53 protein-coding genes and 2 pseudogenes are annotated in these 54,649 nt (G+C 42.0%); 23 read left to right on the top strand and 32 right to left on the bottom strand.

Going from position 1 to position 54,649, the window contains the following annotated elements:
* Positions 1-253: pseudogene (locus Q7J63_RS00960) on the top strand (bifunctional metallophosphatase/5'-nucleotidase); the annotation flags it as partial.
* Between the two features lie 115 nt (positions 254-368).
* A complete protein-coding gene (gene dnaA, locus Q7J63_RS00955) occupies positions 369-1,790 on the top strand; it encodes a chromosomal replication initiator protein DnaA (RefSeq protein ID WP_019599803.1) in 1,422 nt (473 codons plus the stop codon).
* A gap of 59 nt (positions 1,791-1,849) precedes the next feature.
* Here dnaA and meaB read toward each other — a convergent pair whose 3' ends face one another.
* Complete coding sequence (meaB, locus tag Q7J63_RS00950; RefSeq protein WP_304883590.1) at positions 1,850-2,854, bottom strand: methylmalonyl Co-A mutase-associated GTPase MeaB; 1,005 nt, start codon at positions 2,852-2,854, stop codon at positions 1,850-1,852.
* Positions 2,855-2,905: 51 nt separating this feature from the next.
* Complete coding sequence (locus Q7J63_RS00945; protein ID WP_304883589.1) at positions 2,906-3,310, bottom strand: hypothetical protein; 405 nt, start codon at positions 3,308-3,310, stop codon at positions 2,906-2,908.
* A gap of 52 nt (positions 3,311-3,362) precedes the next feature.
* Here Q7J63_RS00945 and Q7J63_RS00940 point away from each other — a divergent pair, with 52 nt between their 5' ends.
* From Q7J63_RS00940 to Q7J63_RS00930, 3 genes are read left to right on the top strand one after another with little or no spacing between them, the layout of a single operon-like run.
* Complete coding sequence (locus Q7J63_RS00940) at positions 3,363-3,902, top strand: CopD family protein (protein WP_019599806.1); 540 nt, start codon at positions 3,363-3,365, stop codon at positions 3,900-3,902.
* Positions 3,903-3,923: 21 nt separating this feature from the next.
* On the top strand, positions 3,924-4,586 hold the full coding sequence (locus tag Q7J63_RS00935) for an SCO family protein (protein ID WP_304883588.1): 663 nt from the start codon (positions 3,924-3,926) through the stop codon (positions 4,584-4,586).
* Positions 4,583-5,029 (top strand): cytochrome c, encoded by a 447-nt coding sequence (locus tag Q7J63_RS00930; protein ID WP_304883587.1) that lies wholly within the window; start codon positions 4,583-4,585, stop codon positions 5,027-5,029. Before Q7J63_RS00935 ends, Q7J63_RS00930 begins: the two co-directional genes overlap by 4 nt.
* A gap of 16 nt (positions 5,030-5,045) precedes the next feature.
* On the opposite strand, the gene Q7J63_RS00925 is transcribed toward Q7J63_RS00930, so the two are convergent.
* Complete coding sequence (locus Q7J63_RS00925) at positions 5,046-5,474, bottom strand: hypothetical protein (RefSeq protein WP_304883586.1); 429 nt, start codon at positions 5,472-5,474, stop codon at positions 5,046-5,048.
* 53 nt (positions 5,475-5,527) lie between these two features.
* A complete protein-coding gene (locus Q7J63_RS00920; protein ID WP_304883585.1) occupies positions 5,528-5,929 on the bottom strand; it encodes a MerC domain-containing protein in 402 nt (133 codons plus the stop codon).
* Positions 5,930-5,985: 56 nt separating this feature from the next.
* Between Q7J63_RS00920 and Q7J63_RS00915 the strand changes: the two genes are divergently transcribed.
* A complete protein-coding gene (locus Q7J63_RS00915; protein WP_304883584.1) occupies positions 5,986-6,807 on the top strand; it encodes an aminotransferase class IV in 822 nt (273 codons plus the stop codon).
* Between the two features lie 16 nt (positions 6,808-6,823).
* Here the strand turns inward: Q7J63_RS00915 and Q7J63_RS00910 are convergent, their stop codons facing one another.
* From Q7J63_RS00910 to Q7J63_RS00885, 6 genes are all read right to left on the bottom strand, one after another.
* Entirely contained in the window at positions 6,824-7,264 is a 441-nt protein-coding gene (locus Q7J63_RS00910) for a hypothetical protein (protein ID WP_019599812.1), read from the bottom strand.
* An 80-nt stretch (positions 7,265-7,344) separates the two neighbouring features.
* The gene (locus tag Q7J63_RS00905; RefSeq protein WP_019599813.1) at positions 7,345-8,568 is read right to left on the bottom strand and encodes an ABC transporter permease; all 1,224 of its coding nucleotides are present in this window, start codon (positions 8,566-8,568) and stop codon (positions 7,345-7,347) included.
* The gene (locus Q7J63_RS00900; protein ID WP_304883583.1) at positions 8,565-9,197 is read right to left on the bottom strand and encodes an ABC transporter ATP-binding protein; all 633 of its coding nucleotides are present in this window, start codon (positions 9,195-9,197) and stop codon (positions 8,565-8,567) included. Before Q7J63_RS00900 ends, Q7J63_RS00905 begins: the two co-directional genes overlap by 4 nt.
* Before the next feature lie 7 nt (positions 9,198-9,204).
* The gene (locus tag Q7J63_RS00895) at positions 9,205-10,383 is read right to left on the bottom strand and encodes an ATP-binding protein (RefSeq protein ID WP_304883582.1); all 1,179 of its coding nucleotides are present in this window, start codon (positions 10,381-10,383) and stop codon (positions 9,205-9,207) included.
* A 29-nt stretch (positions 10,384-10,412) separates the two neighbouring features.
* The gene (locus Q7J63_RS00890; RefSeq protein WP_304883581.1) at positions 10,413-11,975 is read right to left on the bottom strand and encodes an ATP-binding protein; all 1,563 of its coding nucleotides are present in this window, start codon (positions 11,973-11,975) and stop codon (positions 10,413-10,415) included.
* A gap of 69 nt (positions 11,976-12,044) precedes the next feature.
* On the bottom strand, positions 12,045-13,859 hold the full coding sequence (locus tag Q7J63_RS00885) for a two-component regulator propeller domain-containing protein (RefSeq protein ID WP_304883580.1): 1,815 nt from the start codon (positions 13,857-13,859) through the stop codon (positions 12,045-12,047).
* A gap of 130 nt (positions 13,860-13,989) precedes the next feature.
* Here Q7J63_RS00885 and sucD point away from each other — a divergent pair, with 130 nt between their 5' ends.
* Positions 13,990-14,871: a succinate--CoA ligase subunit alpha gene (sucD, locus tag Q7J63_RS00880; RefSeq protein WP_019599817.1), complete on the top strand. Its 882-nt coding sequence runs from the start codon at positions 13,990-13,992 to the stop codon at positions 14,869-14,871.
* A 174-nt stretch (positions 14,872-15,045) separates the two neighbouring features.
* Positions 15,046-16,677, top strand: a complete 1,632-nt coding sequence (locus Q7J63_RS00875; protein ID WP_304883579.1) for an ABC-F family ATP-binding cassette domain-containing protein — start codon at positions 15,046-15,048, stop codon at positions 16,675-16,677.
* Between the two features lie 324 nt (positions 16,678-17,001).
* Here the strand turns inward: Q7J63_RS00875 and Q7J63_RS00870 are convergent, their stop codons facing one another.
* The 9 genes from Q7J63_RS00870 to rpsT form a co-directional block, all read right to left on the bottom strand.
* On the bottom strand, positions 17,002-18,285 hold the full coding sequence (locus Q7J63_RS00870) for a M20/M25/M40 family metallo-hydrolase (RefSeq protein WP_304883578.1): 1,284 nt from the start codon (positions 18,283-18,285) through the stop codon (positions 17,002-17,004).
* A gap of 72 nt (positions 18,286-18,357) precedes the next feature.
* Entirely contained in the window at positions 18,358-19,137 is a 780-nt protein-coding gene (locus Q7J63_RS00865; RefSeq protein WP_304883577.1) for a zinc-dependent peptidase, read from the bottom strand.
* Positions 19,138-19,430: 293 nt separating this feature from the next.
* Positions 19,431-20,996: a ribonuclease Y gene (gene rny / locus Q7J63_RS00860; RefSeq protein WP_019599821.1), complete on the bottom strand. Its 1,566-nt coding sequence runs from the start codon at positions 20,994-20,996 to the stop codon at positions 19,431-19,433.
* A gap of 68 nt (positions 20,997-21,064) precedes the next feature.
* A complete protein-coding gene (locus Q7J63_RS00855; protein WP_019599822.1) occupies positions 21,065-21,349 on the bottom strand; it encodes a cell division protein ZapA in 285 nt (94 codons plus the stop codon).
* Position 21,350: 1 nt separating this feature from the next.
* Complete coding sequence (locus tag Q7J63_RS00850) at positions 21,351-21,635, bottom strand: hypothetical protein (RefSeq protein WP_019599823.1); 285 nt, start codon at positions 21,633-21,635, stop codon at positions 21,351-21,353.
* 4 nt (positions 21,636-21,639) lie between these two features.
* Positions 21,640-24,051, bottom strand: coding sequence for a phenylalanine--tRNA ligase subunit beta (gene pheT, locus Q7J63_RS00845; protein ID WP_304883576.1), 2,412 nt, complete (start codon positions 24,049-24,051; stop codon positions 21,640-21,642).
* 174 nt (positions 24,052-24,225) lie between these two features.
* Positions 24,226-24,846 (bottom strand): DUF1684 domain-containing protein, encoded by a 621-nt coding sequence (locus Q7J63_RS00840; protein ID WP_304883575.1) that lies wholly within the window; start codon positions 24,844-24,846, stop codon positions 24,226-24,228.
* Positions 24,847-24,850: 4 nt separating this feature from the next.
* Complete coding sequence (gene radC, locus Q7J63_RS00835) at positions 24,851-25,546, bottom strand: DNA repair protein RadC (protein ID WP_019599827.1); 696 nt, start codon at positions 25,544-25,546, stop codon at positions 24,851-24,853.
* 189 nt (positions 25,547-25,735) lie between these two features.
* Positions 25,736-25,990 (bottom strand): 30S ribosomal protein S20, encoded by a 255-nt coding sequence (gene rpsT, locus Q7J63_RS00830; RefSeq protein ID WP_019599828.1) that lies wholly within the window; start codon positions 25,988-25,990, stop codon positions 25,736-25,738.
* A gap of 209 nt (positions 25,991-26,199) precedes the next feature.
* Between rpsT and Q7J63_RS00825 the strand changes: the two genes are divergently transcribed.
* The gene (locus Q7J63_RS00825; protein ID WP_304883574.1) at positions 26,200-27,231 is read left to right on the top strand and encodes a zinc dependent phospholipase C family protein; all 1,032 of its coding nucleotides are present in this window, start codon (positions 26,200-26,202) and stop codon (positions 27,229-27,231) included.
* Positions 27,232-27,233: 2 nt separating this feature from the next.
* Here the strand turns inward: Q7J63_RS00825 and Q7J63_RS00820 are convergent, their stop codons facing one another.
* Positions 27,234-28,556, bottom strand: coding sequence for a pyridoxal phosphate-dependent aminotransferase (locus Q7J63_RS00820; RefSeq protein WP_304883573.1), 1,323 nt, complete (start codon positions 28,554-28,556; stop codon positions 27,234-27,236).
* Between the two features lie 851 nt (positions 28,557-29,407).
* Positions 29,408-31,087: an energy-dependent translational throttle protein EttA gene (gene ettA, locus Q7J63_RS00815; protein ID WP_019599832.1), complete on the bottom strand. Its 1,680-nt coding sequence runs from the start codon at positions 31,085-31,087 to the stop codon at positions 29,408-29,410.
* Positions 31,088-31,217: 130 nt separating this feature from the next.
* Between ettA and Q7J63_RS00810 the strand changes: the two genes are divergently transcribed.
* Complete coding sequence (locus Q7J63_RS00810) at positions 31,218-32,465, top strand: DUF349 domain-containing protein (protein ID WP_304883572.1); 1,248 nt, start codon at positions 31,218-31,220, stop codon at positions 32,463-32,465.
* A gap of 77 nt (positions 32,466-32,542) precedes the next feature.
* Positions 32,543-32,764: a DUF2795 domain-containing protein gene (locus tag Q7J63_RS00805; protein WP_010855875.1), complete on the top strand. Its 222-nt coding sequence runs from the start codon at positions 32,543-32,545 to the stop codon at positions 32,762-32,764.
* A 280-nt stretch (positions 32,765-33,044) separates the two neighbouring features.
* Here the strand turns inward: Q7J63_RS00805 and Q7J63_RS00800 are convergent, their stop codons facing one another.
* The 5 genes from Q7J63_RS00800 to queA form a co-directional block, all read right to left on the bottom strand.
* Complete coding sequence (locus Q7J63_RS00800; protein ID WP_304883571.1) at positions 33,045-33,779, bottom strand: LytTR family DNA-binding domain-containing protein; 735 nt, start codon at positions 33,777-33,779, stop codon at positions 33,045-33,047.
* Positions 33,757-34,821: a sensor histidine kinase gene (locus tag Q7J63_RS00795; RefSeq protein WP_304883570.1), complete on the bottom strand. Its 1,065-nt coding sequence runs from the start codon at positions 34,819-34,821 to the stop codon at positions 33,757-33,759. Before Q7J63_RS00795 ends, Q7J63_RS00800 begins: the two co-directional genes overlap by 23 nt.
* Positions 34,822-34,833: 12 nt before the next feature.
* The gene (locus Q7J63_RS00790) at positions 34,834-35,628 is read right to left on the bottom strand and encodes a LiaI-LiaF-like domain-containing protein (protein WP_304883569.1); all 795 of its coding nucleotides are present in this window, start codon (positions 35,626-35,628) and stop codon (positions 34,834-34,836) included.
* A gap of 402 nt (positions 35,629-36,030) precedes the next feature.
* Complete coding sequence (locus Q7J63_RS00785) at positions 36,031-36,714, bottom strand: 2-C-methyl-D-erythritol 4-phosphate cytidylyltransferase (protein ID WP_304883568.1); 684 nt, start codon at positions 36,712-36,714, stop codon at positions 36,031-36,033.
* Positions 36,715-36,815: 101 nt separating this feature from the next.
* Complete coding sequence (gene queA / locus Q7J63_RS00780) at positions 36,816-37,865, bottom strand: tRNA preQ1(34) S-adenosylmethionine ribosyltransferase-isomerase QueA (protein WP_019599838.1); 1,050 nt, start codon at positions 37,863-37,865, stop codon at positions 36,816-36,818.
* A gap of 119 nt (positions 37,866-37,984) precedes the next feature.
* Here queA and Q7J63_RS00775 point away from each other — a divergent pair, with 119 nt between their 5' ends.
* Positions 37,985-39,235: an ABC transporter permease gene (locus Q7J63_RS00775; protein ID WP_019599839.1), complete on the top strand. Its 1,251-nt coding sequence runs from the start codon at positions 37,985-37,987 to the stop codon at positions 39,233-39,235.
* 75 nt (positions 39,236-39,310) lie between these two features.
* On the opposite strand, the gene recA is transcribed toward Q7J63_RS00775, so the two are convergent.
* Positions 39,311-40,357: a recombinase RecA gene (gene recA / locus Q7J63_RS00770; protein ID WP_019599840.1), complete on the bottom strand. Its 1,047-nt coding sequence runs from the start codon at positions 40,355-40,357 to the stop codon at positions 39,311-39,313.
* A gap of 185 nt (positions 40,358-40,542) precedes the next feature.
* Here recA and Q7J63_RS00765 point away from each other — a divergent pair, with 185 nt between their 5' ends.
* The 8 genes from Q7J63_RS00765 (at position 40,543) to tsf (ending at position 47,138) form a co-directional block, all read left to right on the top strand.
* The gene (locus tag Q7J63_RS00765) at positions 40,543-41,331 is read left to right on the top strand and encodes a DUF3108 domain-containing protein (RefSeq protein WP_019599841.1); all 789 of its coding nucleotides are present in this window, start codon (positions 40,543-40,545) and stop codon (positions 41,329-41,331) included.
* Positions 41,332-41,480: 149 nt separating this feature from the next.
* Entirely contained in the window at positions 41,481-42,170 is a 690-nt protein-coding gene (locus tag Q7J63_RS00760; protein ID WP_019599842.1) for a response regulator transcription factor, read from the top strand.
* 3 nt (positions 42,171-42,173) lie between these two features.
* A complete protein-coding gene (locus tag Q7J63_RS00755; RefSeq protein WP_304883567.1) occupies positions 42,174-43,241 on the top strand; it encodes a cell wall metabolism sensor histidine kinase WalK in 1,068 nt (355 codons plus the stop codon).
* A gap of 364 nt (positions 43,242-43,605) precedes the next feature.
* Entirely contained in the window at positions 43,606-44,316 is a 711-nt protein-coding gene (locus Q7J63_RS00750) for an RluA family pseudouridine synthase (protein WP_304883566.1), read from the top strand.
* Between the two features lie 121 nt (positions 44,317-44,437).
* On the top strand, positions 44,438-44,881 hold the full coding sequence (gene rplM, locus Q7J63_RS00745; protein ID WP_019599845.1) for a 50S ribosomal protein L13: 444 nt from the start codon (positions 44,438-44,440) through the stop codon (positions 44,879-44,881).
* Between the two features lie 12 nt (positions 44,882-44,893).
* The gene (gene rpsI / locus Q7J63_RS00740; protein ID WP_019599846.1) at positions 44,894-45,280 is read left to right on the top strand and encodes a 30S ribosomal protein S9; all 387 of its coding nucleotides are present in this window, start codon (positions 44,894-44,896) and stop codon (positions 45,278-45,280) included.
* Between the two features lie 43 nt (positions 45,281-45,323).
* Positions 45,324-46,085: a 30S ribosomal protein S2 gene (gene rpsB, locus Q7J63_RS00735; RefSeq protein WP_026333835.1), complete on the top strand. Its 762-nt coding sequence runs from the start codon at positions 45,324-45,326 to the stop codon at positions 46,083-46,085.
* Positions 46,086-46,307: 222 nt separating this feature from the next.
* Positions 46,308-47,138, top strand: a complete 831-nt coding sequence (gene tsf / locus Q7J63_RS00730; RefSeq protein WP_019599849.1) for a translation elongation factor Ts — start codon at positions 46,308-46,310, stop codon at positions 47,136-47,138.
* Positions 47,139-47,212: 74 nt separating this feature from the next.
* Here the strand turns inward: tsf and Q7J63_RS00725 are convergent, their stop codons facing one another.
* The 5 genes and pseudogenes from Q7J63_RS00725 to Q7J63_RS00700 all read right to left on the bottom strand — a co-directional run bounded on the left by Q7J63_RS00725 (position 47,213) and on the right by Q7J63_RS00700 (position 52,206).
* The gene (locus tag Q7J63_RS00725) at positions 47,213-47,740 is read right to left on the bottom strand and encodes a hypothetical protein (protein WP_304883565.1); all 528 of its coding nucleotides are present in this window, start codon (positions 47,738-47,740) and stop codon (positions 47,213-47,215) included.
* Between the two features lie 424 nt (positions 47,741-48,164).
* Positions 48,165-48,719, bottom strand: a complete 555-nt coding sequence (locus Q7J63_RS00720; RefSeq protein ID WP_304883564.1) for a hypothetical protein — start codon at positions 48,717-48,719, stop codon at positions 48,165-48,167.
* Between the two features lies 1 nt (position 48,720).
* The gene (locus Q7J63_RS00715; protein WP_304883563.1) at positions 48,721-49,971 is read right to left on the bottom strand and encodes a hypothetical protein; all 1,251 of its coding nucleotides are present in this window, start codon (positions 49,969-49,971) and stop codon (positions 48,721-48,723) included.
* 520 nt (positions 49,972-50,491) lie between these two features.
* Positions 50,492-50,853, bottom strand: a pseudogene (locus Q7J63_RS00710) (NUDIX domain-containing protein).
* 63 nt (positions 50,854-50,916) lie between these two features.
* On the bottom strand, positions 50,917-52,206 hold the full coding sequence (locus Q7J63_RS00700; protein ID WP_304883591.1) for an aminopeptidase P family protein: 1,290 nt from the start codon (positions 52,204-52,206) through the stop codon (positions 50,917-50,919).
* Between the two features lie 204 nt (positions 52,207-52,410).
* Here Q7J63_RS00700 and Q7J63_RS00695 point away from each other — a divergent pair, with 204 nt between their 5' ends.
* From Q7J63_RS00695 to Q7J63_RS00685, 3 genes are all read left to right on the top strand, one after another.
* Positions 52,411-53,640: a pitrilysin family protein gene (locus Q7J63_RS00695; RefSeq protein WP_304883560.1), complete on the top strand. Its 1,230-nt coding sequence runs from the start codon at positions 52,411-52,413 to the stop codon at positions 53,638-53,640.
* Position 53,641: 1 nt separating this feature from the next.
* Positions 53,642-54,286: an O-methyltransferase gene (locus tag Q7J63_RS00690; protein WP_019599853.1), complete on the top strand. Its 645-nt coding sequence runs from the start codon at positions 53,642-53,644 to the stop codon at positions 54,284-54,286.
* The coding region (locus Q7J63_RS00685) for a transglycosylase SLT domain-containing protein (protein WP_370691847.1) at positions 54,283-54,649 on the top strand (367 nt) is incomplete at its 3' end. The genes Q7J63_RS00690 and Q7J63_RS00685, both read left to right, overlap by 4 nt.

Here is a 54,649-nt window from a genome sequence, read left to right as displayed (position 1 = left end):
GGGCCATTCTTACCAAAGCAAAAAAATAGATGATCTAAAGTTGGCCGCTCAAGTGGAGGGAATTGACCTAATCATTGGAGGTCATACACATACATTTTTGGATGAACCAAAATTGATAATTGGACCACAGGGCTTTACTACGGTGGTAAATCAATCCGGAACCGGAGCATTGCGATTGGGCAAAGTGGATTTTGAGTTTACCAAAGAAAATAGAATAAATTATGCGAGCAGCCAAAACCTGCCTATTTATTAGAAAGTCAAGCAGAAATTGATTTTTTATTTAAATATATTTTCCCCAAATTTGATCCCCTTGAAGAAAAACAGGGAGTTTCATCATTACTTTTCACAACACAATTTTATCGGTTTAAATGAGTTCAGAGGCCAATGCAGTATGGAATGAATGTTTGCGTGTGATCGAACCACATGTAAATGAGCAGAGCTTTTCAACTTGGTTTAGACCCATTAATCCGGTAAGATTAGACGGAAGCAGCCTTACGATCCAAGTTCCAAGTCAATTTTTTTACGAATGGTTGGAAGACAATTATGTGCAAGTATTGAAATTGGCCATCAAATCCGTCCTTGGCGGTAACGGCCGTTTGGAATATGCAGTGGTCGTGGACAAAGGGAATTCCCAAAACCAACCATATGTGGTGAGTTTTCCACAAGGGACCACCTCCAATGCAACAAAAAAAACACCACTTTCGGTGGAGAGCAGAAGTCCATTTGACATGCAATCCCTCCACAGCGATACGCTTCTTCAATCCAATCTGAACCCAAATTACAGTTTCAACACCTATATAGAGGGGGATTGTAATAGGCTTGCGAGATCGGCGGGATTTGCCGTGGCGACCAAACCGGGAATCACCTCCTTCAACCCCTTGATGGTATATGGAGGAGTTGGACTTGGAAAGACCCATTTGGTACAAGCGATCGGAAATGAGATCAAAAACGGTCCTGAGGATAAATTTGTGCTCTATGTATCCTCTGAAAAATTCGTGAACCAATTTATGGATTCCATCAAGGATGGTAACGTGAAAAGTTTCACCAATTTTTACATGCAGGTGGATGTCTTGATCATTGACGATATCCAATTTTTGGCAGGAAAAGACCGAACCCAAGAAATGTTTTTCCACATTTTCAACCATCTTCATCAAAATAAAAAACAAATCATCATGACCTCGGATCGTCCGCCAAGGGATCTTAAGGGATTGGAAGAAAGGTTGCTTTCCCGATTCAAGTGGGGATTGACAGCGGATTTGCAAATGCCTGATTTTGAAACCAGGGTGGCCATCATCAAAAGAAAGATGCAATCAGAAGGGATTTTCATCCCCGACGATGTGATTGAATATTTGGCCTATACCGTCGATACCAATGTTAGGGAATTAGAAGGTGTCATGATTTCGCTTTTGGCACATGCCTCACTCAACCGAGTGGAGATTGACCTTTCCTTGGCGAAGACGATAATGAAAAACATTGTCAAGGACATTGAAACAGAAGTCGGGATAGATTTTATCCAAAAGACAGTTTCGGATTATTTTGACATCAAGCTGGACGACTTGAAGGCAAAAACAAGAAAAAAGGAAATCGTAACCGCCAGACAGGTGGCGATGTATTTTTCCAAGGAGTTCACCAACCATTCCTTGAAATCCATAGGATACCATTTTGGAGGAAGAGACCACAGCACCGTCATCCATGCCGTTCAAACTGTAAACGACATGATCGAAACCGATACCACCTTAAGAAATGCAGTTGAAGAATTGAAGAAAAAATTCAAAATGAGGTCTTATTGATATTAGGGAGTTGATTGCAAACCCTTATTGGCAATTGAAAACATTAAGGCATAAACAACTTATTTTTTTGCCTTCCCTTCCATAAAAAGCTCAACCAACTCCTTTGCGATTGCAATAGCGGAAAGCGCACCTGACTTGACTGCGGGTAGGTTCTTTTTTAGTTTTTCTTGGATCAGAGAATCCTGGTAGAATTGGTTTTTCAGCAAATACCCAATGTGCTCATGCATCCAGTTCCCTCTTTGTTCGGCTCTATTGGCATCATAAAAGCCATTGGCCTTGGTCAAGTCCCGATATTCAGAGATCATCTCCCAAATTCCCACCAGACCCGTTTTTTCCACTGCGGAGCAAATTTTCACCTTGGGCAACCAGCCGCTCTCCCGTATGGGGAAAAGATGCAAAGCGTTGGCATATTCCCTTTGGGCCCTTTTGGCCATTGGCAAGTTGTCCCCATCTGCCTTATTGATCACCAAAGCATCACAGATTTCGATGATCCCCTTTTTGATCCCCTGAAGCTCATCCCCTGCTCCCGCCAACATCAACAGCAGGAAAAAATCTACCATCCCCCTGACCGCGATTTCTGACTGTCCGACACCAACTGTTTCAATAAAAATGACATCAAATCCCGCTGCTTCACAAAGCAACATGGCTTCCCTGGTTCTTGCACTCACTCCGCCCAAGGTGCTCCCTGTAGGGCTGGGCCGGATATATGCCCGCTTGTCGGCAGCTAGGGTTTCCATCCTTGTTTTGTCTCCCAAAATGCTCCCCCCTGTCTTTTGGCTGCTGGGGTCTATGGCCAGTACCGCCAATTTCAACCCTTTGTCTACAACAATCTTCCCAAAAGTCTCGATAAACGTACTCTTTCCCACGCCGGGGACACCGGTGATGCCGATCCGGATGGAATTTCCTGTGTGGGACAATATTCCTGAAACCACCGCCTCGGCCAATTCCTGATCTGCTGGAAGGGTACTTTCCACCAAAGTAATGGCTCTGCTTAGGACAACCCTATCACCTGACAAAACCCCCTGAATATAGGCGCTTTCCGAAAGCCTTTCTTTTCGTTTCAAAATTTAAAAGTTGATTGATTCCTGTTCGTTTTGAATGTGAAGGTAAGTATTTTATTGAAAAGGATACCTCCTGAAACGCTCTTGACCCATCGCCGATTTTTCGTAAACCCCTATACAATGCTCCTGATAAGAAATATCGAAAAACGGTTCATCAGGCCCCACCTTTGTGGGTGTTGCATTTTTTTGACCAAAGAAAAACACCTTTGTATTTCCGTACTTGGTGTGGGGCATAAATTCTCCATATTTGCGCATCACATCCCAGAGAGTATCGGGAGCAAATACAGCATACACCCGAAGAACAGGTCCGGTATTGTTCTCATTTCGAAAGCTCGCCATTTCCTCAAAATCAAGTTCCAAATCCCCCACTCCAGGTTGGGTAAAGGATTCCTTACCAATCCAGAAAAGGAGCGCAACAACTATTAATATAATTACATAAAAAGGATATCTATTTGACATGTTTTTCAGGTACTTTGAAGATTAAGCCATAATTTAGCTGAAAATTACCACAATGGCTTTCGAATACATTAAAGCACTCCATATCATTTTTATAGTTACCTGGTTTGCAGGATTATTTTACATCGTGAGACTTTTCATCTACCAGACCGAGGCCTTGGAAAAACCAGAAGAAGAACGAAAGGTATTGGTCCCCCAGTTCAACCTGATGGCAAAAAGATTGTGGCTTGGTATAACGTGGCCCTCCGCGATTCTTACTTTGGTTTTTGGAATATGGGTGTTGACCTACCGATGGGGATACATGCAGTTGGGATTTATGCAGGCCAAGCTGGCTTTTGTGTTCTTACTCTATCTGTATCATATCAAATGTCATTATCAATACAAAGAATTGCAAAAAGGAATAGCCAAATGGACCTCAAATCAGTTACGTATATGGAATGAAGCCGCAACCCTCCTGCTCTTTGCAATCGTATTTCTAATTGTCCTGAAAAACACGGTGGATATGATTTGGGCCTTGGTCGGATTGATCGGGTTGGGTATTCTATTGATGCTTGGCATAAAATTATACAGAAGAATCAGGGAAAAGAATCCCTGAAACACTCTTGAAAAAAATTACATGATCTACAACAAACAGCTTTTATTCAGCCTTCTTGGAATCCTTTTCCTTTTCTCAAATTGTACGGAGAAAGAAAACGAGAAAGGCACACCCCTGCCTATATTGGGCAATTGGCATGTCGATTCATTTGAAATGGAAGGCAAGACGGTTACCGATACGGTATATCACAAAATCGCAGCATTCTCCTTTCTCAACCAAGACAGCATATCAATTACCAATGCGGATTTGGAAGGAAAAGTGTATGTGGCAGACTTTTTTTTCACTACTTGCCCAACCATCTGTCCGGTTATGAAGACGCAGATGCTTCGGGTACATGAAAAATTCAAGGACAATCCAGACTTCAAAATCCTAAGCCACACCATAGATCCCAAACACGACACTGTGGCATTGTTAAAGGATTATTCTCAAAGATTGGGCATTGAAGACGCCTCCACCTGGTATTTCCTCACCGGTGACCAGGAGAAGATCTTCGAAATCGGACAGACCAGTTACTTGACTACAGCGATGGAAGACCAACAAGAACCTGGGGGATTTCTTCACTCGGGAGCCTTTGTACTCGTTGATCAGAATGGGAGGATCAGGGGAGTCTATGACGGCACCAAGGAAGATCAAGTCAATCGATTGATGAATGACATTCCAAAACTATTGCCCAAAAAGGAATGAAACACGAAAAGTTTGCTTTGATTATCGGAATAATGCTTGTTTTGTCAAGTGGGTGCAAACCCGAGGCAGACAGAAGCGGAAATTCACTTGCCCATATTTCAGACACTAAAGTGATGCAATATGCCTTGGAAGGCAAGCTCCTTTACGGACAGCACTGCGCCAATTGTCATAAAGATGATGGCAAAGGTTTGGGTAAATTGATCCCCCCATTGAACCCATCGGATTACATGGTTGAAGATATCGGTAGAACCGTACGATTGATAAAAAATGGAATGGAGGGTGAAATCATGGTAAATGGCAATTCATACAACCAAGCCATGCCGGCAAACCCCAAGCTGACAAACATTGAAATCGCCCAAATCAGCACTTATTTGTACAATATTTGGGGAAACGAAAAAGGCTTGATCAGCATCCCACAAGTGGAGGTTTATTTGAAAGAATAAAATCGAAACGGGCCAATCAGGATTTATCCAATTCCGACTTGGCTTCAGCCAAGTTCTTTTTGATGTCGAGATTCACTTTTTCGACCATTTTTTTCTGTTCGAGTAGGTATTGGGTAATCTCTTCCTCGTTCATTCCTTCATAGGTGGATTTAAACTGACGCATCCAAATAAACATACCCTCAAAGGATGCATCAAGATTATTTGCCAAGACCTGTAACTCTTGGATATCTGCCGCATTTTTTGATGAATCTGATTTGAGCAAATCTATCTTCAGCAAAATCTCTTTGTGGAGGGATTTCAGCTCTCCCATTTTGGGCATCACTTCATCATGAATGGCGATGACTTCTTCTTTAAGCAAGTCATTGGATTCTTCATCATTTGGACTGCAAGACGAAAAAAGAATAAATAAAAAATAAAAAAACAAATATTTTAAACTTGAATTCATATACAATTTAATTAACTCTTGCAATTTAGAATTAATTAAATTAAAAAGGGAATTTATTTTCTTATAACGTTACATTTTCGATGAAATTTCCAGTTAAGAATATGAAAAATCACCAATGCCAAGGAAGAGGCCACTGAAACAAACACCATCCAAGGGGCTAAATCATGCAATGAGACTGAGATGGAAAAAACAATAACAGCAATCCAAAGTGCTATTTTAATCCCTTTGGATTGTGTATTTTTGGATGCATGGAAAACCGCCCACAAAGCAAGCCCAATAAACAAATAATCCACAAAATGCCAATGATCATGACCCGGTTCTTCGCCGTGTTGAAAAATATAGCCTACGGAAATGAACAAGGGAAATGCCAAACAATGGACCATGCATAACAAGGACGCTGAAATTCCCAATACATCTGCAGATTGCGCGGATAATCTTTTAATTACTTGCAACATAATTGCAAATATATAGTTTTCTTCAAATAATAAGCTTCAAACCATTAAATATTTTTATGAAACCACTTTGCTTTGCTCGAAACCAAATAATCCCCTCTTCCGAAGCCACTCTTCATCCCATGGATATTGGGTTGATCAGGGGGTATGGAATCTTTGATTTTTTCAGGACTGAAAATTTTGTCCCTTTATTTCTGACTGATTATTTGGACAGGTTTATTGGCTCGGCTCAAAAGACCTATCTTCCTTTGGACTTCAACAAGGAAACACTCCGAAACATCATCCTTGAACTTATTGAAAAGAACGATCTTCGACAAGGAGGTATCAGAATGCTCTTGTCTGGAGGGATGTCCGACAATCACTTTTCTCCTGCCAAAGGGGATTTGTTCATTTTCTGTGAGGACTTGATGTTTCCAGGGGAACAGAAATACACCAAAGGAGTCAAGCTTTCCAGCATTGAACACGTCCGTGCACTTGCAGAAATCAAAACGACAAATTACACCTTCCCTGTTTGGTTAAGTTCCGATTGGAAAAAAGAAGGTGCAGAAGACGTGATTTACCATCACAATGGTTTAATTTCGGAAAGTTCCAGGAGCAATATCTTTGTGATTAAAAACGGGGAAATCTTCACCCCGGACCAAAATGTATTGCATGGAATTACCAGAAAAAGAGTTCTGGAATTGAGCGGATCCATCAAAATCCAGCCGATTGGCTTTGACGAAACATTGGCTGCAGACGAGGTCTTCATGACGAGTACCACCAAAAAAATACTTCCTGTCACCCGAATCGATGATCGACAAATAGGAAATGGAAAACCGGGGAAGATCACCAAGGAGCTGATCCAGGCTTTCCAGGAAATGGAACAAAAAAACTCCGGATAATCCGGAGTTTTTTTTTTTAATTCGTCAGCAATACCGCATCATTGAGAATATACATTAATTTTTCGGGGTCTCGGTCGTTGAGGGTAAGCCTACCCCTCACTTTAACCCGCTTAGAGGTGTATTTGATAGGTGAGTTCAACATGACCTCCATCACCGTCTCTGGCCCTCCAGAACCGCAAAAGAAACACTCTGCCAATGGAAGTGAAGAAAGTATAATATGCTCAGGCTTAAACATCCCTTCAAAGGGGATAATGTATCCATCAGCCTCAACCATTTTTCCTTCCAGTTTTTTGATTTTATCCCCAAAAACAGGAAGATAAAGCTCGCCAAATTCATCCTGCCCTATTTTATAGGTAACCTCCGATAGGTCTTTCCAAACGCTGGGTGTCGCCTGTCCCCAGACAAGTCCCGAAGAAAATATCAGGATAAATACTATTAAATTTCTCTTAAAACTCATCTCTTACTGTCTGATTTAGAATGTATTGATTACATATTGGGTTATTCTTTCAATTTTAGGGCAATAATAAGGCCACGTAATTACGATTTTGTAAGTTGTTTGGCAATATCTGTTTGATAAGCGGTCCAGGCAGGGATCAAGGAGGCAATAAAGCCCACACCTATCGCAAATGCCAATATCAGGAATTCTTCCTTAAGGAATACAGCTGCCGTAAGTCCTCCCAAAACGCCTTGTTCATTTTGCATAACGAGTATGGCTAGGAAAAGGTGCCCAATGGCAATTCCCAGTAAAGCCCCAAGGAAAGTCAAAATCACTCCTTCCAAAACAATATGCAAAAACAGCTGTCCACTCGATGCGCCTAAAGTTCTCATGACTGCCAAATCATATTTCCTTTCTTTAAGGGAATTGAAGAGCGCAATGAAAATACCAAGCCCAGCAATCACAATGATAACAATCGCCAGTCCTTGAATCACCTTCACCCCTACCCCCAGCAATTCGAACAATCTTGAGATTTCAAAGGAAGGTGAGGCGGCCTGCAATGCACTTTTGCTATTGATCATTCGGGGGAGTTGCACCGCTGCGATTGGGTTTCGGTATTGGAGGAGCAATGAGGTCACTTCCCGATCTTCCTCCGTTAACGGGAATCCCGTTTTGCTGACCGAAGCTTCCATTTTGGCGTGGTCATGTTCTTCATCATGGGTGTACCAAACGGATTCAATGCTTGTCAGTATCAAATTATCCACCACATTCCCTTTGGGTTGTAAAATCCCGGTGACGCGATAAGGATGGGCATCATGTTCATGACTGCTGCTTCCAATCCCATGGGAACCTATGAAATTATCCCCCAAATTCAACTTTAATTTTTTGGCGACTTCACTTCCCAGAACCACATCAAAAGGTTTTTCCCAAGCGCTTCCACCTTGAAAAGCCACTGTATACAATTCCAGATAATCATGATTGGTACCGACGATTCTAAAACCTTCATAATTGTCCCCCATTCCTAAAGGAATCACATTTTTAATCAGTCTGTTTTTAGAAATGGACTGAGCATCTTTCAAATCAATATTCCCAGTGGGATAATCAATGTGGTAAATACTGGAAAGGATCAATTGTAAAGGACTTCCTTTCGCCCCAACCACCAAGTCGATTCCCTTGGCATCTTGGGTCATTTTATTTTCAAATTGATCCTGAATCAAAATCAGCACGGTGATGATGGCCAGTCCTAATGCCAGCAACAGGATATTGAGGCCGGTATTCAGAGGTTTGAATATCAGGTATTTCCAACTTAACTTCAACATGTTCATAATGTACCTCCCACGATTACTTGATTGGAAATAAAATTCTTGACCCTTTGGTCGTGCGTAACGATAATCAGTGCCGCTTGGAATTTTTTGGCCTGTTCCTGCAAAAGTTTGATAACGATGGTGGCATTTTCATCATCGAGGCTGGAAGTGGGTTCATCCGCCAAGATGAGTTTGGGGCTGTTTGCCAGTGCTCTTGCGATGGATACCCTTTGGGCTTCCCCTTCGCTCAGGGTGCTGATTTTTGATTTCCTCTTTTCGAAGATCCCCAATTCCCTCAATAGAGCCTCATTTTGTTTTCCCCTCTCCCCCACAAAAAAATTCGCCAAGCGTAAATTTTCCTCAACCGTTAAAGGAGCTAAGATGTGGGGTTTTTGAAAGATGATGCCAATGTTTTTTCCTCGGAATTTATCCAAACTCGCACCTTTGAGTTGATACAAGGAAGAGCCTCCAAGGATGACTTCCCCTGAAAGCGGTTTCAACAGCCCTCCAAGGATATTGAGGATGGTGGTCTTCCCACTTCCCGATTTGCCCAAAATCAAAAGTTCATCCCCTTCTTTCATTTGGATATCGGGAAACTCAAATTTTCGGACTTTGTCGTAATTGAATTCAATGTTTTTTGCTGCAAGCATAATCAAATTAATTGTTTATGGGTATGGAAAGGGTAAATGTCGTCCCTTTGCCTTGTTCACTTAAAAAGGATATTTCGCCTTGTAAAACATCGACGCTTTTTTTGACAATGGAAAGTCCCAATCCAGATCCCTCGATTATCCCGACGTTTTTTGCCCTGAAAAAACGGTCGTACAACTGGTCTTGTTCTGATTTTGGTATCCCAATCCCTCTGTCTTTGACAATGGCCTTGAGATGTCCCTCTTCGGCCCAGATCGAAAAATCGACTTCCTGGCCATCCTTGGAATATTTCAATGCATTCGATAGCAGATTCTCGAATATTTGGTAAAGCAATTCCACATCTGAAACGATGGTTTTGGGAATTTTACCCATCATCAAATTGATTTTAACATCATGTTCAGATCCGGCTTTGACCACATCGATAATTTCATTGATAAAGGCCCCTGTAAACATCTTCTTCGGTTTGTAATCAATCTTGTTGGCATCTGCCTTGCCAAAAAACAGGACAGAGGTCAACAGATTGTTGAGACTTCTTACTGAATTCTCTATTTTCTGGGCATGTTTGGCAATTTTTATTTTGAAGGGATGGTCCTTTTCTGCATACATTTGAAGCAATTGGGCAGAGCTCAAGATGGAGGTCAAAGGAGTTTTGAAACCATGCGAAACGTTCAACACAATTCTTGATTTTAACTCACCGATTTCCCTTTCCTTCTCCAATGCTCTGGTCAATTCTTTGTTGGCTTCATGCAAGTCGGCCGTCCGCTGTCTTACTTTTTCCTCCAACTCATTGTTGAGCTTTTGAAGTTCTTTTTCCTTCCGGTCCTTAAAAATGGCCAACTCGATCACCATGTTCAACTCCCGGATATTGAAGGGCTTGATCACGTAGGCACTTGGATTGGTACCCACCACTTTGGTGAGTGTTTCCGCATCCGAACTTGCACTCAAGTACACTACTGGGATATCATATTTTTCATTGATGATTTCAGTGGTCTTGATGCCATCAAGCTCCCCTGCGAGATTGATGTCCATCATGACAATGTCGGCTGGGTTTTCGGCCAAGATTTCTAGCGCTCTCTCACCAGAATCCGATATCCCTATGATTTGGTGATTGTTTTTTTCAAGTGCTTTTTTAAGCAATAGCGCTGACACATGATCATCTTCTGTAATCAAAATCCTAAGTGGAAACATATACAATGATAGTTAAAGCTGGGTAATTTTCATTTAATTATGTTATCGGTTTTTTTAAAAGGCAAAAACACCTTGACGGTTGTCCCTTTGGATTGGGCACTTTCTATGTGGATGGTGCCGCCAAGTAATTCCACCAGGTTTTTTGTAATGGTCAATCCTAAACCAGAACCTTCAAAAGTCCTTCCGTATCCTTGGCTTTCCTGCTCAAATGGATTGAACAACTTTGACATGAATTCTTCGCTCATCCCTATCCCATTATCCCTGACTTCTAGGCAAATCTGCTGGTCCAACTCCTTTAGTTTTACGGTGATTAAACCATTTTTGGAATATTTGATGGCATTTCCTACAAGGTTGTTGACAATCATTTCGAAGTACCTTCGGTCAATCATCCCTATCAATGATTTGGCCTCGAACTTTGCTGACAGCAGCAAACCTTTTTTGATCGCAAGGGATTTTAAAGGTAAAAGAATTTTTCCTAGAAAATCATTAATATTGGTTTGCTTGTATACAATCTGCATTTTTTTGGCTTCGATTTTGGATAAATCTAAAATACCGTTGATCGTATTCAGCAATCTTTCTCCGGATTCAAGGATGATTTCGAGCTGAGAAATCAAAGCTTGATCCCCCCGACGGTCCTGCATGATATTTTCGGTGGTTCCCAAAATCCCATTCAAAGGGGTCCGGATCTCATGGCTCATGTTGGAAAGGAAATTGGATTTCAACTCACTGGCTTCTTCGGCCTTTTCTTTAGCAACCTTCAAGCCTCTTTCATAGCTTTTTTTCTCTCCTATATCCCTGATGACCCAAAGAAAAACAGAGTTTCCTTCTAAATCGGACTTAAGAATCGTGGCATAAAGTTCCACTTCCTTTGGCCCGTTTTTGAAGGGCATTGTCATCTCTAACGCAAAACCTTTCCCTTCTGAGGCAATTATTTGATTGAGAAATGCGGGTTTTTGGGTGAGATAAAAGTCAGGATCACTAAAGAGTTCAGGGAGACTTAAAGATTCAAGCTCCTTTTCAGACAAGCCTACCAATTTGGAAAAACTAGGGTTGACCGTAAGGATTTTACCACCTGTCAAAGTAAGCATCAGTCCATCTTTGGAACTGTTCCAAACATTTTTGAAATGATCTTCTGTGATTAATGCTTCCATTGTTTTTTGATCAATCGTCTTTTTCAAAATCCCTTGTTTTCGCAATTGGTCCAAAAACCTGTTCAACAGAAAACCGATCCCCAAAAAAAACAGGAGGATCAATCCCACGAACCAATTTTGCAAATAAAAGGGCTTTAAAATCAGGAAGGTGGGAGAAGTGATGATCTCCGAATACCCATGACCACCGATTCCCGCCTGCAACATCAACCTGTATTCCCCTGGCGGCAAATTATTGAATACCAATAAATTGGACCTTGGGTTCTCCAATGTGACCCAATCATCTTGATAGCCTTCCAACATGTACTTTATCTCCAAATGTGAAAGCTGGAGAAAGCTAACGGCTCTGTATTTGATCTCCACAGAATTGGTGTTGTAAGGAATTTTATTCAAATCCGTTTTCTTGAAATTTGGATCTAGGATCTCCACGCTCAAAATATCCACAATCGGCGAATGGGGTTTTGTTTCATCTTCTTTGGGGTCATAAACTGAAAGTCCATTTTGCGTCCCGATCTAGATTTTCCCGTCTTCTCCTTCCACCAAGGCCCCGCGGTTGATTTCCGAACCCGCCAACCCATTGGATTCCTCAAATTGCCTGACTATTCCGTTATTGACCATGAAAATCCCCTGATCCGTCCCAACCCAAAGATTGCTGTTTGCATCTTTTAGCAGCGCATAAACAGGCCTGTTTATCACCACACCATTCCAAGACATAAAATCGACCTTCCCCTTATGGTGATACATCAAGCCCAGCTCAGTGCCCAGCAAGAGTGTGTCTCCCGATTCCAAGTAATTGTACCCGATAACGTTGATGAATGAATCCGTTTCAACCACCAAATCCTGCGCTCTTGTATCGCCTGCTTGGACAAAAATCAACCTTCCGTCACTGAGAACGTCTATTTTTCTAAAAAAAAAGAAATCCTGATTCAACTTTCCCAAAAACTGGTTATTAATCTCATGCTCAAAATGCTTTGGTCCGGAATGATGGATAGAGGAAAGGTATATTTTTCCCCAACTCACAAAAAAAAGACTGTCGCCAATCGCTTTTATCGAATTAATATTCTCGTTCAACGGACTGGGTGTATAGTCAAGTTTTAAATTTTTCGGGTCAAATCTTCCTATACCTGCGAGATTGGAGGAAAACCACACAATTCCATTTTTGTCCATGGAAAAATTGGTTATCCTATTCCGAGGTTGGCCAACCAATGATTTATCCTCCTGAAGGACTTTTTTCTTACCATTTTCCCAAATCTCCAAACCATTGTTAAACCCAAGAAGATACTCGGCAGGCCCGATTTTTATAATAGCCGTTACTTCATCGTCCAGCAAAACCCCAGAGTTATAATTCAAAAACTTCAAGGAGTTTATATTCAACAGTCCTCGAAGAGAACCAATCCAAATAACACCCTCCCTTCCCACATAAGCTGTGGTTATATAAAATGATTTTGTGGTATCACCAGAATTTATTTCAAATGCAGACCCTTGATTTGGATCATATTTATATAAATGGGAATTATAAAAATAAAAAACCTTCCCTTGGTCCACTTGTAGGTAGAAATGGTCGATTGGACTGTAGATATCCTTTGAAAAATTCTGATGGACGATTTTCTCGGGAATTGAAAAGCTTTTTCCATACGCCAAATAATTTTCACCCAAAAAAAAGTATCCGCCAGTCTCTTCATCAATCCTGACAGAAACAACTGGAGCGGGGAGCTTTATTCCTTCGAATTCAAATGGTAGGAGGGCGTTATCCGAAAATCGAAAGATGGCTTTTTCAAAGAAAAGGTAAATGCTTCCCTTATCATTGAAAAGGCCAACAAAGGAACCGTCCCGGCCTAGATTGTTTTTTGTTGTGACCCAGTTTTTTGAATGAATATCGGTAAAGGAAGTTTCCCCATCAGAAACGAGAAAAAATACCTTATCAGCTCCCTCCCCCCCTACGGCAAACTTAATTCTGTTGAGCTTTTTTTCATCAAACGATTTTGGAAAAAAGAATTCAAACCATTGGTTTTGGCTAAAATAAAATGCCTTGGGAGCCCCATATGTGCTGTATACCCAAATGAAACCGTTCTCATCTTTGAAAAAATTACTTTTTGCGGAAAGCTGGCTTTGAATGGTGTCCGGCAGGGGGTAAGTATTGAATCCATCGGAATAAAAAATTCCTGATGCAGTAGTGAACCACATCAAACCCATATCGTCCTGCAAAATCCCGGAAATATTATTGGATGGCAATTCTACCCCTCTAATCTGTCGATTGAACTGATAGGATTGCGAAAATGCCTGATGGAGGCAAATAAGGCATAAAAAAAAGAGTAGGTTTTTCTTCATAGACCGACCAATGCACCCTCTAATTTAGAAAAAGATATGGTTAGTGTAAATTAAATCGATATTGTTTGCCATTTCTTTTTGAGTAAGGGCTTATTCTTTTAATTTTGTAGCAAACTATAAAAATCGCAGAATGAGTGTTTTAGTCAATAAGAATTCGAAAGTGATCGTGCAAGGGTTTACAGGCTCGGAAGGTTCCTTCCATGCACAGCAAATGATAGAATATGGAACGAACGTTGTAGGAGGAGTAACTCCAGGCAAAGGCGGTTCTACACATCTTGAAAAACCTGTTTTCAACTCTGTCGAAGAAGCTGTTCAAAAGACTGGAGCGGATACCTCCATCATTTTTGTTCCACCGGCTTTTGCAGCAGATGCCATCATGGAAGCTGCTGACGCAGGCATCAAGGTTGTGATTGCAATCACCGAAGGAATTCCTGTTGCGGACATGATGAAAGCAAAACCTTACATCAAGGAAAGAGGGACCATCCTTATCGGTCCAAACTGCCCTGGTGTAATCACACCTGGTGAAGCAAAAGTTGGAATCATGCCTGGTTTCGTTTTCAAGCCAGGAAGAATCGGTATTGTCTCTAAATCCGGAACACTTACTTACGAAGCCGCTGACCAAGTAACAAAGGCTGGATTGGGAATCTCAACAGCCATTGGAATCGGTGGAGATCCGATCATCGGAACCTCTACAAAGGAAGCCGTGGAAATGCTGATGAACGATCCTGAAACAGATGCAATCGTAATGATCGGCGAAATCGGTGGAAACTATGAAGCCGAAGCAGCCATCTGGGTGCGTGAAAACGGAAACAGAAAGCCAGTTGTGGGCTTCATCGCAGGCAAGACTGCTCCAGCCGGAAGAAGGATGGGCCATGCAGGTGCTATTATCGGTGGTGCGGATGATACGGCTGATGCCAAAATCAGAATTTTGAAAGCAAACGGTATCCTTGTGGCCGAATCTCCTGCCGAGATCGGATCCGTAATGGCGAAAGCCATGGGAATCGAAGCATAATCCATATTCATTTAATGGAAATGAAAACCGCTGAAGGAAAAATTTTCTTCAGCGGTTTTTTTTCAGCCTATTGGTGAGATATTCCAGCCAGGCTTAATTCGAGCCTGAACCACTCTTGATTCTTTCCGGGTAATTTAAAATTACACTATCTTTGCCGCTTCAAAATCCCAATTTATGATTTCAGTAGATGCCCTTACCGTAATACATGGAGGTACGCCGCTTTTCAGTAACGTATCCTTCGCCATCAATGAAAATGACAAAATCGCCCTGATGGGCAAAAATGGCGCAGGTAAATCCACCATGCTCAAAATCATCGCAGGCGCAGCAAAACCAAGTTCCGGAGGCATTTCCGCCCCCAAGGATGCGATCATTGCCTATTTGCCCCAGCATCTTTTGACTTCGGATGACTGTTCGGTATTCGAAGAGACGGCCAAGGCTTTTGCCTCCTACCTGAGCATGAAAACCGAAATCGAAGCATTGAATGAAGAATTGACGGTCCGGACGGATTATGAATCCGATGAATATTACAAAATCATCGAGAAGGTATCCGAACTCAGCGAGAGTTTTTATGCAATCGAAGAAATCAACTATGAAGCCGAAATTGAGAAGGTTTTGTTGGGACTGGGATTTGTCAGAGAAGATTTCAAGAGACAGACTTCCGAGTTTTCGGGGGGATGGAGAATGCGGCTGGAACTGGCCAAGATCCTTCTGCAAAAACCCGATTTGGTCTTGCTGGATGAGCCTACCAACCATTTGGACATTGAGTCCATCCAATGGCTGGAGGAATTTTTGACCCAAAAGGCAAAAGCCGTAGTGGTGATTTCCCACGACAGGGCATTTGTGGACAAGATCACCACCAGGACCATCGAAGTGACGATGGGCAGAATATACGATTACAAAGCAAAATACAGCCATTACCTGGAACTCCGCAGGGAGCGAAGGGAGCACCAGCAAAAAGCCTTTGACGAACAACAGAAGATGATGGCGGACGTACAGCAGTTCATCGATCGCTTCAAGGGTACTTATTCCAAAACCCTACAAGTACAATCCCGTGTGAAAATGCTGGAGAAACTGGACATCGTGGAAATCGATGAAGTGGACAGCTCCGCATTGAAATTGCGCTTTCCCCCATCACCCAAATCGGGCAAATATCCCGTGTTGGCAGAGGATTTATCCAAATCCTACGGGGACCATGTGGTTTTCAAAAATGCCACGATGACCATCGAAAGAGGCGAAAAAGTCGCTTTTGTGGGGAAAAACGGAGAAGGAAAGTCCACCATGATCAAAGCCATCATGGCTGAAATAGATTTTAAAGGCAAATGTGAATTGGCCCACAATACCATGATCGGGTATTTCGCCCAAAACCAAGCCTCACTGCTCGATGAAAGCCAGACGGTTTTCGACACCGTAGACGGAATCGCTGTGGGCGAAATACGTAAAAAAATCAAGGATATGCTTGGCGCGTTTATGTTTGGCGGGGAAGATTCCATGAAAAAGGTCAAAGTACTCTCTGGTGGGGAAAAAACAAGATTGGCCATGATCAAACTTCTTCTGGAACCCGTCAATCTCTTGATTCTCGATGAACCTACCAATCACCTCGACATGAAGACCAAGGACATCATCAAAGATGCCTTGAAAGCTTTTGACGGTACATTGATCATCGTTTCCCACGACAGGGACTTTTTGGACGGCTTGGTGACAAAGGTTTTTGAGTTTGGAAACAAAAGGGTGAAGGAACATTTTGAGGACATCAATGGATTCCTTAGAAACAAAAAACTGGAGAACCTGAAGGAAGTGGAGCGGTAAGAAACCCCACTTTGTTTCATCCTGCATTAATTTCCACTTTTGCGGAAAAACTTGATAAGGAAAAAAAACGGCTCAGATCTTTCGATTCTGAGCCGTTTTGATTTAAACCTTTTTTAAGACCAATTCTGTTCCAACATGAAACTGCTTAATAATCAGTCAATTTTAAACTGTTTTTGACTTTACCGAATCGGCGCTAGGCCTTATTCTCCCAATAGCCTGATTTTCTTGTGGTATCAACACCCAATGGGAAACCTAGTGCATGTTTTGGGTTAAATTCTCCTCTTCCGGGACACTTCAAGATTTCTGGATAAATCCCCCTCTATTTTACATCCCTCCTTGCGACAAGATCAGCAACAAAGCATGCTGAAGTCCGAGATGTCCGTCCTTGTTCAGAAACCATTCGTCTAGGCTATGTCCGCCACCTGCTTGCCCTCCTCTTCCTATTGTCACTGCCGGAATTCCCAAGGAAAAGGGCACGTTGCTATTGGTGGAACTCGAACTTAATCTGGGCTGCTTACCCGTAAGATAATTTGCAACTGCCATCGATTGCTGAATCAAGGGATGATCAGCATCAAGCAAACCACTTGGTCTGTCTCCCTCATTTTCGATTTCTACAGTCAAAGGTTCTCCTCTTTTGACAATTAAATTTTCTTTTTGCAATCCCTCTTCAATGGACTCCAAAAACAATTTATTGATCCCCTGAAGCCTTTCCTGGCTTTCGGAACGCATGTCCACCAGCATCCACGATTCATAAGGTATGGAATTTACCGAGGTGCCACCACCGAGTACAGACACACTATACGTGGTCCGGATTCCTTCCTTGGTGAAACTATCGGCTTTAGGGACAAATCCTGCTATCGTATTTGCCAAAGCATTGTGTGGGTTTCCTATTCCAAAAGCCCCATAGGAATGCCCACCTGAACCTTTGAATGTCACTCTATAACGGAGAGAGCCTATTCCACCATTGACAATACCTTCAATATCACCCCCATCAATCGCGATAAATGCATCGATCTTGTTTCCACCTTCTCGAAACAAGTGCTTCATTCCTTTTAAATCACCAAGGCCTTCCTCACCAACCGAGCCCACAAACCATAAATCGTGATCTGTTCTGATTTTCTTTTGCTCTAAAGTTTTTACCAAAGCCACAACCATGGCCAAGGATCGATTTGCATCCGCTATTCCCGGGGCATACAAAGTATCACCTTTTTGTTTTACAGTCACATCAGTGTCAATGGGAAATACAGTATCCAAGTGTGCATCGATCACAATGGTTTTGGTAGATTTTTCCCCTTTTCTCAAAGCAATGACATTGCCTGCTTCATCAATCCAAACCGAATCCGCACCAGCTTTTCGAAGCATCTCTGCGAATATCAGACCCTTTGCAGCTTCCTCAAAGGACGGCGCGGGAATCTCTGTCAAGGTAATCATGTCCGATATCGTTTGACCGTCTATATCAAGAATATAAGCAAAGGCATCTTGAACCTCTTTTTTCTTTGCCAATTTTTCTACCTCTGTCTTGTAGACCACTTTGATATCCTGTGCAGAAACCTGAAGGAATAGTAAGACTGAAAAAGCGAATGCCAGAGCGTTTTTGATTAATTTCATAAGTGAATTGTTTTGGCTTCAAAAATCACTAAAATCCAAAAAAATGACAATACCGCTTGTAAACAAATAATTTTAATTGACTCTGGACAGGACTATCGGGTCTTGTTTAAGTAAATAAACCAAGGATTGATAAAGAGATTCATTGTAAATCTTGAGCTCCGCTGATTTTTCAAAGAAAACCTCCAAAGCCACAGCAAAAAATTCGTGCTCATTATTTGCTGCAGCTGACCGAAACATTGACTTTTCTCTTTTCAGGATTTTCCTCATTTCTACGTCAGCGATTTCCGAATATCTTACCCAAAGTGTCGGGTTGAAAAAATTGCTTTCGTTGTTGTAATGAATCTGATTTTCAAGCTTCATGGCATGGGCCATTTCGTGGATCCCCAAGTTCACCCCATCCTGCTGATCGATAAATCCTTTCACGAAATTTTCCCAAGACAATACAATGATTCCAAGTTTAGGATTGACCTCACCTTTGTGGTATTGCTGATTGACCGTTGAATAATAAGCGTCCGGATAGATCAATATCTTCCTAAAATGCTTTAAAGTCACTCCTCGAAACCCGAAAGTCACCATTACCGCAGTGGCTGAAATCAGAAGTTTCATTTCTTGGGTGATCTTCGTCAAATCACCCCTTGGGACAAAAGCCTTTTCAGCAATGAACCATTCCATTTTTTCGATGAATTCCTGTTTATGTTTTGGGTTCAGTTTCGCATAATAGGGAAACAAATTGGACAGGAGGGCCTTGTCTTGGCCAGACAACGTTTTCTTGGCCAAACGAATCCGTAAATCTTTGTAGGAACCATAAAAAAGCTCCCCGATGCCAATGAATAAATGTGTAAATAAAAACATCCAGAAGTTGGGTTAGGGAATTGTTGATTTTTAAGTTTTGGATAAAAGTAGAAAAAGAAATTAAACTAAAAAAGGTGTAGAATTTCTCCTACACCTTTTAAAAATGACCAATGGGATCATTTACCCAGAATATGCATTAAGTTTCCAAATGAGATCTTAACTGAATCAAAATCAGACTATTGGAAAACTAATTCCTGACACCAATAGTGTGAATTCAAAAGCAATCAAGAGATAATTGAACATCAATTAAATATAATATTGAATTGTGTTCGTAATGCATTAAACGGGTTTAATTACTTCGCATAGTTCACAGCTCTCATTTCACGGATAACCGTGATTTTGATCTGACCTGGATACTGCATTTCCTTTTCTATCTTTTGGGAAAGGTCAAAGGAAAGTTGACTGGCGGTTTGATCATCCACATTGTCTGCATCGACCATTACCCTCAACTCACGTCCTGCCTGCATGGCAAAACACTTGTTGACTCCTTCAAATCCCAGCGCAAGTTCTTCGAGGTCTTTGAGTCTTTTGATATAGCTGTCCATGATTTCCCTCCTTGCACCTGGTCTGGAGCCAGATATCGCATCTGAAGCCTGTACGATAGGAGAGATCATGGAAGTCATCTCGATCTCATCGTGATGGGCTCCAATGGCATTGCAGACTTCTGGGTTTTCCTTATATTTTTTGGCTAGCTCCATCCCAAGGATAGCATGGGGAAGTTCAGCTTCTTCTGGATAAACCTTTCCGATATCATGAAGCAATCCCGCTCTTTTGGCAAGTTTGGCGTTCAAGCCCATTTCGGCAGCCATTGTAGCACAAAGCTTGGCAACTTCCTTGGAATGTTGCAACAAATTTTGACCGTAAGAGGATCTGAATCTTAATCTCCCGACCATTCTGATCAATTCTGGGTGCAATCCGTGAATTCCCAATTCGATACAGGTTCTTTCACCGATTTCGATGATTTCCTCTTCTATGTTTTTCTCAGTTTTGGCGACTACCTCCTCGATTCTGGCGGGATGAATTCTTCCGTCCTGGACCAAGCGGTGTAGCGAAAGCCTTGCAATCTCTCTTCTTACCGGATCAAAGCCCGAGATAATGATGGCTTCAGGGGTGTCGTCCACGACGATTTCCACGCCAGTGGCCGCTTCCAGTGCTCGGATATTCCTTCCTTCCCTACCAATAATTTTTCCTTTGACATCATCACTCTCGATGTTGAAAACAGAAACACAATTCTCGATGGCATGTTCCGTCGCTGTCCTTTGGATTGTATCCAAAACAATCTTTTTGGCTTGCTTGGTTGCCGTCAATTTGGCTTGGTCAAGAATATCCTTGATATGGGAGGAAGCTTTGGTCTGCGCTTCATCCTTGAGCATTTCCACAAGTTGTTCCCTTGCGTCTTCTTTGGAAAGGTTGGCAATTTTCTCCAAGTCGGAAATCCTTTGACTGGTTACTTTTTCCAGCTCTTCTTTTTTCACCTGCACAGAATGGAGCTGTGCGGATAGGACTTCTTTTTTGCTGTCAAGCTCGGCCTCTTTTCGCTTGATCTGCTCAAGTTCCTTTGACAAAAACTGCTCTTTTTGCTTCAGCTTATTTTCATTGGTCAGGAGGATTCCTTTCTTCTTGTTGACATCCTCCTCAAATTCTGATTTGAGTTTCAGGTAATTTTCCTTTGCCTCAAGAATCTTCGTTTTTTTGATGGATTCAGCGGTCAATTCCGCTTCTTTGATGAGTATTTTGGACTTTTCCCGGGCTTCTTCTTCCAGTTTTTTGTTGTTGTTTTTCAGAAAAAAGCCGACCACCAAGGCCCCAATCGCCAACCCCAAAAGGCCTGCGACGATAATGTATAATGATATTCCCATAGGTTATTTAGCGTTTATATATACCTACCGGACACCAAAAAGTCCCAAATCAGATCGAATTTCAATAATTATAACAGGGATTTCAATTGGGCATTGACTCGGACAATACTGGATTCCACCAATTCACTGTCATCAGTGTTGATTTTGTTTTGCTCCATGGATTCGACCATGCTGTCAAAAGCCACCATGGCCAACAAATCCTGACGATCATCCAAACCAAATTCGTCTCTATATCTTTTTATTTTATCATTAATCAATTTACCTGCATGTCTGATTTTTGCTTCATCCTCCACTTTTACCTTCATAGGGTATTCGCGGTCTCCGATCTTTATTTTTACTGAAAGTGCTTCCATATCATTCAGACAAATAGGCAATTATATTATCGATTTCTTTTATATAATTATTAATTTTTTCTCTTAATTCGGCAGACTCAATGTTTTCCACCGGTATGCTGTTTACAAGTTTAGTAATTTTAATTTGATTTTTAAAATCCTCCAATACCTGATCCTTTTCCGCAACCGCTTTTACAGCCTTTGCCAAATCCTCCTTTAGCGAAATGTTTTCCAGTTCTATCTGTTGAAGCTTTTTACCGACTTGACTTGCAAGCCTTTCCAGTCGTTGAAGTTCTTCGTGAATCATTTTGTTATTTTCGGATGAATGCCCCTGCCTCGGTTTCGAAATTTTGGATCAGCCGATCCATTGTTTTGTCAATCACTTTGTCGATCAGCGTGTTTTCTGAATCTTGAAGATAAAAACTCAATGCATAGGCTTTTTTATCTGCACCTATTTTATCCCCTTGGTATAAGTCAAATACGTTGATTCTTTGCAACAGTTTCCCGCCGGCTTTTAAAGCAATCTTTTTAATGTTGTCAAATGTAACATTTTTATCGATTACCAAAGATAAATCCCTTCGTACCTCAGGAAATTTGGAGATTTCCTGAAACTTCTTCAAGCCTTTTGCTTTCTTACCGAGTAAATCCCAGTTCAGTTCGGCAAAAAGAACTTCTTGTTTCACCCCAGCAAGTTTGCAGGCTTCCTGGCGAAGCATGCCCACTTTCCCAAGTTCCTTTTCTCCCAAGGTCAGTTTCAAGGCATATTCAAATGGCGCATCATGGAGAATCTCCATTCCATAACCCTCGATGTTCAGCTTCTCCAAAATCAACTCCGCCACCGCATGCAAATCGGAAAACCCAACCGCTCGCGAAGGTGCCAGCCAACTTTCAGAAGCCTTGTCTCCAGTCATGAAAAGACCAAGTCTTTTTTCTTCCCTATACCCAACTTGCTCCTTGAAATAGACGGTGCCAAATTCAAAGACTTTCAAATCCTTCTGCCGCCGATTGATATTGTGGGCCAACACTTCCAATCCCGAGAACAAAAGGGATTGACGCATGACGCTCAAATCCTCGCTGAGTTGATTCAGGATGTTCACGTTTTCGGAAGTTTCCAAAAAACCTGATTTTTCCACATAAGCAGGCTTTGTGAGGGAATTGGTGATAATTTCATAAAACCCTAATGCCGCCAAAGCTTCACTGAGTCGGTACTGAAGCTTGTTGAGATCTTTGCCGGGATGTTCGGCAAGGAAGTCTGATTTCAGGTTTTCTGACAAGGCTACATTTTCAAAGCCATAGATTCTCAGGATTTCTTCAATGACATCCGCCTCGCGGGTCACATCCACCCGATAGGGTTTTACCGTTGCCAAAAAACCAATTTCGGTTTCAGCACTTACCTCTATTTCCAATCCATGCAGGATCGCTTTGATTTCCTCCTTGGCAATTTGCTTTCCGATCAGACGATCAATGTTTTTGAAGGCAACGGGTATTTTGAAGTCCTCCACGGGATTGGGATAGACATCGATGATCTCGGAAGATATCTCGCCTCCTGCCAATTCCTGAATGAGCATTGCTGCCCTTTTCAGTGCATAAACAGGCATATTGGGATCCGTCCCTCTTTCAAACCTAAAAGAGGCGTCGGTCTTTAGACCATGAAACTGCCCTCCTTTCCGGATAATATCCGGTGAAAAACAGGCACTTTCCAAGAAAATACTCTGGGTGCTTGAAGAAACCCCAGATCCTTTTCCCCCAAAAACACCTGCGATACACAAGCCCTCTGACGCATCGCAAATCATCAGTTCAGCACCGGAAAGTTTCCTTTCCTTATCGTCAAGGGTGAAGAACACAGTGTCTTTCGGGAGTGTCTTCACGATAATTTTATTCCCTTTGATCTTGTCTGCATCAAAAGCGTGCAGCGGTTGACCAAGATCATGCAGGATGAAATTGGTGATATCCACGATATTGTTGATCGGTTCCAAGTCCAGGGCCTTGAGATAGTTTTGCAACCACTCAGGGGAGGGTCCAACTTTTATGTTTGACACCGTCAATCCTGCATATCTTGGGCAGTCTTTTGGGTCCTCCACCTCGACGGATATGGAAAGATTTTGGTTGTCCACTTTAAATCCATCCACGGAAGGAAGACAGATCGGGCTGTTCAATAATGCCTTCAAGTCCCTGGCAACACCCAAATGAGAGGCTGCATCAGCCCTATTGGGAGTCAAACCGATTTCCAATACATGATCCCTAGCCACATCGAAATACTTGGATGCAGGCGTGCCATTCGGCAATTGAGTGTCCAGCACCAGGATGCCTTCGTGGCTTTCGCCCAAACCGATTTCATCCTCGGCACAAATCATTCCCTGAGAAACTTCCCCCCTGATTTTGGCTTTTTTGATTACAAAAGGTTCGCCCGAAACTGGATATAAAGTTGCCCCCTCCGTGGCGATGACCACTTTTTGTCCCTTGGCAACATTGGATGCTCCACATACAATCGGGACAATCCCATTCCCAACATCCACAGTAGTCACACTTAACTTGTCGGCATTGGGATGTCTTTCGCAAGACAACACCTCCCCGATGACCACTCCTTCCAAACCTCCGGGAATAGACTCAAAAAGCGAAATCCCCTCCACTTCCAAGCCTGAACCGGTCAGCAAGGCCGCTATTTCTTCAGGGGTTTGATCGATCGCAATAAAATCTTTGAGTCTATTTATGGAAATTTTCATGAATGCTGGGTTATTTCAGAATAAGGCACAAATTTAATGGAAATGATGGAGGGAGGAAGGTTTGGGTGAGTTAATTTTGGTTTTCGCTTTGGATAAATCGCCAACACAAACATCTCATTCAAATTTGGGAGTCAAATGGTTTGTGGAAAGTGCAGATTTGGTCATTAAACCTCCCTACTCTTTTTTGTAATCCTTTTCCCCGGCCAAAATACCCACTTCCAAAATATTCTCTTTCGGAGGCAAAGGACAGGCAAAATCGGGATTATAGGCACAGTAGGGATTGTATGCCAAATTGAAATCAATGGTGATGCTGTTTTTCCCATCCTGCCGAAGATTGATGTAACGTCCTCCGCCATATGTCTCTTCTCCACTCGTGGCATCAGCAAAGGCCAGAAAGAAATTTCTCATGTCTACCTCCTTTACCGACTGAAGAAGAAGCAAACGGTGGGATTTTCCCTTCAGCTCAAATTCGGCGTAGGAATGCCTAAGGTATTTTTCGACTGAGCCGTCCGTGAGTGGTACCTCGATCATTTTTCGATCCTCCACGGGTACCATTTTGGCTTTGATTCGAAACTCGGGATCTATGGGGTAAAAACTCAGCGCCTGAAACCCTTGCTTCTGCTCCGCTGTCAGGGGAGAATCGATGTTGAAGCGGATAAACTTAAATTGACGCTCTCTTTCTTTTTCTATTTTTTCAATATAATCTTCCGTAGTTTCGGAATTGGTCAGCATATAAACAACCGAAACAGAGACAACGAAAACTACTATAATCAGGAAAATATTTTGGCTCTTCATAAATTCAAATCAATGCTTCATCTGCGAAGCTAAAATAGCCAACATCTGTGAAAATCACATGATCGAGGACCAAAACCTCCAGATTTTTACCAACCTCCACCAATTTATTGGTCAGTTTTCTGTCGGCATCGGAGGGGCTTAGATTTCCCGAGGGATGGTTATGGACCAAGATCATGGAACTTGCCATGTGGTCAAGCGCATGCTTGAAAATCATCTTTGGATCCGCAAGTGTTGAATTGCTACCCCCTTTGCTGATGAGCTGTTTCCGGATCACGAAATTGGCGCGGTTGAGCAACACAATATAAAAACTCTCCGTGGTCTCATCCATCAAGTCTGATTTCATGTAATTATAAATATCCGAGGAGGAGGTGACTTTTATCCGCTTTTGGGGCTCAAAAACTTTCCTTCTCCTCCCGAGTTCCATGGCGCTAACGATGCTAATCGCCTTGGCTTCGCCGATACCCTTGAACCGCTGCAAATCCTTCACACTCAACTTTGCCAGCTCCCCCAAGTCATTGTTGACCGAAGAGAGGATGTGCTTGGCAAGATCAACGGCGCTTAGAAATTTTGTTCCTGAACCGATCAGGATTGCGACGAGTTCGGCATCGGAAAGGGAAGCTCGCCCTTTGAGCAGTAGTTTTTCCCTTGGACGATCCTCCTCTGCCAGAGCAGAAATTTTGATTGATTCGTATTTCTCCATAAAAAATCAACTTAAAAACCTCCCTTCGATTGCCAAAGGATTTGAACATTGCACTGATTTTCTGCTGTGCTTTGCTGAAAGGATCTTTTCCCAAAAGCGAATGAAAAATAGAAAATAATAGGCAACAAAAAAAGCCTTAGTTTAAACTAAGGCTTAATAAATGCATTTTAAGTTGACTTTGTCGAAAGACTATGCCAAAGAATTGACCAATTTGGTCAATTTGGATTTTTTGTTGGCTGCGTTATTCTTGTGAATAATGCTTTTCTTAGCCAATTTGTCAATCATTGAAGTCACTTTGTTCAAGAGATCTTGCGCCTCTACCTTGTCGGTAGTTGCCTTTAATCTTTTGATAAATGTTCTTGTAGTTTTGGCCTGATATCTATTTCTCAAACGCTTGGCTTCGTTTGAACGAATTCTTTTAAGTGCCGATTTGTGATTTGCCATATCTTATTTTACTTAATGTCTTTACAATCTCCTTTGCCCTAAACGGAGTGCAAATTTAGCAGATTAATTCTTAAACACAAACGGTTTTCGAAACTAAACCAGATAAAGTCTCAAAATCAACAGATTTTTTTCACCTCATCCCTCCTTGGGTGCCACAAAGATAACTATATTTTAGTTTTTTAAAATCCTTTTTTTCATTAAATTTAAATATGAATCGATTTTTAGCTTTGCTTCTGATTTTTTTCATTTCAGGCTCCGACATTTGCGCTTGGGGATTTTTTGCTCATCGGAGGATCAATCGGCTCGCCATTTTTTCACTTCCCCCAGAAATGATAGGCTTCTTCAAGGCCAATATTCAATTTATCACCGAGAATGCCATCAACCCGGACAGACGCCGGTATGCTGTCATGGGTGAAGCCGAAAAACATTTTATCGATGCCGATAATTATGGAGACAGCGCCGTGTACAAACTGCCCAGGTATTGGCCTCAGGCGCTCGAATCCTTCACCGAAGAGGAATTGAGGCAACATGGAATCGGCCCCTGGAACGCTTACCATGTCAAAATACAGTTGACGGAGGCTTTTAAGAAAAAAGACACCAAGGCAATCCTGCGGCTTGCCGCCGACTTGGGCCATTATATCGCCGACATCAATGTACCCCTTCACACCACCAAGAACTACAACGGACAGCTAACCGGCCAAAATGGTATCCATGCCTTTTGGGAAAGCCGGGTTCCGGAACTGCTCTCCGATGATTTTGATTTTTTTGTAGGACAAGCCGAATACCTTCCCTCTCCCCAACTCACCGCTTGGCAAGCAGTGATCAATGCACATGCCGCACTGGACAGCGTTCTCAATTTTGAAAGAATCCTGAGCGAGAAATTTCCCGATGACAAAAAATACAGCTTCGAAGAAAGGGGTGGAATCAACACCCGAGTGTATTCAAAGCCCTTCACGATTGCTTACAACGAGATGCTCAACGGACAGGTCGAAAGGCAAATGCAAAACTCCATCAAGATGATTGCTGATTTTTGGTACACCGCTTGGGTTGACGCCGGACAACCCGATTTGAACTCCCTTCTGAAATCGCCCATCGAGGGCATGAAGGAGACTTTCGACCCAAAAGAACAATTGGAAATCCGGGAGCACGAAGGATTGTCCTCAACCGATCCTCAAAATGAAACCCGAAGATCATTCGTCAGGTCCATGTGGAGCGCTTCACCCCCAAAAACAACAGAATAAAATTAGGCCATCTGCTTTTTGTGCGACTGCAGATAAAATTGGATGGCCTTGGACAGTTGATGGAAGGTATCCCTAAAAACTTCCTCATCCTCCTCAAGCAAGGTCACTCTAAATCCTCTCAAATCGGAACAAAAAGAACTGATCGGCACCACGCAAATCTTGGTGGCAGCCAAAAGGTAATACACAAAACGCTTGTCCAGTGGCATGGCTGTATCTTTCAACCACTCACTCAAAAGCCCTTGCACCTTTGCGTCGGTGATGGGCAAATATTGGTTGGGATCCAAAAAGCTTTCATCGAATACGATGGTATTGTAAAACGCCCCTTGTGTGGGATTGAACTTGATCCCGGGAATATCACCCAGGACCTCCTTCATGATTTGGCTTCGCCTGCCGATCCGCTCATTGGCATCCTGCCGGTAAGCTGCATAATCCGGATGCGTCATAATCCTGGGAATGGCAAGCTGTGGCAGAATCGTTGAGCAGACCTCAATCATTTTGGCATTTTCCAAGGTCTGACAGAGCTTGTTGAATTCCAAAGAAGCCCCTCTGTTGTAAAATTCCATCCAGCCACATCGGGAACCTGGCCAAGGAAACTCCTTGGAAATACCCTTCAGCGAAATAGAAGGCAAGTCACCCGCAACTTCTGCAAGGGAAACTGCTTTTATACCATTATAAGTGATGTTTTGATAGATTTCATCCGCAATCAGCAGCAAACGAAATTCACGCGCAATCTTGACGAAGTCCTCCAAGACCTCTTTGGGATATACCATGCCAGTCGGGTTATCCGGATTGATGATCAGGATCCCAACGATGGAGGGGTTGTATTTCACCTTATTATAAAGATCCTCCATATCGGGAAACCATTGGTTATCCGGATCGAGTTTATAAGTGATCGGAGCAGTATTGGCGTGGGCGGCTTCGGCGGAGCTGTGCGTGCTGTAAGCCGGTGAAGGGCCTATGATCCTGGCCGTCGGAATCAAGAATTGATACAATTTGGCGATGGCATCACCCAAGCCATTAAAGAAGAGAATATCTTCGGCGGAGATTTGAACGCCTTGCTTTTGGTTGTTCAGTCCCGCTAGAAATTGCCTGGTTTCAAGAACGCCCTTGGAATCTGCATAGCCGTAGGATTTGTCCTGGCCAACAAGGTCAGAAACAATTTCCTTCATCCAAACGGGCACCACATTGTGTTTTTGGATGGGATCGCCGATATTTTCCCAGGTGATTTCATAGCCGAGTTGTTCGATCATCCGGGCTTTTTTTACGATGCCCCTGATCTCATAATTCAACTCTTCTGCTCCTGGTCTCAATAGCAATTGTCTCATACACCTGATGTTTTGGATTCTGAAACAAATAAACAAAAAAGGCAGGGAATGATTGCGGATTCTTTAAAAAAGATACGATTTGATTGGGATATCGGGAAAGGGCTTAGGTCAAAGCCCGAAGACTTGAACGAAACAGATCGATAAGAAATCCTTTTTTTTGGGACAATAAAATCAATATTTTACTTTTGGTTTGTCACAAATCAAAAAGTGTGTATGGCCAGGCTTGTCGGAGAAAAGGTTAAAACTAAAAGGATCGTGTTATAATCATATGCTTTTGAGTTTTTATTCCAAAGCTGTGCTATACCTTCCCTATCCAGCCTGAAATTTCTTGACAATCAGACTTTGCTTATTTTTTTGACTCCACCAAGTCGCTTATTTGCCTTATTCTCCAAAGAGTCTGGTTTTCTTGCGGCTTAGTCCCCATAAGGTTATCTAATATCTAATGCATATTTCGGATTAAATCGAGCAATTTGTTATTTGAAATATTACCGGGGCATGCTTAGTGTTGGATCTAATAAAAAATGGTCCAAGTCTGAAGACTTGAACCATTCTGAAGACTTGAACCAATCCGAGAATTGAAATTCATGAAAATCATTTCGACTTCATTTCCTTCTCTTTATTTTTAAACTCCCAAACTAAAAAGAGGAAATTAGCCAAAAGCATGAAAATCATAGATACCCATATCGCTCCCTTGATGCTGCCCAGATAGGGATAACCTAAGTAGTGTGGCGCCAAGATGGCTGCATGTATCGCTATGGCTATATGTAAGACTCTCTTGTTCATCAAATTGAAATTTCAAAAGGAAGTCAAAGTCTGAAGACTTGAACCATTCCGAAGACTTGAACCTAGTGTTACTTCAGCTTTTTGTACTTAATCCTTTTCGGCGTCACGTCACCCAATCGTTTTTTCTTGTTTTCTTCGTAATCGGAGAAGTTTCCTTCAAACCAATATACCTGAGAATCTCCCTCAAAAGCGAGGATGTGTGTACAAATCCTATCCAAGAACCATCTGTCGTGGGAAATCACCACTGCACAGCCACCGAAATTCTCAAGGGCCTCTTCAAGGGCTCTCAACGTGTTCACATCCAAATCATTGGTTGGCTCATCCAGAAGGAGTAAATTACCACCTTCCTTAAGCGTCATGGCCAGGTGCACACGGTTTCTTTCGCCACCGGAAAGGCTACCTACTTTTTTCTCCTGATCAGCTCCTCCGAAATTGAATTTGCTCACATAGGCTCTGGAATTCATTTCCTTGTTGCCCAGTTTGATGATCTCGTTGCCTCCGGAGATACTTTCATACACCGACTTGTTGGGGTCGAGATTGTCATGTTCCTGGTCCACATAGGCCAATTGGACGGTCTCTCCTACTTCGAAATGTCCTGCGTCTGCTTTTTCTTTTCCGGTGATCAACTTAAACAGGGTTGACTTACCTGCTCCATTGGGCCCGATGATCCCGACGATTCCACCTTGGGGAAGATTGAAGGAAAGATTGTCGAACAGCAGTTTGTCTCCATAGGCTTTGGAAACTCCGTTGACCTCGATCACTTTGGAACCCAACCTTGGTCCAGGCGGGATGTACAGTTCCAACTTGGCTTCTTTCTCTTTCCCTTCGTCGCTGACGAGTTTGTCATAAGCGCTCAATCTCGCCTTTCCTTTGGCTTGACGGGCTTTCGGAGTCATCCGAATCCACTCGAGTTCACGTTCCAAAGTTTTCTGACGTTTGGATTCCGTTTTCTCTTCCTGCTTTAAGCGTTGCTGCTTTTGGTCCAACCAAGAGGAGTAATTTCCTTTCCAGGGAATCCCTTCTCCCCTGTCCAACTCCAAAATCCAACCGGCCACATTGTCCAAAAAGTACCTGTCGTGGGTCACGGCGATCACGGTTCCTTTGTATTGTTGCAAATGCTGCTCCAGCCAAAGCACGGATTCTGCATCGAGATGGTTGGTAGGTTCATCCAGGAGCAGCACATCAGGTTCCTGCAGCAAAAGTCTGCATAGTGCCACCCTTCTTTTTTCGCCTCCGGAAAGATTGCCCACAAGAGCATCGCTTGGCGGGAGACGCAAGGCGTCCATGGCCTTTTCCAGGACAAGATCCAGTTCCCAGGCATTGGCTGCGTCGATCTTGGCTTGGACTTCTCCTTGCTTGTCGATAAGCTTGTCCATGGCATCGGGATCATCCATCAAGGCAGGATCCATGAATTTCTCGTTGATTTCCTCAAACTCCTTGAGCAAAGCGATGGTTGCCGAAACGGCTTCCTCCACAATCTCCTTGACGGTCTTGGTGGGATCCAGCTTGGGCTCCTGCTCGAGCATGCCCACGGTATAGCCCGGTGACCAGACCACATCGCCTTGGAATTCCTTGTCCATCCCTGCAATGATCTTCAGCAAGGAACTTTTACCAGACCCGTTTAGACCCAAAACACCAATTTTGGCTCCATAAAAAAATGATAGATAAATGTCTTTTAAAACTTTCTTCTGTGGAGGGTAGATTTTTGAAACCCCCGACATAGAAAATATGATTTTCTCAGCGCTCATAAATTATTGTTTTTCAACTCACAAAATTGCAAAAACAAAGATGGCAAAAAAACCCCTTTCTTAGGATTAATCCTTTTGAATTAATTAATTTGCAAAAAACTAAAGAACAGCCACTACCTATTAAATCGCAATGGAGCATCCGTACGGATACATTAAGGACAACAAAGTATTTTTGAAGGGTTTTCTAAGCCAACCCGATAGGATCATCGGGGAAGTGAAAGAGGATGAAGCCTCTACCCTCAAGTACTTCGAAGAAAGATTTTCAACCATAAAGAGTAAGGTTGACAATCTCAAAAAAGACATCGAGGAAAATCAAAACAAAGGCTCTTTTCTGATGAAACTGATTCATCTGAAGGAATCCTTGTTGCAATATGACGCACTGGGAGACTTTGTGCCCATGATCGAGGACCTCAACCAACTCGAATCCTTCCTGGAGGACATCATCAAAAAAAACAGGGAGCGCAATCTCGAAATCAAAAAAGGACTGATCTTGGAAGCTGAGGCAATCAAGGACGATACCGACTGGAAGAAAACCACAGAGGAATTCAAAAGCCTCAAGACCCGCTGGATCAAAACAGGATCTGTCGAAAAGGAATACGAAGAGGATCTTGAAACCACATTTAATGACATCATTGATTCCTTTTTTGACAACAGAAAACAATTTTTCGAAGGACTGGCTCTGCAAGCCGAGGAAAACATAAAGGTCTACGAATCCCTTGTGGCGCAAGCCCAAGATGCTTTTAACATGGCGGATGCAAAGCGGGCCTTTGAGATCAGCAAGAAAATTCAAAAACAATGGAAGGAATCAGGAAAGGTTCCCGCTGACAAAAGACAGCCACTTTGGGATGAGTTTTCCAAAATAAACAACAGAATCTTCAGCAGGTACAAAAGGACCATCCAGTCCATGCCGCAGCTCAGTCCCAGGGACTTCATGCGAAAACTGGAGACGATGAACGAAGAGATGAAAAAATTATCCCTTCAGGAAGCGACGCCATCGGTACAGGCTGCCGCAAAAAAAATTCAGGCGGAATGGAGGAATTTGCCACCGAGCAAACCCAAGGAAGCCAATCTGGTCATGCGCTCCTTCATCTTCTCCACCGAAGTAGTATTTGAAAAAGCCTTTTTGGACAAACTGGCCACCTCCAAAAATTCAGACTTCGACAAAAAGCCAATTGCTGAACAAAAACAGATCAAATCTACCATCCTGAAAGACCTCATTCATCGGGACCAAACCGAACTGGAAACCATCAAAGGGAACGCGGAAAATTTCAAATCACAGGAAAGCGATTTTGAAATCATGATGAAAAGAAAGTTAAGTGCTTATAAAAGAAAGGTTGATGTAAAAAATTTTATATTGAAGGAACTTTCAAACAAATAATCAGTTAAAGATTGATAATTAAAAACAATTTCTATTTTTGCAACCCGTAAAGCCGGTAAACAATAAATAAAGACACTATGTATTGGACATTAGAACTTGCGTCTTATCTAGAAGATGCACCCTGGCCTGCTACCAAGGACGAATTGATAGATTTTGCGATCCGCTCCGGGGCTCCTTTGGAGGTTGTAGAAAACCTTCAGGAACTGGAAGATGATGGTGAGCCATATGAGAATATAGAAGAGATTTGGCCAGATTATCCTACCAAAGACGATTTCTTTTTCAATGAGGATGAATATTAAATAAAAAATGACCCCAAACACATTGGGGTCATTTTTTATTGTACCCTATCCTGAAGTACAATCCCAAATATGCATTGGATTTCCCAATGGGTGTGGAAGCTGAAAGTAAATCAGGCTATTGGGAGAATAAGGAATATCACCGAATTGATGAAGTAAATAAAGACTGATTATTAAGCATTTTTAGGTCAGAATGGGCTGGCAATGCATCACACGGATTCAAGCCAAGAAATCACCGCTTTTTCCCAACACCTTTTAAGGGTATCGATAACTTCCCTCTTCCCTAAATCCCCAACACCGCCTTCAATTTCGGGAACCCAGTCTTGCTAACCGGGATTTGTTTGCCGTCCCTGAGAATCAAGAGATAACCGTCTTTTTCATAACTCTCTATTTTCGTGATCTCAGCTATTTTGACAATGTAGGAACGGTGGACCCTCACGAAAACATCGGGATTGAGTGTGGATTCAAAAAATCTCATCGTTTTATTTTTCAGAAACTTCCCTTCCTGGGTATGGACATTCACATAGTCATCATTGCCCTCAAAATATTTAATGTCTTGGACAGGAATGATTTTGATTTCGTTTTTGACCTTCAATACTACCCTACTGGAATACCCTTCGGAAGGGAGCGCATTGGATTCCATCAATTCTTTTAAGGAGGATTTGGATTCCAACTGGAGGAATTTGGCGATCGCCTTAGAAAATCTTTCCTTTGGAAAAGGCTTCAACAAATAATCCACGGCATGTGCATCGAAAGCCTTGAGCGCATACTCGTCAAAAGCCGTGGTGAAAATGACGGATGGAGGTTCGTCAAGCAACTCCAACATCTCGAAGCCATTGATCTTGGGCATTTGTACATCCAAAAATATCAATTCGGGCTGGTACTCCTGAATTGCCTTGATCCCTTCGAAGCCATCCCCGCAGATTTTCAACACTTCAAAATCGGGATAATCCGAAAGGTATTCCTTGACAATCTGTGCCGCCAAAGGCTCATCATCAATTATGAGGATTGGGATCATGGACATAAGGAATCTTTAACACAACTGAAAACTGATTTTGATTGACTCCACAATTTAAAAGATCGTGCCGTCCGAACAATAAATAAAGGCGCCTTTTTACGGCATCCAAGCCAAATCCCAGCCCATCGGCCGATACTCCAGCTTTGGGATCAAATGGATTGGTAATGGTCATTTCCAAGTAAACACCAACATCCCGGATATTTAATTGGATATCCACGTCACCCATGGTGCCATACAAGCCATGCTTGACAGCATTTTCCATAAGCGGCTGAAGCAACATTTGGGGGATTTTTATCGACTGAGTGGTTTCTTCCACTTGGAAATCCGCTTTTAACCTGTGGCCAAAACGCACCCGCTCAATATCCAAAAACAGCTGAAGGTAAGAAACCTCTTCCTGAACTGTCACCCACTTTTTTTCATCCTTCCGAATGGTCCCCCTGAGGAATCCGGATAGCTGGAAAATCATTTCCCTTGCCTTCTCCGGATTGCTCGCAATCAGGGCACTGATGGAATTGAGACTATTGAAAAGAAAATGGGGTTGCAGCTGCTGGCGCAATTGGTGAAGTTCTGCCTCCTTGGACATCTTCATGATCATTTCTTCCCGCTGCCGGGTTTTTATCTGATCCTCCAATCTCCCCGCAATAACCAACAAGAGCGCGCATGCCGAGAACAAAATCAAAACAATCGCTCCCCTAACCGCAAATGACTTTTCCAAAAACAAAAGGTACTCGGTTTGATCGGAGAAGAGTTGCTTGAGGCCAAAATGCCCCAAGTACAGTGCCAAGGCGCTCATCACGAGTGGCAAAACGATGACAAGCCAAGCATTGGAGCGTTGTGGCAAGTAAAACCTGAACACATTCTCCAGCAAAAACAAACCTCCAACTATCAGGATCGTCTGCACAGCACTGTCCAAAAGAGCCAAATTGAAATTTGGCCCATACGATTGGATCAGTTTTGCGGAGGCTAAGATCCACAAGACCAAAACAAGTATGGATTTCAACCAACTCCCACCTTCCCTTTTGAAGAGTCCTGTGATCCCCATTCTTCGTGAAGTTTAAAATGATTTGATTTCAAGCCCACCAAAAAAGATCGTCCCTTTGATTCTCAGAATCTTGGTCCCATCCGTTTTGGTCTGAGGATACATTCTTTTGTCCTCCACCCCGGCAAACATATTGGTCACATTGATCTGGATATCCCAGTGTGGCGGGACGATCAGCTTGATGCCTCCAAATGCCACTTCAACATCCAAAACCGCTGGCCCAGTCAAATCCGCCTGACTGAGATCAATATCGGTCCCACCAAAGATCGCAGATAATTTTCCGCCTTTGAATTTTTTGGAAAGCACCCTTTTTTGGATACCACAAAACATCGCCTGCGAATTGACGACATCACCGCCATCAACGTCTAAGTCCAATGAATTGATCGCATTTGGATCATCTGGGGTTAAAATTCCCGCGGAGTTGAATGCATTCTTTTCAAGAGATTGCTCCAACCCATTCCATTCCTTCCAGTTCGTCATACTGTTGGTTCTTCGGCTAAGGATGATAAAAAGCCCCAAAAAGATAAGACCTATAGGAAGAATGTATTGCTCGATCTCGACAGGAAGATTCAATTCCCTTTTCACCAAAAAGAAGGAGCCAAAAAGCAACATGAATACCCCAAACCCACTTTTGAAATTATGTTTGACCAAAGTGATCACCCCAATGGCAATGAAGATCATCGGCCAGGAAAGAATCCAGCCAGGAATAAAAACCCCCAATTTCCTGAACAACAAAACTGCTCCAATTACGAGAATGATCAACCCTATCGTGAGATTCCCATTGTCATTTTGCGCTTTCTTTCTATTCATGTCTTTGTCATTTATTGTGATGGATGTAGATAATAAACCAAATCTAATGCATCACCTTCTGCCTAACGCCATCCAAATAGGCTAGCCCATGAGAAAATTCGGTGAAATAAAGGATTTTGTCGGTTAAATCCATTTTTTGCAATACGGACTCAATTCAATATTGTGATTGACACATAATTATTTAGTGTTGACTCTTTATATCTCCACTCTTTTGGTGTGATAAATTTTTATTCCAAGTATCTGATTTTTTTTGGTTCCAATCCCATCTGGAAACCTATTGCATATTACGGGTTAAATCACGCAGAAAAAATCAACATTTCTTAAAAAGTGACAAGCAAGGGGGATTATTTGGTTGAGGTTTCGGTAAATTGGAGAAACTTATCCCTCACTCCCAAGCTTCATTTATGCCTTGTTGTTTCTATTGACCAAAAACTCGGCATAGTCCATGTCCTCTGGACTTGTGATCTTGATGTTTTCAGGATTGCCCTCGATAAGGTTTACTTGCCAACCTTGCTGCTCGTAAACAGTGGCATCATCCGTGAATTGCTTAGATTCCGGGACCTCAAATGCTTTTTTGATTTTTTCCAGCTGAAAGGTTTGGGGCGTCTGGACCAGTCTAAAGTCTTGCCGATCCTGAAAATTAGATTTTCCGTCCCCTGATATTTTCCTAATGGAATCCTTTAGGTTGATGACCGCGATGGCACTCCCCTTTTTTGCTGCTTCCTCATAACTTCTTGAAATCACCGACTGATTTACAAATGGCCGCACACCATCGTGAATGGCAACCAATCCGGCTGTTGACAAAATGGAATTCAGCCCGTTCCTCACGGATTGAAAACGGCTTTGGCCTCCCTTCACCAATTGATGAGGAATCTTAAAATCGAATTTGTCACAGAGGGAATTCCATAATGGAAAATCGCTTGCGGGAATCACCAAAATCAAGTTGATAGTGGGGTCATATTGAAAAAACGCCTTCATGGTGTGCATCAATATGGGTTTCCCTCCAATTTCCAAATATTGCTTTGGAATGGGGGCACCCATTCTTGTTCCATTTCCTCCTGCGACGATAATCCCGAATTTTTTCATGTTTCAGTAATTGGCGGATCTAAAAAATAAAAACCCTTTTCCCACAAAAATCGAAAAATCAAAGAAAAAAAGAGCTCTTTTGGAGCTCTTTTTTTGATGAATTATAAAATCAACATGGCATCTCCATAAGAGAAGAACCTGTATTTTTCCTTTATGGCGATTTGATAGGCTTTCATGATCAGGTCATATCCTCCAAATGCCGAAGCCGTCATCAACAATGTTGACTCTGGAAGGTGAAAGTTGGTGATCAAGGCATTTGCAATTTTAAACTCGTAAGGAGGTGTGATAAACTTGTCCGTCCATCCTCGATCTTCTTTCAACCTGCCGTTGGCAGTAACCGAAGATTCGATGGTTTTCAAGGTTGTAGTACCTACTGACACTACTCTCTTTTTGCTATCCAAGGCACGGTTGACAAGGTTGACGGTTTCTTCTGGAATATCAAAATTCTCTGAATCCATTTTATGCTTGGTCAGGTCTTCCACATCCACTTGTCTGAAAGTACCCAAACCCACATGAAGGGTGATCGGCGTCACATCGACCCCTTTCAATTCCAATCTTTTGAGCAAATGTGGAGTAAAGTGAAGTCCGGCCGTTGGTGCGGCCACAGCTCCCACATGCTTGGCAAAAATGGTTTGGTATCTTTCCCTATCCTCGGCTTCTACGCTTCTTTCGATGAATTCCTTCAAGATAGGTGTTTCGCCCAATGTGTCGACGGTTTTGTAAAACTCCTCATCCGTTCCGTCAAAGAGGAACCTGATGGTTCTTCCTCTTGAGGTCGTGTTGTCGATGACCTCGGCCACCAAATCACTGTCCCCAAAATAAAGCTTGTTTCCAACCCTGATTTTCCTTGCTGGATCCACCAACACATCCCAAAGCCTCAATTCTTGGTTCAGTTCCCTCAACAAGAAAACCTCGATTTTGGCACCGGTTTTTTCTTTGTTGCCATACAATCTTGCAGGAAAAACTTTGGTGTTGTTCATTACAAATACATCACCCTCGTCAAAGTACTCAATGATATCCTTGAAAATGCGGTGTTCTATTTCTCCGGTTTTCCTGTGCACAACCATTAGACGGGATTCGTCTCTGTTTTCTGCAGGATACAAGGAAATAAGTTTTCTGGGGACGTCGAATTTGAAATCGGATAACTTCATATATAATGAATGTAGATTGCTTTATGATTTGGTTTACGATACTTCGTAAAAAGTGCAAAGTTAGCAAGAAAAATACCAAATTGTACTTATATTGTGAATTAGTTTTTAATCCAAAATAAATGATACATTTTGTCAAACAGATTTGGGAGAGCCTCAGATTCGCCATGCAGGCCCTAAAAGCCAACCTTACCCGCACAATTCTTTCCCTTTTGGGCGTGACAGTTGGTATTTTTGCCATTATTGCGGTTTTCACATTAGTGGACTCCCTGGAGAAAAACATCAAGTCCAGCTTTAGCTTCCTTGGCAGCAATGTGGTAACGGTAAATCGCTTTTCCTTCGGCGGAGGTGGGCCTGATTATCCCTGGTGGAAATATTTCCGAAGACCGTACAACAACTACTCTGAATATGTTTTCCTGAAGGACAAATTAAAGAATGCGGAAGCGGTCGCTTTTTTTGCCGGTGCCAACACCGTCATTCAACATGCCAGCAACTCCTATCAGGGCAGCAATATCCAGGGAGTTTCCTTTACCTACCAAGACGTTTATGACCTCCCCTTGCAAGAAGGTCGGTTTTTCACGGAACTTGAGGTCAACTCATCCCGAAATGTGGCCATCATCGGCACAAAAATTTCCGAGACTTTATTTCCGGGTCAAAGCCCACTTGGGAAAGAGATCAAGATGAAGGGGGGGAAATTTGTAGTGATTGGTTTATTTGAAGAAGAGGGGGAAGGCATTTTTGACATCGCATCCAAAGATCAATCCTGCCTTATCCCCTATGGATCCTTCACCAAGTTATATTATGTGGGCAACAATGGAATAGAACCGAGCATCGCCGTGAAGGGAAAAGAAGAGGACATTGGGATGATCGCTTTGGAAAATGAATTGATCGGCCTGTTAAGGGTGAAGAGGGGGTTGAAACCTACTCAAGAGGATAATTTTTCACTGAACAAGTCTGAATTCATCATGAACACGATCGGATCCATTTTCGATGTCATCGGAATTGCGGGTTGGGTAATCGGAGGATTTTCCATTTTGGTTGGAGGTTTTGGCATCGCCAACATCATGTTTGTCTCCGTCAAGGAGCGCACCAATATCATTGGTATCCAAAAGTCATTGGGGGCAAAAAATTATTTCATTCTTTCCCAATTCCTTTTTGAAGCCATTTTCCTGAGTTTGATCGGTGGAATCGCAGGAATCCTGATCGTCTTTTTGATCACTTTTATTCCGGTGGGCACGCTTGACCTTACCCTCTCTCTGAAAAACATCATCTTGGGACTGGGTGTGTCTTCTGCGATCGGGGTGGTATCGGGAATCGTCCCGGCAACGCTTGCCGCAAGACTGGACCCCGTGGAAGCCATCAGGTCTGTTTAAAATAGAAAAAGCGTGGCCGATATTGCTATCGGCCACGCTTTTTTATAATTGATTTTTAAGATTATCGGAATTGATTTAAGCCTTTTCCTCTTTTTCCTTTTTCGCTTTCGCTGGCTTTGCTGGAGCTTCCAAGCCGGCTTTTTCCTTGATCTTGCTTTCCAATTCCTCCATCAATTCCGGATTATCCAAAAGCAATGCTTTGACGGCATCCCTTCCCTGTCCCAATTTGGTGGTTTCGTAAGAGAACCAAGAACCAGCCTTTTTGATGATTTCCAGTTCGACACCAATATCGATGATTTCACCTACCTTAGAAATCCCCAGTCCATACATGATATCAAACTCGATCACTTTAAAAGGTGGCGCAACTTTGTTTTTCACGACTTTCACTTTGGTTCTATTTCCGATCACATTGTCAGTCCCTTCTTTGATCTGACCGATCCTTCTGATATCGAGACGGACAGAGGCATAGAATTTCAAGGCATTTCCACCGGTGGTGGTTTCTGGACTACCGAACATAACTCCGATTTTGTCCCTAAGTTGGTTGATGAAAATACAGGCACAGCCTGTTTTATTGATGGCTCCGGTTAGTTTACGGAGGGCTTGGGACATCAAACGTGCCTGAAGGCCCATTTTACTGTCTCCCATGTCTCCTTCAAGTTCCGCTTTGGGAACCAATGCTGCCACAGAATCTATTACGATAATGTCAATGGCTCCAGAACGGATAAGGTGTTCGGCAATTTCCAAAGCCTGCTCGCCGTTATCCGGTTGTGAAATCAGAAGGTTTTCTGTTTGAATCCCCAATTTCTCTGCATAGGATTTGTCAAATGCGTGTTCCGCATCGATGAAGGCAGCCAAGCCACCTGCTTTTTGGGCCTCTGCGATGCAATGCATCGCGAGGGTAGTTTTTCCGGAGGATTCCGGTCCATAAATCTCAATCACCCTGCCGCGTGGAATCCCGCCAATGCCCAAAGCCATGTCCAAGCCCAGAGAACCCGTGGATATGGCCGGAATATCCTGCACCTTATTGTCACTCAGTTTCATCACTGTCCCTTTTCCATAGCTTTTTTCAAGTTTATCTATGGTCAACTGAAGGGCTTTAAGTTTTTCTGTATTTACGTCCATATAAAGGTTTTAAAAATCTTTGATTTGAATATATGAAATTATTAATTGATTATTGGAGTGTCAAATTAGTTTTACAACTCCTAAGGGTAATGTATTGGCTAATCGTAATATTTTAATCAGATTAGTGAATTCCTTCGTAAATATTGGAATAAGAATTGGAAAGCTTTTTGCTTAAAGAGGAATTAATGAAAAAAAATTTAGTATTGTCAGTAATTGTCATAGTATTTCAACTGCTGGGGAGTTTTTCTCTTTATGGTCAGAAAAATACAGCATTCAAAAAAGGTGAGGAATTGACATTCAAGGTGTCTTATGGTTTTTTGGATGCGGCAGAAGCGAAAATGATCATCGGCTCGAACCTCACTCGGTTCAATGACAATCCTGCTTACAAAATCGACGTTTATGGTAAAACCTTGGGGATTTTCAAACTTTTCAAGGTCAATGACAACTGGGGAACTTACCTCGACACCGCCAAGATCATCCCCCACCAATCTTACCGTCATATTGAAGAGGGCAAGTACCGGAAACATGAGCAAGTCCTCTTTAATCACCAAAACCGCAATGCAATCGTCAGGCTTTATGACAGAAACAACAGCATGCTGGTAGACACCAAAGACTATCCCATCCCCCACAATGTCCAAGACCTCGTCAGCGGATTTTACCACCTTCGGACTTTGGATATGAAAAAATACAAGCCCGGTGACACCGTCAAGATCGTCGGATTCTTCGACAAGGAAATACATAACCTAAAGTTAATATATGAGGGAAAGCAAATCATCACGACCGCACTCGGGAAATTTGAAACCTTGATTTTTTCGCCCATTATGCCGAAAAACAAACTCTTCAGGGGGGATCATCCAGTCAAAATCTGGGTTTCCAATGACGAAAACAAAATTCCGGTAAGGATAAATGCCCGCTTGATGGTGGGCTCACTGAATATGGAAATCACTGAAGCAAAAGGATTGCGTAACAATTAATTCAATTTTTGTTAACAATTAAGCAACATGCGAGGATACAAAAAGAATTTTATGTTGATTTGGCACAGGTAAACTTCATGAAAAAACGATTTTGTGAAGGCTTTCTTTAAATTAGCGTTTAGAAAAGCGAAAATCTTCCCGCTAACCGTATGAGCGAAAAACAAAAAGTCAAAATCCTAGTGGTGGATGACGAACCGGATATAGTAGAAATTCTCACTTATAATCTCAAAAAAGAGGGCTACGAAGTGGAATCTGCCGAGGATGGAATTCAAGCTGTCAAACTGGCCAAAAAATTCCATCCCGATGTCATTCTGCTGGACATCATGATGCCCAATCAGGACGGCGTGGAAACCTGTCGACAGATCCGTGAAATCCCCGAGTTGAAAAGCACATTCATAATTTTTCTTACGGCAAGGTCCGAAGAATACTCAGAGGTGGCCGCATTTGATGTGGGCGCGGATGACTACATCAACAAACCGATCAAGCCTCGCGCTCTGATGAGCAGAATCGCCGCGTTGTTCAGAAGGGAATCCAAGAAAGAACAGGAATTGGCCCAAATCAAGATCAAGGATCTCATCGTGGACAGGACAAGTTATACCATTGACAAGAGTGGGAAAACCATCACCCTTCCAAAAAAGGAATTTGAGCTTTTGTATTTTTTGGCCAAAAACCCCAATGTGGTCTTCAGTAGAGACGAGTTATTGCAAAATATCTGGGGAGCGGATGTCTTCGTCCTGGCAAGAACGGTGGATGTCCATATCAGAAAGGTACGGGAAAAAATAGGGGAAGATTACATCACGACCGTCAAAGGGGTTGGATACAAATTTGATTTGAATTAAAATATGCTGACCACTTCGAGGGGTATTTCATTGATTCTGGCCGTTGCCATTTCTGCCCTGACAGTGGCTTTCTTGATGCTGATGGATGATGCCACCCCTACCTTGTTGATCGTAGCGGGCGGCATTTCTTTTTCGGTTTCCTATATTTTGATCAATGTTACTTTGGAGTTTTTGATTTTCAAGGAAATCGGCCATATCTACACGGTATTGGGAAAAATCCAGAAAAAGGACCTTACGGGAATTGCAGATGGATCGAATAGGACTTCCATTTCTCCCCTTCGAAAAATCAACAAAACCATCAATTCCTATGCATTGGCCAAAAACAAGGAAATAGAAACCCTCCAAAAGAACGCCGAATTCCGCCGAGAGTTTATTGCGGACATCTCGCATGAGTTGAAAACGCCGATTTTTGCCGCCCAGGGGTATGTCCATACCTTGCTCGACGGAGCCGTTGATGACAAGGAGGTTCGGTACAAATTCCTCAAAAGGGCCGCCAAAAGTCTCAATGCCTTGGATAAATTGGTCCATGACCTGCTTACGCTGAGTCAAATGGAAAGTGGAGTCAACAAATTCCACTTTGAATCCTTTGACCTTAGAGAACTCCTCCAGGAATTGATAGAGGAGCTGGAACACAAGGCCGAAAAAAGGGACATCTTGATTCGATTTTTTTATGACAAGGATAAAACCTTCAAAACAATCGCCGATAAGGACAAGATTTTCAGGGTTTGCCAGAACCTGATTTCAAATGCCATCAAATACAACAATGATGGCGGAGAAGTGGAAATCAGGCTAAAATCGCACAAAAATCAAATCACCGTGGAAGTGAAAGACAACGGAAAAGGCATTCCTCCGGAGGATTTGAAACGGATTTTTGAAAGGTTTTATCGAGTTGAAAAAAGCCGATCACGGGAAAAAGGCGGGACAGGTCTCGGTTTGGCCATCGTCAAACACATCTTGGAAGGCCACAAAAGCAAAATTTCCGTAAGCAGCACCGTTGGCAAAGGCTCAATTTTCAGTTTCGAGCTTCCGCTGGATCAAGTGCTTCCCGAAAAACCAAAAAAAACCCAATAATGCAGCTGCTCCAAAAGCAGTTTGATTGCAGATGATCAATACTAAAAATGTACAAAAATGGAGCGGTGCCTTTGCCTAGTACTTCCATCCAAAAAACCATAGTACTCAAAACGGGACAATTGAAGAATTGAATTCAACCTGTGTTCTTCTAATAGTTTCAACCACATTTGGGGACTCAATACATCTTTCTGGTTAGATGCTGTACTCAATTCCGACCAGGTCAATTTCCGAGCATAACAGACATAAGTCAGGGTTTCCCTATAATTTAGGGAGATTAAGAAGTGGTTTTAAAATTTTGTTTCCTGAAAATTTCATCTGCTTTATTAAATTCCATACTTTTGCGGCCCATTGGGAAACAAGCCGCATGAAAAAAATTGATTTTAAAAGTCTTATTCTGTTTGAAAACAACGATTATATCGTGGTCAACAAACCACCTTATCTATCGACGTTGAAGGACAGGCATGAGGCCCAGAACATTCTGGACCTGGCCAGGCTTTACACCACGGACGCCCAAATGTGTCATCGATTGGACAAAGAAACTTCGGGTTGCCTTGTCATCGCCAAGAATCCGGAAGCCTATCGAAACATTGCCATGCAGTTTGAAAGCAGGAAAGTGGACAAGGTCTATCATGCCGTAGTGGACGGTATCCACGAGTATGAGAATTTTCTCGTGGACCGCAGTCTTGCGGTCACCAACAAGGGAGTGGCCAAGGTCAATAAGGAAGGGAAATCTGCACAAACATATTTCTCCTCTTTGAAAACCTACTATTCCCATACCCTACTCGAATGCAAGCCGATCTCCGGGAGAATGCACCAGATCAGGATCCATCTTTCCTATCTGAAATCACCGATTTGCGGGGACGAACTCTATGGCGGGAAACCGCTTTATCTTTCGGCGCTCAAAAGAAGGTTCAACCTGAAAATGGGTACGGATGAACTTCCGATCATGCAGCGCGTTTCGCTCCATGCCTACTCCATTGCCTTCTTGGGCAACCAAGGGGAAAAGATCGAAGTCACGGCTCCTTACCCAAAAGATTTCGAAGTTTTGATCAAACAGCTTGAGAAAAACAGGTAACTCAAAGAAAATGTGGGGAATAATTAAGTTTGTTTTGCAATAAAAAGAAATTACTTCTATCTTTGTGTCCCTTTTTGAGGGTGAAGTATATATAATCAGCTAATAATTAAACAGTTACACAGTGGATACATTAAGCTATAAAACCAAGTCAGCAAATGCCGCTTCTGTAGAAAAGAATTGGGTAGTAGTGGATGCCCAATCTGCCATTCTAGGAAGGTTTGCAAGTGAGGTAGCGAAAATCTTGAGAGGAAAGCACAAACCATCTTTTACCCCTCATGTAGACTGCGGAGACAATGTAATTGTCATCAATGCAGAAAAAGTAAGATTAACAGGTAAGAAGTGGACCGAAAAGGTTTACGTTCGTCACACGGGCTATCCAGGTGGACAGCGAATTTCTACCCCAAGGATGTTGAAAGAAAAGTCAGCAAACATTTTGGTGGAAAAAGCTGTAAGAGGTATGCTCCCTAAAAACAGATTGGGAAGACAAATGTACAGAAACCTGTTTGTTTATGAAGGTGCTGAACACCCTCACTCTGCACAACAACCTAAAGAAGTTAAATTCTAATCTAAGCAGTCTATGGAAGTTATCAATACAATCGGTAGAAGAAAAACATCTGTTGCAAGGATCTACATGACACCAGGAAATGGCGAAATCACTGTGAACAGCAGAACGATTGAAACCTATTTCCCATTCGATTTACACAGGATCGTGGTAAGACAGCCGTTGGAACTCGTAAAAGAGAACGGTACTTATGACATCAAGATCAATGTAGACGGTGGTGGTATCACAGGTCAGGCAGAAGCAGCAAGAATGGCCATCGCCAGAGCCTTGTGCGAAATCAATGAGGAGCACAGACCCGCATTGAAAAAAGAAGGTTTTCTTACCCGTGATCCAAGGATGGTGGAACGTAAGAAACCAGGACGTAAGAAAGCGAGAAGGAAATTCCAGTTCTCTAAACGTTAATAGTACAGGTTTAACATTTTATATAGATTCAATCAATTTATTAATGGCAAATATAGAATATAAAGACTTACTAGATGCTGGTGTCCATTTCGGTCACTTAACAAGAAAGTGGGATCCAAGAATGGCACCATATATCTTCATGGAGAAGAATGGAATCCATATCATCGACCTAAACAAAACGCTTGTATGCCTTGAAGAAGCATCTAACGCAATCAAGCAAGTAGTACGCTCAGGAAAAAAAGTCATGTTCGTAGCCACTAAAAAGCAAGCGAAAGACCTAGTAGCCGAAGAAGCAAGAAGACTCAATATGCCTTACGTAACCGAAAGATGGTTGGGTGGTATGTTGACCAACTTTGCGACCATTCGCAAATCCTTGAAAAAGATGACTTCCATCGACAAACTGATGAAAGAAGAAGCTTACAAGAACCTTGCGAAAAAGGAAAGATTGATGATCACAAGACAAAGAGAAAAACTGGATCTCGTATTGGGCGGTATCGCTGACCTTACCAGACTTCCAGCAGCCTTGTTTGTCGTTGACATCAAAAGAGAACACATCGCGATCTCAGAAGCGAAAAATCTTGGCATCCCTGTTTTTGCATTGGTGGATACAAACTCCAACCCGAACGAGGTGGATTTCCCTATCCCATCCAATGACGATGCATACAAATCTATTTCCCTATTGATCAAAGCGTTTGGCGAAGCCATCGAAGAAGGTCTTTCCGAAAGAAAGAGAGATAAAGATGATGCTAAACTGGTAGAGGAAGAAGAAGCTAAAAAAGCTGTTGACGTAGAAACAAAAGAGTAGTCATTTATGATTCCTCAACAATAGAAAATTGAACACAAGCTTTATGCCTGTGTTCAATTTTTCATTTAATATCAAAACCTTGAAGTCTATAATTACCCCGGATTCAGGAAAAAAACCCAGGTTATTTTTATAAAACTCTTGAGGCCTGAATACTTCGAAATGAATTTTCACTTCGAAGCAGATTAAGATTTTATCCAAAACATCAATTTAATAGATAGAAAAATGGCTATTACTGCACAAGAAGTAAACAAACTCAGACAAATGACCGGTGCCGGTATGATGGATTGTAAAAAAGCCCTCACCGAAGCTGAAGGAGATTTTGAAAAAGCGATCGACATCCTTAGAAAAAAAGGCCAGAAAGTATCCGCTTCCAGAGCAGACCGTGAAACCAAAGAAGGTGTTGTGATCACCCAGGTAAACGCTGACGGAACTGTTGGGACTTTGCTTTCCTTGACTTGTGAAACTGATTTTGTAGCGAAAAACGAAGGCTTTGTGACTTTCGCAAACGCATTGCACAAAGTTGCTGTTGAGAACAATGTTTCTTCCAAAGAAGAAATCCTTGGCTTGCCTTTCGAAGACCTTACCGTCAGCGAAAAAATCGTGGAAATGACCGGTAAAATCGGTGAGAAATTGGAAATTTCCCATTACGAAGTCATCAAAGCCGAAACTGTTGTTTCCTACATTCACTCCAATGGTAAATTGGGTGTATTGGTTGGATTGGTCAATACTTCAGGCAACAACGTGGAAGAAGCTGGGAAAGATGTAGCGATGCAAATTGCTGCCATGAACCCTGTAGCAGTGGACAAAGACGGTGTGGATGCTTCCGTGATCGAAAGAGAAATCGAAGTAGGCAAAGACCAAGCAAGACAAGAAGGCAAGCCTGAGGAAATGCTTGAGAAAATTGCTTTGGGAAAATTGAACAAGTTCTACAAAGAAAACACTTTGTTGAGCCAAGCATTTGTAAAAGACAATGGCTTGACCATCGCCCAATACCTTGACAGTGTCAGCAAAGGTTTGACGGTATCTGAATTCAAAAGAATATCTATCGGATAATTCCAAAACTGAAATCCATTTTAAAAAAGGCTGATTCTTGCGAATCAGCCTTTTTATTTTTATGAAGATTCTTATCACAACTTGAATCCAAGCCGATAATTCAGCATCAGATAATAAGGCCAATAGCCATCAAAAGAAGACATGCTTACTCCCAATGTGTTTCTTCGGTTGATGTTCTTTCCTTGCCAATCAAAAGTTACCTGGGTGACGTAGCCCAATCGGGCATGGCGCTTTACATTCCATCGGCTATCATACCCACCAGATTCATTAAGCCACCAGCCTCCGTGTACACTTTCTCCACCTAATTGAAAAGAAGGGCCAAAACCTACTCCAACTCTAAGATCCTTTTTGGTTCGAATAACATCGTATTGAAACCTGACATCCGTAAAAAGACTTGAGGCAAAAGAGTTCACATTTTCCCCATCCATTTTTGAGGAATTATTACCGTTAAGTTTAGCATCTTCTACCGACACAAAGTAAGTAAGGGATGGATTAATTGAAAATCGCGGTGTGACGAAATAACTGATTTCATTCATCAGATTCGCACCAAACAACCCTAAATTTCCTTCTATTGATGGACCTGCTCCTAATCTATAGATCAATTTATTTTTTTCTATGATTTGAGCATTTACCGAAAAAAAAATTAAAATAAATGGGAAGGATAGTATCAAAATTCTTTTCATTTTTTCCATTATTGTCTAGTTCTAAGAGTAAATTCAACTTGAGAGTGTCTTGGTTATTTCGGTCTGACCATGCCAGTCATTTCGGTCAAACCGTGCCACTTTGAAAGACCGTATAAATGAGGTTAATTTTTATTCATTTTTCAAAACTCCCTTCCTTAAAGATTCTCCCTTGAGGTATGATCAAAATCACCAGCAAGGATATACTAGAAATATATTTTTTCATAAGAGAAAGATTCATAAATGAAATAACCTGATGCTTTGAACCAAGCATCAGGTCAAAACAATGCTTGAATTTTCAAAATACTTTGATTAAAAGAAACAAAGCACTAAAAAAAATACAAGATTATTTAATTCTATATAGTAGTGAGAAACCCGTCACACTGCTATTGCTTCCATATATTTCATGTCCTATCCGCAACCCAAACCGATCACTGATATCACTGTTTCTATAAGTTAGAGAAATAGCAGGGCCAAAGGATAAATCATCGCTATAACTAAGACTCGTAAACTCACCATTCACAGTTACTCCTCCAAGTAATTGATACCCATACATGAAAGAAAGTCCCAAGCCAAATGTTAAACAATTGTTTTTATATATTAAATCTCTGGCAATAGTCACACTATATCTTCCAGCATCTTGATACCAAAACAGAGGTTGGTTGTTCTCAGATTCACTCAGGATTCTTTCATAGCCAAGTTCGTTGACTAACCACCATCTCGGACTATTGAATATCGTCATTTGATGATTTACAAAAACACCAAGTCCATATCCAGTAGCATTATCATAATTTCCATTATACCAGAAATTTTTTATGCCGACATTCACATTTTTCTTTTTAGTTTGACTAAAAGAAAGCGAGCTTAGTAATATAAAGTTGATCAAAAGAAGGTATTTCATACTATTCAAATCTTGTGATTTCAGGGACTAAAGTAAATTGGACCTTAAAATCATTTCTATGAAGATTAAATTGATGAATAGCTAATCCATCCCTAAGTCCATTTTGTTGATCCACTCCATACTGACCTAACATTTCTGAACACTTACCCCATGTTTGTGAAAAAATTAGTCTATGTCTTTCTTGATTGATTTTTAAACCTTGAGAAATATTTGATGTTTGACCTGTTGTTGAACTTGTTACTCCAACTTGAACTGTATGCTCTACAATATCAGACTGGCGTTTTCTGTAGGCCATTATAATCTGGATGTTTGCTGAAGTTTCAGCCCAATTTGTTACCAGTGCTGGAAAAAAATTCGTTTTCCAGGTACATCCACTTCCTTTACATCTTGCAATTTTCTGTTCTAAGGCAAGTTGATTTAAATTTATAGAAGTCTGTGTGCCTATTGTATATTGTCCAATTGCTAACCATAAAGAAAATTTGTTTGTGTGAGGGAAAATTCGTGTATTTCCAGTCATTTTAAATTCAGGCATTCTATACCTTAAAGATTCTCTATTAAAATCAAAATTGTTACAATTCACTCCAATTTGATGTGGTCTATATATTGTAGAAGTTGGAAGACTAGGGCCACCTCCCATCCACCCATCATCAGGATTTACTATCATCTCGTCATCATTAAAACTTCCAAATACTACCGTAGGATTAGTATAAGCATAATCATCATTTGCGTAGACCAAATCATTTGAAAAATAATTTGTTTCGGTCTTTCTGAATTGTATAAAGTTCCCATCTTCATTTAATTTGACTTTTATTCCAGGCGTATGTCCATCCCAATCAGGATTTTTACTTAATTCTTCAATTTCTTTTTCTTCTGTCCACCAAGAAACGGTTAGTTCTGTAAGTGATTCAGGTTCAAAATTATCATAAAGATATGGTGCTAAAATCCCTATATTGTTATCATTTATAAAATCAATTAAATCCTGCTCATTAAAATCATCTTCTCCTGCTACTCTATGATTTTCTGCATTTTTTGAGAAAGCACTTACAATTGCAGAATATTGTCTTGTGAGTGGATTGGTGCTTTCAGAAAATAATTTTTTCATACTGTACTCAATATCATCATCATTCCCCTCAATTTTTGCCAAGTCAAATAACTCCCTCCTTGCATCGGGATCTTTAAATACCTCTCCCATAAATAGGGTTAATTCTTTCAACTTATTTTCATAAGCGACTGGATCTTGATTTTTGAGCATTGTTTCAAGACCCGCTTTAAATTCTTCTTGTCCTGTTTCTTGACAGGAACTAATTGCTACTAAACCTAAAAATAGGATAGATAGATAGATAGATACTTTTTCATAAAAATGTAGTTTTTAATTCATAATTAATTATTTCGTTAACAAGTATAGATAAAAATAAAATTAGTCCCAAATTGTTTTTGGTAAAATAATTCTTGGCAAAATACAACTTTTAAACAGCATAGACTTAAAAATCAGCCTATGAAGTGAAAAATCAACTGTTTACACATAACTTTATCAAGATCAGAAAAGAGTGAAAAACCCAAAAAACAATCAAATAATGAAGGTTTCAAACTTAACCATTTTTAGATTTTTTGTCTTAAAAAGTCCGGGTAAATTTGGCCTGAACGCTGTGAATAAAACTGAAATCCATATTAAAAAGGCTGATTCTTGCGAATCAGCCTTTTTGTCTTTAAATGAACTTTGCCAACGCCTCTTTAATGATTTTTTGGTGGTCAAAGGCCAAGAGAGGCATTTTTTAGACGGAAAACCAATTCAGTTCCGAACTGTCCGACCCTGCTTTTGCCTTTAAATTCTCCGCGGAATCGACTTTGAAAAAGTAGGCCACACTGACTGTCCAGCCCCGAGGATCCCTCCCCTTTTCCCCGAAAACCCCAATCAAATCCCCGTTATCAAACTGCAAATCGGTTTCTTCCCGCAACTCCCTGAGACAGGCCAAGAAAGGTTCTTCGTCTGGATCTACAAATCCCCCGGCAAAGCCCACATTCCCCGGAAAGGTTCATTGGCCCGCTTGATCAGCAGGATGCATTGATCACTTTCGGAAAACACAACCGCATCAACAGTAAGCGCCGGACATGGAAAGGAATAGGTATAAGACATGGTCTTAGGTTTGATTCAATCCAAATTTATTTCCAAAACGGAAAACAAGAAAAATCCGCTCCATCAGGAATGCATCAACTCCTCAATCTCCTCGGCCTCAATCGGGATATTTCCCATCAGGTCCAAATAGCCATTGTCCTGAATCACAATGTTATTTTCCAATCGGATACCCAAGCCTTCTTCCTGTATATAAATCCCTGGCTCGACAGTGAATACCATACCGGGAGTAATCGGCTCGTACATGGTGCCCACATCATGCACATCCAATCCCAAATGATGGGAAGTTCCATGCATGAAATATTTTTTGAAAGCAGGCCACTTCGGATCCTGATTTTTGATGTCGGTTTGGTCGATCAAGCCCAAGCCAACCAATTCTGATTGCATGATCAAGCCGACTTCTTTGTGATAATCCTGGATATTTACGCCAGGCCTCAATATATTCATGGCTCCTCTTTGGACCCTTAACACCGCGTCATAAACTGCCCGCTGTCTTGTGGTAAATTTACCGTTGACGGGGATCGTCCTGCTCATGTCTGCATTGTAATTCCCATATTCTGCTCCCACATCAAAGAGGATCAAATCTCCATCTTTGCAGACTTCCTTGTTTTCGATATAATGGAGCACGCAGGCATTGGCACCGGAAGCGATGATCGGTTCGTAAGCAAATCCCTTGCTTCTGTTTCGGATAAATTCATGGATGTATTCGGCCTCGATTTCATATTCGGTGATTCCTGGTTTCACAAAAGACAGAATTCTTCGAAAACCTTTCTCCGTGATATCACAGGCGATTTGCATCTGATCGATTTCAGGCTGATCCTTGACCGCCCTCAATTGATGCATCAGGGGCGCTACCCTGTTGTAATGATAGAGCGGATATTTCCGCTTGCAGGACTTGATAAACCTTGAATCCCGGGATTCCACTTGGACATCAGCCCTGAGGTGCTCATTGCTATTGAGAAATACCTGCTCGCTAAGCGCCATCAGCGTATTCAATACGCCATCGAAATTGGCAACCCATTGGATATTTTCTATCCCCGAAACCGCAAAAGCCTCTTCCTTGGTGTATTTATGGCCTTCCCAAATGGCAATGTGCGCATTGGTTTCCCTCAAAAACAGGATTTCCCTCATTTCTGGATTCGGGAAATCCGGGCAAAGCACTAAAATGGATTCTTCCTGGTCAATCCCGGAAAGGTAAAACAGATCGTTGTTTTGTCTGAACTTTACCGTTCCGTCCGCATTGGTGGGAAGGATATCGTTTGAATTAAAAACGGCAATGGATTTTTCGGGCAATTTATCCCTTAGCTTTTTCCTGTTGTTGACATAGAAGCTTTGGGGAAGTGGATTGTATTTCATTTCTTCGATTGGATAGTTGACAACTGTAAAATCTCCCGGTCGTCCTTTGTGGGCATTCAAGGAGGATTATAAAAGCAATTTGGAATTTGTAAATTGAAATTTACGTTAATACTTGCCAACCAAAAATACCATTTATCTTTCATCTAAAAAATTTCAGCCCAAAGTCTGATATATTTGTAAATTAATGGCCGGAAACTATTTCACATGCAGTACAACTTAAAAGAATTACCCAACGGCATCAGAATCGTTCATCAAGAAATCACCCATACGCGATTGGTCCATTCCGGATTCATCATGAATATCGGTAGCCGGGATGAATCCAAGGAGGAAGAAGGATTGGCCCATTTTTGGGAACACATGGTTTTTAAAGGGACGAAAAAAAGGAAATCCTTTCACATCCTCAACCGACTGGAATCCTTGGGTGGTGAGCTCAATGCCTACACGACGAAAGAAAAAATCTGTTTTTATGCCAGCGTTCTTGGTGTTCACTTTGACAAAGCAGCCGAATTGCTGTGCGACATCACCTTCAACAGCACCTTTCCACAAAAGCAGTTGGAGAAGGAAAGGCAAGTGATCCTGGAGGAAATGTCCATGTACAGCGATTCTCCGGAAGACTCCATCCAAGATGATTTTGACGCGATGGTTTTTGAAGGGCACGCACTGGGGAGAAACATCTTAGGCCGTGAGGAAACCGTCAAAAATTTTGAACAGGCGCATTTGTTCGACTTTGTCTCCTCTCGATTGGACACGCACAAGATTGTATTTTCGGTGGTGGGCAATATCAGCTTCAAAAAAGTCCTGCAGCAGGTCGAGGGTTATTTGTCCGCAATTCCGGAAAAAAGAAGCCTTTATGTCCGGAATGGTTTCACCACTTACCAGCCCAAATCCAAAGTGATCGAAAAAGAAATTTCCCAAGCCTTGTTTGCGATGGGAAAGCCCACTTTTTCACTTTACGATCCCCGGAGGTTCAAACTGTTTTTGCTCAACAACATATTGGGCGGACCCAGTATGAATTCCAGATTGAACCTTGCGCTGCGAGAAAAACACGGCTATGTGTACAGTGTGGAATCCACCTATTCCGCTTATTCAGACACCGGTTTTTTCGGGATTTTTTATGGGACGGAGGAAAACACCTCCAAAAAAGCCCTGAAAATTGTGCTGAATGAAATGCATAAACTGAGAACGCAAAAACTCGGTATCATGCAGCTCCACATGGCCAAAGAGCAGGTGATCGGGCAGATGGCCATGGCGGAAGAGAATTATGCCTCTTTGATGCTGATTTTCGGGAAAAATCTCATTGATAAGGGATATATTGATGCTTTGGATATTATCTTTGGAATTATCAGGAACACCACTGCCGAAGAACTTTTGGAAATCTCCAACGAAGTCTTCGCGCAGGATGAATTGAGTTTCCTTACCTATTTACCCAAATAAAATGGAATTTATCCCAGCGGAATTGTTGGCTTATTGTGAAAGCCATACTTCCGAAGAAGATGATTTATTGAAGCACATTACCCGGGAAACCCATGCCAAAGTGCTGATGCCACGAATGCTTTCCGGTAAACTTCAGGGAAAGCTGTTGGAATTGTTCACCAAGATGCTCAATCCACAGGTAATCCTCGAAATCGGGACATATACGGGTTATTCGGGGATCTGTATGGCGAGGGGACTGGGCGAAAAGGGAAAACTCATCACGCTCGACATCAACGATGAATTGGAACCGATGGTGAGAGGCTTTTTTGAGCGATCAGGACTCAGCACCAAAATTGACTATAGACTTGGCAATGCCCTGGAAACCATTCCCCAACTGGAAGGAAATTTTGACATGGTTTTCATCGATGCCGACAAATTCAACTATATCAATTATTACAACTTGGTCGTTGACAGGGTCAACACAGGCGGCATTATCCTGGCAGACAATGTTTTATGGTCGGGAAAAATATTGGTGGAGCCTGGAAAAAAAACAGACAAGGACACGCAGGCCCTTTTGGATTACAATCAAATGGTACAGAATGATCCAAGAGTGGAAAATATACTTTTGCCCATCCGTGATGGGATTATGATGGCCAGAAAATTATGAGTAAAAATATGAGTTCGAAAAACATTCCTTTCTTTTTATCCCTGATTTTTGTGTGTCTGAGCACGCTTGCACATGCACAGACCCCACAGGTTCCCTCCGAAATCGAATTTGCGGACCTTACCATCAGAATCCATGAGCATGCCCGGAGAGAAATCCAATTGGATGTGGATGCCCTGCACAGAAACAAAACCTATTTCAACATCAAGGCCGATCGGATCAACCTTTATTTGCCCATCGTGGAAAAAGAACTCCGTGAAGCGGGCGTTCCACTGGATCTCAAATACTTGGTCATCCAGGAAAGCAGCCTGATCGCAGATGCTGTTTCTACCTCCAATGCAGTTGGCTTTTGGCAGTTCAAAAAAG

The sequence above is a fragment of the Rhodonellum sp. genome (assembly GCF_030656585.1).
In the GTDB taxonomy this organism is placed as follows: domain Bacteria; phylum Bacteroidota; class Bacteroidia; order Cytophagales; family Cyclobacteriaceae; genus Rhodonellum; species Rhodonellum psychrophilum.
Note: the sequence above shows the minus strand (reverse complement) of the source record. Positions and strands in the feature narration are given on the sequence as shown.

What these genes read in the sequence shown, in the direction of transcription:
- dnaA (WP_019599803.1), top strand. Translation starts at nt 369, where the DNA reads ATGAGTTCAGAGGCCAATGCAGTATGGAATGAATGTTTGCGTGTGATC.
- Q7J63_RS00945 (WP_304883589.1), bottom strand. Translation starts at nt 3,310, where the DNA reads ATGTCAAATAGATATCCTTTTTATGTAATTATATTAATAGTTGTTGCG.
- Q7J63_RS00940 (WP_019599806.1), top strand. Translation starts at nt 3,363, where the DNA reads ATGGCTTTCGAATACATTAAAGCACTCCATATCATTTTTATAGTTACC.
- Q7J63_RS00935 (WP_304883588.1), top strand. Translation starts at nt 3,924, where the DNA reads ATGATCTACAACAAACAGCTTTTATTCAGCCTTCTTGGAATCCTTTTC.
- Q7J63_RS00930 (WP_304883587.1), top strand. Translation starts at nt 4,583, where the DNA reads ATGAAACACGAAAAGTTTGCTTTGATTATCGGAATAATGCTTGTTTTG.
- Q7J63_RS00925 (WP_304883586.1), bottom strand. Translation starts at nt 5,474, where the DNA reads ATGAATTCAAGTTTAAAATATTTGTTTTTTTATTTTTTATTTATTCTT.
- Q7J63_RS00920 (WP_304883585.1), bottom strand. Translation starts at nt 5,929, where the DNA reads ATGTTGCAAGTAATTAAAAGATTATCCGCGCAATCTGCAGATGTATTG.
- Q7J63_RS00915 (WP_304883584.1), top strand. Translation starts at nt 5,986, where the DNA reads ATGAAACCACTTTGCTTTGCTCGAAACCAAATAATCCCCTCTTCCGAA.
- Q7J63_RS00910 (WP_019599812.1), bottom strand. Translation starts at nt 7,264, where the DNA reads ATGAGTTTTAAGAGAAATTTAATAGTATTTATCCTGATATTTTCTTCG.
- Q7J63_RS00905 (WP_019599813.1), bottom strand. Translation starts at nt 8,568, where the DNA reads ATGAACATGTTGAAGTTAAGTTGGAAATACCTGATATTCAAACCTCTG.
- Q7J63_RS00900 (WP_304883583.1), bottom strand. Translation starts at nt 9,197, where the DNA reads ATGCTTGCAGCAAAAAACATTGAATTCAATTACGACAAAGTCCGAAAA.
- Q7J63_RS00895 (WP_304883582.1), bottom strand. Translation starts at nt 10,383, where the DNA reads ATGTTTCCACTTAGGATTTTGATTACAGAAGATGATCATGTGTCAGCG.
- Q7J63_RS00885 (WP_304883580.1), bottom strand. Translation starts at nt 13,859, where the DNA reads ATGAAGAAAAACCTACTCTTTTTTTTATGCCTTATTTGCCTCCATCAG.
- sucD (WP_019599817.1), top strand. Translation starts at nt 13,990, where the DNA reads ATGAGTGTTTTAGTCAATAAGAATTCGAAAGTGATCGTGCAAGGGTTT.
- Q7J63_RS00875 (WP_304883579.1), top strand. Translation starts at nt 15,046, where the DNA reads ATGATTTCAGTAGATGCCCTTACCGTAATACATGGAGGTACGCCGCTT.
- Q7J63_RS00870 (WP_304883578.1), bottom strand. Translation starts at nt 18,285, where the DNA reads ATGAAATTAATCAAAAACGCTCTGGCATTCGCTTTTTCAGTCTTACTA.
- Q7J63_RS00865 (WP_304883577.1), bottom strand. Translation starts at nt 19,137, where the DNA reads ATGTTTTTATTTACACATTTATTCATTGGCATCGGGGAGCTTTTTTAT.
- rny (WP_019599821.1), bottom strand. Translation starts at nt 20,996, where the DNA reads ATGGGAATATCATTATACATTATCGTCGCAGGCCTTTTGGGGTTGGCG.
- Q7J63_RS00855 (WP_019599822.1), bottom strand. Translation starts at nt 21,349, where the DNA reads ATGGAAGCACTTTCAGTAAAAATAAAGATCGGAGACCGCGAATACCCT.
- Q7J63_RS00850 (WP_019599823.1), bottom strand. Translation starts at nt 21,635, where the DNA reads ATGATTCACGAAGAACTTCAACGACTGGAAAGGCTTGCAAGTCAAGTC.
- pheT (WP_304883576.1), bottom strand. Translation starts at nt 24,051, where the DNA reads ATGAAAATTTCCATAAATAGACTCAAAGATTTTATTGCGATCGATCAA.
- Q7J63_RS00840 (WP_304883575.1), bottom strand. Translation starts at nt 24,846, where the DNA reads ATGAAGAGCCAAAATATTTTCCTGATTATAGTAGTTTTCGTTGTCTCT.
- radC (WP_019599827.1), bottom strand. Translation starts at nt 25,546, where the DNA reads ATGGAGAAATACGAATCAATCAAAATTTCTGCTCTGGCAGAGGAGGAT.
- rpsT (WP_019599828.1), bottom strand. Translation starts at nt 25,990, where the DNA reads ATGGCAAATCACAAATCGGCACTTAAAAGAATTCGTTCAAACGAAGCC.
- Q7J63_RS00825 (WP_304883574.1), top strand. Translation starts at nt 26,200, where the DNA reads ATGAATCGATTTTTAGCTTTGCTTCTGATTTTTTTCATTTCAGGCTCC.
- Q7J63_RS00820 (WP_304883573.1), bottom strand. Translation starts at nt 28,556, where the DNA reads ATGAGACAATTGCTATTGAGACCAGGAGCAGAAGAGTTGAATTATGAG.
- ettA (WP_019599832.1), bottom strand. Translation starts at nt 31,087, where the DNA reads ATGAGCGCTGAGAAAATCATATTTTCTATGTCGGGGGTTTCAAAAATC.
- Q7J63_RS00810 (WP_304883572.1), top strand. Translation starts at nt 31,218, where the DNA reads ATGGAGCATCCGTACGGATACATTAAGGACAACAAAGTATTTTTGAAG.
- Q7J63_RS00805 (WP_010855875.1), top strand. Translation starts at nt 32,543, where the DNA reads ATGTATTGGACATTAGAACTTGCGTCTTATCTAGAAGATGCACCCTGG.
- Q7J63_RS00800 (WP_304883571.1), bottom strand. Translation starts at nt 33,779, where the DNA reads ATGATCCCAATCCTCATAATTGATGATGAGCCTTTGGCGGCACAGATT.
- Q7J63_RS00795 (WP_304883570.1), bottom strand. Translation starts at nt 34,821, where the DNA reads ATGGGGATCACAGGACTCTTCAAAAGGGAAGGTGGGAGTTGGTTGAAA.
- Q7J63_RS00790 (WP_304883569.1), bottom strand. Translation starts at nt 35,628, where the DNA reads ATGAATAGAAAGAAAGCGCAAAATGACAATGGGAATCTCACGATAGGG.
- Q7J63_RS00785 (WP_304883568.1), bottom strand. Translation starts at nt 36,714, where the DNA reads ATGAAAAAATTCGGGATTATCGTCGCAGGAGGAAATGGAACAAGAATG.
- queA (WP_019599838.1), bottom strand. Translation starts at nt 37,865, where the DNA reads ATGAAGTTATCCGATTTCAAATTCGACGTCCCCAGAAAACTTATTTCC.
- Q7J63_RS00775 (WP_019599839.1), top strand. Translation starts at nt 37,985, where the DNA reads ATGATACATTTTGTCAAACAGATTTGGGAGAGCCTCAGATTCGCCATG.
- recA (WP_019599840.1), bottom strand. Translation starts at nt 40,357, where the DNA reads ATGGACGTAAATACAGAAAAACTTAAAGCCCTTCAGTTGACCATAGAT.
- Q7J63_RS00765 (WP_019599841.1), top strand. Translation starts at nt 40,543, where the DNA reads ATGAAAAAAAATTTAGTATTGTCAGTAATTGTCATAGTATTTCAACTG.
- Q7J63_RS00760 (WP_019599842.1), top strand. Translation starts at nt 41,481, where the DNA reads ATGAGCGAAAAACAAAAAGTCAAAATCCTAGTGGTGGATGACGAACCG.
- Q7J63_RS00755 (WP_304883567.1), top strand. Translation starts at nt 42,174, where the DNA reads ATGCTGACCACTTCGAGGGGTATTTCATTGATTCTGGCCGTTGCCATT.
- Q7J63_RS00750 (WP_304883566.1), top strand. Translation starts at nt 43,606, where the DNA reads ATGAAAAAAATTGATTTTAAAAGTCTTATTCTGTTTGAAAACAACGAT.
- rpsI (WP_019599846.1), top strand. Translation starts at nt 44,894, where the DNA reads ATGGAAGTTATCAATACAATCGGTAGAAGAAAAACATCTGTTGCAAGG.
- rpsB (WP_026333835.1), top strand. Translation starts at nt 45,324, where the DNA reads ATGGCAAATATAGAATATAAAGACTTACTAGATGCTGGTGTCCATTTC.
- tsf (WP_019599849.1), top strand. Translation starts at nt 46,308, where the DNA reads ATGGCTATTACTGCACAAGAAGTAAACAAACTCAGACAAATGACCGGT.
- Q7J63_RS00720 (WP_304883564.1), bottom strand. Translation starts at nt 48,719, where the DNA reads ATGAAATACCTTCTTTTGATCAACTTTATATTACTAAGCTCGCTTTCT.
- Q7J63_RS00715 (WP_304883563.1), bottom strand. Translation starts at nt 49,971, where the DNA reads ATGCTCAAAAATCAAGATCCAGTCGCTTATGAAAATAAGTTGAAAGAA.
- Q7J63_RS00700 (WP_304883591.1), bottom strand. Translation starts at nt 52,206, where the DNA reads ATGAAATACAATCCACTTCCCCAAAGCTTCTATGTCAACAACAGGAAA.
- Q7J63_RS00695 (WP_304883560.1), top strand. Translation starts at nt 52,411, where the DNA reads ATGCAGTACAACTTAAAAGAATTACCCAACGGCATCAGAATCGTTCAT.
- Q7J63_RS00690 (WP_019599853.1), top strand. Translation starts at nt 53,642, where the DNA reads ATGGAATTTATCCCAGCGGAATTGTTGGCTTATTGTGAAAGCCATACT.